The following is a 57671-nucleotide window of genomic DNA, read 5'->3' as shown; positions in this document are numbered from 1 at the left end:
GCTGCGGGCCTGAGGTCAGCACGGACAGGCGGCGCGAGAACGCGTCGGTCGTGCGGGAAGGTGTCGTGTTTGGCATTGATGCGAGTCGGGCGTTGTCGGCCGCCATGTGCCGCAGCACTGCGGTTGACAACGTTCGGCGGAATTTTCAGTAGCGGGCACTTTAACATCTCGCCGGAACGGCTGCTTGAGGCCGCTTCGGCGGGTCATCGGAGCACTCCGGGCCGCTTCTCTTTTGGGCCAATTTAGCCGCTTTTTCCGCCAGTCGGTCGGGTCTGCGCCGCATCATTCTATTCGCCACGCGCCACGCGCCACGCGCCACGCGCCACGCGCCACGCGCCACGCGCCACGCGCCACGCGCCACGCGCCACGCGCCACGCGCCACGCGCCACGCGCCACGCGCGCGATCCGCATTTGTTATTCCCAAACCGCGCGATGCTTCAGTCACCATCGGCGACGCGCCGTTTCAGCCACCACGCGCGGCGCCGGCGCGGTCCGCTACTTCATTCCACAGATGCATCGCCGCGTACGCGCGCCACGGCCGCCACGTGTCGGTGCGAGTGCGTTGCTGCGTGGGCCGCACGAGCGACGGATCGCGCGCGCAGATCGACTGCATGAGCACGAGGTCCCATGCGGGCCACGCGTCGGCGTCGCGCCACGCGCGCATCGCGACATACTCGACGGTCCACGGGCCGATGCCCGGCAGCGCGAGCAGCGCGGCCCGCAGGCTGTCGGCGTCGGCCGTGTGGCTGTCGAGCGGCACGTCGCCAATGGCGACCGCATGCGCGAAGCCCTGCAATGCCGCTACACGCTTACCCGGCATGCCGATCTGCGCGAGATCGACGGCGGCCAGCGCGGCCGGCGTCGGAAAACGCCACGCGGTGTTCTCATGCGGATGCCCCTCGATGCGCTCGCCGGCGCGCTGCACGAGTCTTCCAATGATGGTGGTCGCCGCCTTCACGCTGACCTGCTGTCCGACGATTGCGCGCACCACCAGCTCGAAGCCCGACCACGCGCCCGGCACGCGCAAGCCGGGCACGGCTTCGACCAGCGGCGCGAGCCATGGGTCAGCGGCGAGTTCGGCGCCGATCTTTTTCGGATCGGCGTGCAGGTCGAACATCTTCGCAATCGGCGCAGCGAGCGTGTCGGCGTGAACGCTTACAGGCCCTTCGATGCTGGCGACAAGGCAGCGCTTGCGCGGATGCAGACGCACGCTGAGCGTGCCGCTGTCGCCGGCCCAATCGATTGCGCGACGGTACGCGCCGTCTTCCACCGCTTCGACGCCGGGCGTCGCGCGTCCGCCGAAGAAACGCAGCAGACGTGGCCAGTCGAAGGGTGGTTTGAACGGCAATTCAAGGGTAGCGACTTCGTCAAGCGTGCTCACGCGGCGTGGTCCAGTTTGGTGGTGGTTTCGATGGCGACGTCGGCGTCCGCAAGTGGGCGCTTGTTGCGTTCGGCCTTGCCGCGCGAAAAGTCGCCGACGTGCTGCGCCTCGTTGTCGAGCAGCGCGGCCTTGCGCGGCAAACCCCAGCGATAGCCCGCCAACGCTCCGCCCTTTGCCACCACGCGATGGCAAGGAATCGCCAGTGCCACCGGGTTCGTCGCGCACGCGCTGGCTACCGCGCGCACGGCGCGGGGCGCGCCGACCGTTTCGGCGATCTGCGAATAGCTGCGCGTCTCGCCGTATGGAATGCGCCGCAACGCGTCCCACACACGCTGCCGGAATGCCGTCGCGGCGATGTCCAGCGGTAGGTCGAAGTCCTGACGGGTGCCGCGCAAATAGGCGTCGATCTGTGCGATGAACGGCGCCAGGTGTTCGCTATCTTCCAACAGGTCGGCGTTGGCGAATTCGCCGCGCAGGTCGTCGGCGAGCATGGCGGCGTCGTCGCCGAAACCGATCTTGCAGATGCCCTTCTCCGTCGCCGCGACCAGCACGTAGCCGAGCGGCGTCGGCGCGCTGGCATAGCGAACGGTGAGCCCGGCGCCCTTGCGGCGATACGCAGACGGCGCCATGCCCAGTTCGGCCGACGCGCTGTCGTACATCCGCGACGGCGAGCCGAAACCCGCGTCAAGCGTGGCGCGGGTGACGTCCGAGCCGCTCTGGAGCGCGTCGCGCAACGCGGCGCCCCGCTGCGCGGCCTGGTACTGACGCGGCGACACGCCCACCACGCGCTTGAACAGACGCTGCAGATGGAACGGGCTGACGTGCACGGCGTCGCTCAATTGCGCGAGCGTGAGCCGCTCCTGGGGATCGGCGTCCAGCGCGGCGCACGCGCGATTGACGATTTCCAGCTCGCGCGGCAGACCGCCGGGCTGGCAACGCTTGCAATCGCGAAAGCCCGCGGCGCGCGCGGCGGCGGCATCGGTGAAGAATGCGACGTTCTCACGGCGCGGCAGGCGCGACGCGCACGACGGACGGCAGAACACGCCGGTCGTTTTGACGCCGTAGAAGAACGCGCCGTCGGCTTGCGATTCGCGGTGCGTGACGGCTTCCCAGCGTGCGTCGTCGGAAGTCCAGTTGGTGGCGCCGGAGGCGATATCGGTAGGTTCGCGGTTCATGATGGTCCCGAGGAGACGGTGTCGATGCTCACCAATGTAGGCCGCATGCCGACACACTACGCCCCGGTTCTTGCTCTGTCATTGCGCTTCTTCGTAGGCCCGAAGCCCCGCCAGGCGTCTGTTTTGCGGAAAACTGCGACAATTTGGCACGATATCGGGTTTTCCCTTAAAAAGTTATTGCGCCGCACCAGGTGCATGTGTATATTAGTACTTGTCTCCTCCATGTCTCCTCCTGATATGGATTCAGCCCGCTCCACATAGAGCGGGCTTTTTTTCGTCCATACGATCCTGATCCGTCCCTCAAGACGGCTTTCACGGCCCGCGCTCGCAAGCGTCGCCCTTTCTTCTACACTGGCAATTCACCCGTTCTGCGAGCCAGCCAAGGGGCATTCCACATGAAAATCCACATTCGCGAGATCGATCACGTTGTCATTCGGGCGACGAACGTTGAAGTCATGGCGCGTTTCTATTGCGACGTGCTCGGCTGCAGCGTCGAAAAGGAGCAGCGCGATCTGGGTCTGACACAGCTGCGCGCGGGACACTCGTTGATCGACCTGTTGCAGGTCGGCGGCCGACTCGACCATGCCGAAAACGGCGTGCCGGGCACGGGGCGGAATATGGATCACGTGTGTTTGCGCATCGATCCGTTCGACGCTCAAGCGCTTAAGGCGCATCTGGCCGAACACGGCGTGCGGCTGGGTGAACTCGGTCTGCGCTACGGCGCGGACGGCTACGGACAGTCGCTGTATCTATTCGACCCGGAAGGCAACATGGTCGAACTCAAGGGGCCGCCGGAAGCGGCGCGCGTGACGTCGCTATAAGCTCTGAGAGCCTGCGAAGCATCACGCGTTGGCGGGTGCCTTCAACACTGTCCATTCGATTTTCACCGCATCGGCTTCGGCGCTGCCGAGCCATGCTTCGCCGTCCTGCACGGTGCATTGCAGCCGCATGGTCCGTTCCGCCAGCGAGCCGAGAGCAGTGGCGACGTCTTCACCGAGCGTCCACACGGTCACGTTGCGCATGCGTTCCACCTTGTTGCGCACGCCCTGCCACCAGATGTCCGACGCGCGGCCGCCATAGGCGATCACGATCACTTCGTTCGAGCGACCGCTCGCCTTGGCGATGCGCCGTTCATCCGGCTGGCCGACTTCGATCCAGGTTTCGATCGCGCCGGTCAGATCCTTCTCCCACAGATCCGGTTCGTCCACATCCGACAAACCTTTGCAGAATTCGAGGCGTTCCTGCGCGAACAGCGCGAACGCGGCGACGCGGACCATCATCCGTTCGTCGGTTTCCGAGGGATGGCGGGCGATCGTCAGCGAATGGTCGGCGTAGTAGTGCCGGTCCATGTTGGCGATCTGCAGTTCCGCCTTGTAAATCGTCGATTTGAGAGCCATGCCGTTGCTAAACCAGGCGCTCGCTCCACCGGAGCGAACTGAAAAAGAATCGTCGACGGCGCGTTGCCGTTTTCCGTGTTTGTTGTACATCTTTTGTTCCTCCCGCGCCGCCAGCCGGCTGCTATTGCCACGGGAGAAGCATTTATCGCGCCACTGCCGGTTCGAAAGCGGTGCCGTAGACCTCGCCAGCGGCTTCCCGCAAGGCCTCGAGCACGACTGAGGCCGCCGGCGAAAGCAGGTGCGACTGGCGCGTGATGATACCGAATGTATCCATCCTGCACGGTAAATCGATCGGTACTCGCTTCAGAACGCCATACTGTTGGTATTGACGCGCCACTTCGTCGGGTAAAACCGCCAACATGTCGCTTTGGAGCAGCAAGCTCGAAATCGCCAGAAAATTGTTGGTATTCACCACGTTTTGCGGCGGATTCAGCCCGATTTGCGAAAACATCAGATCGAAGCGATGGCGCAAAACGCTGCCCGGCGGATGCAAAACCCAACTCGCGTTGACGATTCCTCGCAGTGTCAGTCCCGTCTCATTTTCGAGATGATGGCCGGGACGCGCCACTACGCAAAGCGGCTCATCAGCGAGCGGTTCGTAGCGGACTTCGGTCTTGAACTGGTTTTGCCGCTCCAGTACGCGGCCGATCATGATGTCCAATTCGCCTTCCGCCAGCCGCGGCAGCATCACATCCGACGTTTCGACCTCTGCCCAGATTTGCAGTTGCGGATAGCGTTCTTTCACGCTGGCGATCGCGCGCGGCACCATGGTCGCGGCGGCCGCCGCGATCACGCCGATCCGCACCTGGCCGGCCAGACCGGCGCGCAGTGCCGAGATTTCGTCATGCGCGTGGCTTAGATTCGACAGCACCATGCGCGCATGACGGATCATGACCTCGCCGTACAACGTGGCGTGCATGCCATGCGGCGTGCGGTCGAACAGGCTCACCTCCAGCATGTCCTCGAGTTCCTTCAACAGCCGCGACGCCGCGGGCTGGGTCATGCCGAGCACGTCGGCGGCCCGCCGGACGTTGCCCTCCTCTTCCATTGCCGCGAGCAGCAGCAACTGCCGCGTCTTGAGCCGCGCCCGCACGAACCAGTTCGAGTAGCTACGCGTCATGGTCTGTCTCCCGCCTGTGTTCTGATGAAGCGGCTCGACGCCACGAACCGCGAATTCTTCCAAGGCAAGGTTCATCATGCCATACCGAAACTGATATTGGGATGGCCTAAAAAGGGATTGGAAAGTTATTGGGACGGCTCATACCATTCGTGGACTTTCTGAGCTTCCTCACGTGGCGCCTTTCCCTCGATGAACCGCGATCCGCTCGTCCCTCTCGTCGCCAGTCCGTTTCGCCACTACATCAATGGCGGATGGGAGACGGGCGCGACCACGGGCGTTTCGCTCAATCCATCGGACCTGGACGATCCCGTCGGCGAATATGTGCGAGCCGACGTGCGGCAGACCGATATGGCCATCGAAGCGGCGCACGCGGCCTTCCCCGAGTGGTCACTGGGTTCGGCGCAGCGCCGCGCGGATGCGCTCGATGCGATCGGCAGCGAGGTGCTCGCGCGCCGCGACGAACTCGGCCGGCTGCTCGCGCGTGAAGTCGGCAAGACGCTGCCCGAGGCCTTAGCTGAAGCGACCCGTGCCGGGCAGATCTTCAAACTGTGCGCGGCAGAAGCCTTGCAGGTCTGCGCCGAGCCCGTCGCATCCGCGCGCGCTGGTGTCGAGATCGACGTGACGCGTGAACCGCTTGGCGTGGTCGGCATCATCTCGCCGTGGAGTGCGCCGCTGGCGCTTGCCGCAGCCAGGATCGGCGCCGCGCTCGCCCACGGCAACTGCGTCGTTTTCAAGCCGGCCGAATCGGTGCCGGCTTGCGCGGCGGCGCTGGCCTCGATCATCAGCCGCGCCGGTTTGCCCGCGGGCGTGTTCAATCTTGTGATGGGCAGCGGCCGGCAGGTCGGCGCGCGGATCGTCGCGCATCCGCTGACGGCGGCGATCAGCTTCACCGGCTCGGCGGAATCCGGCACGCGCGTGCTGCAGTCCGCCGCCGCTCGCCAGGCACGCGTGCAACTGGAGATGGGCGGCAAGAATCCGTTCGTGGTGCTGGCGGACGCCGATCTCGACGGCGCCGTCGAGGCCGCCTTGAGCGGCGCCTATGGCTCGACGGGCCAACGCAGCAGCGCGGCGGCTCGGCTGATCGTCGAACGCGCGGTGTTCGAGCCGTTCGTGGACGCATTGCAGGCGAAGCTCGCCAGACTCTCGATCGATCACGCGTTGAAGCACGGCACGGACATGGGTCCCGTGGCGAACGCCGCGCAGTTGGAGCGCAATCTCGACTATGTGCGCATCGGTCAGCAGGAAGGCGCGCAATTGCTATACGGCGGCCGGCAACTGGAGCGCGCGACGCGCGGCTACTTTTTCGAACCGGCGCTCTTCATTGGCGAATCCGAACACCGGATCGCGCGAGAGGAAATCTTCGGTCCGCTCGCCGTGGTGCTGCGTGCGGACGACTACGACCACGCGCTGCATCTCGCGAACGACACGGCATACGGTCTGTGCGCCGGCATCTGCACGCGCTCGCTCAATCGCGCGCGGCATTTTCGCCGTCATGTGCACAGCGGCCTCGTCACGATCAATCTGCCGACTACCGCCGTCGAGCATCACGCGCCCGGCGGCGGCCGGAAGGCGTCAGCCTACGGCGCCACGGATGCGGCCTTCTGGACGGCCGTGAAAACGGCTTATGTGGCGGGTTGATCGCGATGAAACTCGCACACGCCATCGCCCGTCTGGCTGCTCGTCGCGCCGCATGCGACGCCGCATGTCCGAACGCTCGCCGCGCCGCGCGCTTTGCCGTTCGTCCGCACGGCCATCGAGCCGCGCACCCCGACGCTTATCCACGTCCCGGCTGACGGCAGCGTGCATCACCCGCTGCAATCAAACGAAATCAATGCAGCTTTTCAACCTCAGGAGACAGATATGACCAGCAAGCTTCGCCGTTTGACGCTATCCGCGATGGCGGCCGCCGCCCTCGCCGCGCCTTTTGCCGCGCAACTCTCCGCGCACGCGGATCAGCCGCTCAAGGTCGGCTTCCTCGTGAAGATGCCGGAACAGGCATGGTTCATCAACGAACAGAAAGCCGCGAGCGCGCTCGGCCAGAAGGACGGCTTCTCGGTGGTGAACATCGGCACGCCGGACGGTGAAAAAGTGCTGGCCGCAATCGACAACCTCGGCGCACAAGGCGCCAAAGGCTTCGTGATCTGCGCACCGGACGTGCGCCTCGGACCGGCTATCCAGGCGCGGGCGAAGCGCTACAACATGAAGTTCGTCACCGTCGACGATCAACTGGTCGACTCCACCGGCAAGCCGCTGCCGAACGTGCCGCATCTGGGCATGTCCGCATTCAAGATCGGCAATCAGGTCGGCACCGCGATCTCGGAAGAAATGAAACGCCGGGGCTGGAAGCCGGAAGAAGTCGGCGCGCTGCGCATCACGAACTACGAATTGCCGACCGCGAAACTGCGCACCGACGGCGCGACGCAATCGCTCATCGCCGGCGGCTTCAAAAAGGAAAACATCTTCGACGCCCCGCAAAAGACGACCGATGACGAAGGCGGTTTCAACGCGTCGTCGCCGGTGCTTGCGCAACATCCGAACATCAAGAAGTGGGTGATCTTCGCGCTCAACGAGGAAAGCGTGCTGGGCGGCGTTCGCGCGACCGAGCAATTGCACATTCCGGCGGCGGACGTGATCGGCGTCGGCATCAACGGCGCGGGCGAAGCCTTCGCCGAATTCCAGAAGAAGGAACCGACGGGCTTCTACGGCACGATCGCCGTGAGCTCGACGATGCACGGCAAGGAAAGCACGGAGAACCTCGTCGAGTGGATCAAGGACGGCAAGCAGCCGCCCGCCGATACGCAGACCACCGGCAAGCTGATGGTGCGCGGCAACTGGCAGGACGTGCGTAAAGAACTCGGTATTTAAGCGGGGTTCGAGGTTGCACGCCGCGGGCCGTCTCTTGCTCACGCGAGAGCGGCCCGCACAGGTTGTTCACCAGTTCGAGGTTTTTCGATGACGTCCTCACACGCCGAGTCCCATACCGCCGAAGCGACGCCCTCGCCTGCGCTCGCGTCCACCGAGCCTTATCTGCGGCTCGACGGCATTACCGTGCGCTTTCCCGGCGTGCTCGCGCTCGACCAGGTGTCGCTCGAAGTGCGGCGCGGTGAAGTGCACGGTTTGATGGGCGAAAACGGCGCCGGCAAATCGACGCTGCTCAAGGTGTTGTCCGGCGTGAATCAACCCGCGGCGGGCACCTTGTCGCTCGATGGCGTCGAGCAGCAGTTCACCACGACGAAGGCCGCGATCGCTGCGGGCGTGGCAATCATCTATCAGGAATTGCATCTGGTGCCGGAACTGACAGTCGCGGAAAACCTGATGCTCGGCGCCCTGCCGAATCGTTTCGGCATACTGGACGAAAAAGCGCTGGTGGCGCGCGCCGTGAGCGAACTGGAACGGCTCGGCGAAAAGATCGATCCGTCGCAGCAGGTGAAGAATCTCTCGATCGGCCAGCGGCAAATGATCGAAATCGGCAAGGCGCTGATGCGCGACGCGCGCGTGATCGCGTTCGACGAACCGACCAGTTCGTTGTCGTCGCGCGAGACGACGCAACTGTTCCGGATCATTCGCGCGTTGAAGGCCGAGGGCCGCGCGATCATCTACGTCACGCATCGAATGGATGAGGTCTATGAGCTATGCGATCGCGTGACGGTGTTTCGCGACGGCCGCCGCATCGATACGTTCGAAGCGGGTGAAGGACTGGATCGCGATCGCCTGATCAGTTGCATGGTGGGCCGTTCGATCGCCGACGTGTACGGCTATCGCTCGCGCGATCTCGGCGACGTGCAACTCGACGTCAAGGCATTGATGGGACGTGGCCTGCGCGAACCGGCTTCTTTCGCGGCACGCCAAGGCGAAATAGTCGGTTTCTTCGGGCTCGTCGGCGCGGGACGCTCCGAGTTGATGAAGCTCATCTACGGCGCGGTCAAACCGGCTGCCGGCGAGATCACGCTCAAGGGCAAACGCGTGCGCTTCGCCACACCGCGCGATGCAGTGCGCGCCGGCGTCGCGCTGTGTCCCGAAGACCGCAAGCAGGAAGGCATCGTCTCGATCGCCTCGGTATCGGACAACCTCAACATCAGTTGCCGCCGCCATTTCAGCCGCTTCAACGTGCTCAACGGCCGCAAGGAAGCGCAGACCGCCAAAGAGTTCATCGGCAAGCTCGCGATCAAGACGCGCAATGGCGAAACGCCGATCGGCACGCTCTCCGGCGGCAATCAGCAGAAGGTGATTCTGTCGCGCTGGCTCGCCGAAGACATCGACGTGTTCCTGATGGACGAACCCACGCGCGGCATCGACGTCGGCGCGCGCAGCGAGATTTACGGGCTGCTGTATGGGCTCGCCGAAGCGGGCCGCACGGTGATCGTCGTGTCGAGCGATCTCGCCGAAGTGATCGGCGTGGCGGACCGCGTGATCGTGATGAAGGAAGGCCGCATCGTCGGCGATCTGCCCAAGGCGCAGGCCACGCCGGATGCACTGATCAAGCTCGCCCTGCCCCGCTGACGCCGTCTTCCACACCGGCCACAACGAAGGCAATTGAATCGAATCGCGCCATTGAAACAGAACGGAATAGAAACCATGCAGACACCCTCAGCCGATTCCTCGACCCCAGCCGTCGCCTCAGCGGGCCTGAGCGCGCGCGCCGCGCGCACCTGGGACCTGATCAACAAGTCCGGCATCGTGATGGTGTTCGTCATTCTGTTCGCGGTCTTGTCGTTCAGCGTGCCGGATTTTTTGAGCTCGCGAAACATCCAGGGCTTACTGCTCTCCGTCACGCTGATCGGCTCGATCTCGGTGACGATGATGTTCGTTCTCGCGCTCGGCGAAGTGGATCTGTCGGTGGCGTCGATCGTCGCGTTCGCGGGCGTGGTGGCGTCCACCCTGATCACCGCGACGCATAGCGTGATGCTCGGCGTCGCGGCCGGCGTGCTCGCGGGTGGCGCGGTCGGGCTCGTCAACGGCGTGCTGGTCGCGCGCTACAAGATCAATTCGCTGATCGTCACGCTCGCCATGATGGAGGTCGTGCGCGGCCTCGCCTACATCACCTCGAACGGCGACGCCGTGATGATTTCAGAAGAGCGCTTCTTCGACCTCGGCGGCGGCTCGTTTCTCGGCATCTCGTATCCGATCTGGAGCAACATCGTCGGCTTCGTGCTGTTCGGCTTTTTGCTGAAGAAAACCGTGTTCGGCAAGAACGTTCTGGCCGTCGGCGGCAATAGCGAGGCGGCGTTGCTGGCGGGCTTGCCGGTAACGCGGATCAAGATCACAGTGTTCGTATTGCAGGGCCTCGTCACCGGTTTTGCAGGCGTGATGCTTGCGTCACGCATGAGCTTGGGCGACCCGAAGACGTCCGTCGGCCTCGAACTCGGCGTGATTTCCGCGTGCGTGCTCGGCGGCGTCTCGCTTACGGGCGGTGTCGCGACGATTTCCGGTGTGCTGGTCGGCGTGCTGATCATGGGCTCGGTGCAGGACGCCATGAGCCTGTTGAACGTGCCGACCTTTTACCAATACCTGATTCGCGGCGGGATTCTGCTGCTCGCGGTGCTGTTCGACCAGTTTCGCCGCAGCAAGCGCGTGCACTGACGCGCGCACCGCTTCCACATTTGCCAACAGGAGATTTCATGGCTGATTCGAACCAGACTAAAAAGCCGCTGCGCAGCCAGGCGTGGTTCGGCCTCAAGGACCGCGACGGTTTTCTGCATCGCTCGTGGATGAAAAACCAGGGCATTCCACACGACGAATTCGACGGCCGCCCGGTGATTGGCATTTGCAATACGTGGTCCGAACTGACGCCGTGCAACGCGCATTTTCGCGAGCTGGCGGAGTACGTGAAAAAAGGCGTGCATGAGGCGGGCGGCCTGCCGCTCGAGTTTCCGGTGATGTCGCTCGGCGAGACCAATTTGCGGCCTACGGCGATGCTGTTTCGCAACCTCGCCTCCATGGACGTCGAGGAGTCGATTCGCGGCAATCCCATGGACGGCGTGATTTTGCTGGTCGGCTGCGACAAGACCACGCCCGCGCTGCTGATGGGCGCGGCGTCGTGCAACCTGCCCGCGCTGGCCGTCTCCGGTGGCCCGATGCTCAATGGCCGGTTTCGCGGCAAGAACATCGGCTCCGGCACAGGCGTCTGGCAAATGTCAGAGGAAGTGCGCGCCGGCACGATGACGCAGGAAGAATTCACCGAAGCCGAGTCGTGCATGAACCGCTCGCGCGGCCACTGCATGACGATGGGCACGGCGTCGACGATGGCCTCGATGGTCGAGTCGCTCGGCATGGGCCTGCCGCATAACGCGGCGATACCCGCGGTCGATGCACGCCGCCAGGTGCTCGCGCATCTCGCGGGCCGGCGCATCGTCGACATGGTCCGCGAGGATCTGACGATGGACAAGATCCTGACGCGCCAAGCCTTTGAAAATGCGATCCGTACGAATGCGGCGATCGGCGGTTCGACCAATGCGGTCGTCCATCTGATCGCGCTGGCCAAGCGCATTGGCGTGGAGTTGTCGCTTGAGGATTGGGAGCTGGGTTCGAACGTGCCGTGTCTCGTGAATCTGCAGCCGTCAGGCGAATATCTGATGGAGGACTTTTACTACGCGGGCGGTTTGCCCGCAGTGTTGAAGCAGCTCGGCGAACAAGGCCTGCTGCATCGTGAAGCGCTGACCGTGAACGGCAAGAGCATCTGGGACAACGTGCGCAACGCGCCGAATCACGACGAGAAGGTCATCACGACGTTCGCCGAGCCGTTCAAGCCGAAGGCCGGTATCGCGGTGCTCAAGGGCAACCTGGCGCCGAATGGGGCGGTGATCAAGCCGTCGGCGGCCACTGCGGCGTTGCTCAAGCATCGCGGTCGCGCGGTGGTGTTCCAGAACATCGAGGAACTGCACGCAAAGATCGACGACGAGTCGCTCGACATCGACGAGCATTGCATCATGGTGCTCAAGGGCGCGGGACCGAAGGGCTATCCGGGCTTCGCGGAAGTCGGCAATATGCCGCTGCCGAAAAAGGTGCTGCAAAAGGGCATCACGGACATGGTGCGCATTTCCGACGGCCGCATGAGCGGCACGGCGTATGGCGCGGTGGTGTTGCATGTGTCGCCGGAAGCGGCTGCGGGCGGCCCGCTCGCGTTCGTGCAGACCGGCGACATGATCGAACTGGACGTCGAAGCACGCCGCCTGCATCTCGACGTCACCGACGAAGAACTCGCGCGCCGGCGCGCCGCATGGAAGGCGCCGGAGGCGCCTAAACGCGGCTACTACAAGCTCTACGTCGAACATGTACTGCAAGCGGACCAGGGCGCGGATCTCGACTTCCTGGTTGGCGCGAGCGGCGCGCCGGTGCCGCGCGATTCTCACTGATCGGCACGTAATGAGCTAACGGGTTGTTCCCTGCGCTTTGCGAGAAGGCGTACTGCCGATGCGGATCGACACGATCCACATCGGCTTTTTTTGTCGCGTTCAAAGCGAAATTAACGCACGCAAATAAAAATCGGCCAGGCATTTCCATGCCCAGCCGATTTTTAATCACAGATTCACCGCCTCCGGCTTATTAAGCCAGAGGATCAACGCGCACGCGTGCAAAACCGCACTCCGGCGTTTTACCGGAATGGAATGGACGGCGTTCAGCTTATTGCTTGATGAATCGATCGTTTGCCCAGAGGCCTTGCGTATCGCTATTACCGGAATTCACGAATTCGACGTCGTGACCGACCACGCGGACGACGCGGAAGCTCGAATTTTCCGGTGTCGAAACACATTGATATCCGGAGAAGAATTCCTGCATTTTTTGCTGTTCACCGGCTTGCGCATGCTGGTCGGCGGCGTCGAGTTTATCCTTCGACAGGCAGCCATAAGCATTGGCCTTGAACTGGATGGTTTGCTGCGGCTTGATCATGACGTCTTGCGCCTGAACAGTGGCGGCAGCCAATCCCGCAATGGCGAAAACAAGGGCGAATCGCATTTTCATATTTTCCTCCGGTGCGGGTGGATACTCAGGTTAGCTATGTATTTAACTTTAACGTTGAACCCGCACCTTGCACTTTAGGAGAACGCGGGAGAACGACAAGCACATCTTGTGTGCGGTCGCAACAGCGGCGAATTGTCGCACCGTGTGTTGCCCCTGCTTAATCGTTGAGCAAAGGCTTAAATAGTCGTGATTGCAGCGCGGGGCTAAGAGTTGGGCAGGCCACGCCGCTTTAACCAGTAAAGCTTTGCGACCCATATTGGCGTAAACGAGAGGCAGCAATTAAGTGATTTACTACATTTAATCCGCGCATTTGGTGCATTGCACACAAAGTCATTCAACCGACTAAAACCAAATCACGAAATAACGGGGTGTTTGCAGAAGATAAACAGTGCCAGGTGTGAAAGGTAGGCGTGCGGAGCCTTTCATACCGCAGCTCTACGCGCAATCGCGAGCGTCAATCGACGTGCCGATTGGTCTCGAAGAACTCGGACTGGAACATGCACATGCGCAAGGCGTTGTGATAACTGCCATTGCCGAAAAATTCCTCGATCAACTCGGCCTCGTGCCTGAATCCGCATTTTTCGTACACATGGATCGCCGCGATATTCGACTTGTCGACGATCAGATAGACCTTGCGCAGGTTCAGCACTGAAAACGCATAGTCGGTTGCAAGCTGCGTGGCGAGGGTTGCGTAGCCGCGTCCTTGCGCATGCGGCGCGATGATGATCTGGAACTCGCCGCGTCGATGGATATAGTCCAGCTCGATCAATTCGACCACGCCGACGGTCTGCGCCTCGTTGTCGATCGCCACGAAACGCCGCTCGCGCAGGTCGTGCACGTGCTGGTCGTAAAGCTGGGTCAATTCCGAAAACGTTTCGTAGGGCTCCTCGAACCAGTAACGCATGATTTTTGCGTTGTTGTTCACTTCATGGACGAAGCGCAAATCGGTGCGCTCGAGCGGGCGCAAGGTGAGTTCGCTGCTGCGTTCGATTGTCATTGCATTTCCCTCGAAAATTATTGGTTTGAATGCGCGCGGTGCATGCCGGTGTGGGCGCTTTCCAGTTAGTCAGGGCTCGGCGCGGGGAGTTCTTGCAAGCTCTCGCATCCGTACGGCACTTTTTCACGATATGCCAAACGGCGTGCGGGTCCGGCGAGTGCAGGGCGTCGCGTTGCTGCAGCCTCGCGTCAGCTCGATCGTGGCGATTGTGAGGCACGCGGCACGGTATGGGTACGCGCAGTGCTCTACAATGAAATCATGCTCCTGCGATTGGAGGCTACTGTGATCGAGAACTTGATATTGGGCGTCTTTCTGGTCATTCCGCTACTCATCGTCGCGTTTCTTTTCTCCGACGAATTGTGGCAGGAACACCGGCATCTGCACGAGATGCGGCCCGTGCATGTGAGATCGCGCCGCATCGACTGGCGGCATCCGCTGCGTCGGTCGCGGCATCGTCTTTGACGCGTTGCGTTTGCCAGCCGATTGATCCTCCTGCGTGCAGCGCTGCACGGAACGGCGTGCCGTTCCTTAAAACGGCGGCCCTTAGAACAGGAGATTTCGTCCGCAATCTGGTGAAGCGTTGCCACCGTGTGCCCGCGCCGTAGCATCGCCAATCAAATGAAAACCCGCCGTGCGCGGGTTTTTTTATGCTTGCCACAAGCGCCGTGGCGAGATTAAGGCGCACGTCAATAAAAAAGCCTGCCGTTTCGGGCAGGCTAAAAAGAGATCCACACTCAATGCCTTGTGAGGAGCAAGGCAGTTGCAGTCTAGCCGGATGGCCCACGCCGCTGGTTTCAGAGGCTCTTACACATGTTACGGCGCATGACCGACAGCGCGCGCGGCAAGGCGAGGCACCGCCTCAGTCGGCACGCCAGTGCGAGCGAATCCGTTTGGCGAGTGCTTCAAGCGTGTCCGCGTCCGCGACGTCGCGCGCATGCATGCGCAACGGCTGGCCTTCCCAGCGCGGGATCACGTGAAAATGCACATGCGGGACGGTTTGCCCCGCGGCTGCGCCGTTGAATTGTCCGATGAACACGCCGTCCGGACGCAAGGCCGCGCGCACCGCAATCGCGAGCTTCTGCGTCATGCGCATGCACGCCACCGTCGAGGCATCCGACAACTCGAAAATCTCCGCGGCGGCTTCCTTCGGCACCACCAGCAGATGGCCGTCGGCCTGCGGCATCAGGTCCATGAAGGCGAGGGCGGCGTCGGTTTCGGCCACTTTGATGCAGGGTAGTTCGCCACGCAGAATCCTTGCGAAGGGATTGCTGTCGTCGTATTTCATCGCGTTCCTCTCATTGTGGAAGGTCATATCGGGTAAGCGCTGTTGCCGACATTGTCCATCACCTGTGTTACATCACGCCCACGCCCACGCGCGCCGCGCGTTTGATCGCCTGAGGCGGCTGACCGTACGCGCGCAGAAAAGCGCGCCGCATTCGTTCGGTATCGACGAACCCGGTTTCCGCCGCCACCGCCTCCATGGAATGGCGGCCCGCTTCCAGCATGGCGCGCGCGGACTCGACGCGCAATGCCTCGATGGCTTTGGCGGGCGATTGACGGGTTTCGTCGCGAAACGCGCGGCTGAACTGGCGCGGACTGAGATGCGCGACGTCGGCGAGCTGTTCGACCGTCAACGGTTCGCGCAGATGGCTCTTGGCGTACGAAAGCGCGTTCTGGATGCGGTCGGATTTCGGCTCAAGATCCAGCATGGCCGAGAATTGCGACTGACCGCCCGTGCGGCGGTGATACACCACGAGCTTCTTGGCGATCGCGCGCGACACCGCCGCGCCGAGATCGTTTTCAACGAGCGCCAGACACAGATCGATGCACGCGGTCATGCCGGCCGACGTCCAGACGGAACCGTCGACGATGAAGATGCGGTCCTCGTCCACGCGGGTTTGCGGAAAGCGTCGCTGCAGATCGCGGGCATGAATCCAGTGGGTCGTAGCGTGGCGGCCGTCGAGAATCCCGGCCTCGGCCAGCACGAACGCGCCGGTGCAGATGCTGGCGGTGCGGCGCGAGGCGGCGAGCGCCTCGTTCAAAAACGCCAGCAATCCCGGCGACGACGGCGCGATCTGCATCGCGCCGGTGACGACCACGGTGTCGTACGCCGGATCGCCGAACGGCTGGGTCGCGATCTCGACGCCCGCCGAGCTGCGCACCATGCCGCCGTGCTCGGAAATGACTTCCACCTCGTACTCAGGCTGGCCGGCCTCCAGGTTCGCCAGCTCGAAGATCGAGACGGCCACCATATCGAGGATCTGAAAGCCCGGAAAAACCACCACGCCAACGTGTCTCATTCGCGATGTCCTAAAACGAGGTAAATACGACATTTGAGACAACAGCCTACGCGCCTAAACTTGCCTCGTCAACACCGCAAATGCCACGCGAAAACGGCGGCGGAAGCGGCGGTTTTCAAGTTTTCCCATCCATTCATCGGACAGGGCAAGGCGCGATGCGCCGCGCCCGCAAGGAGAGATTCAAATGGCAACGCAAGCAGGCAAAGGAACGGCATTGGTGACGGGCGCATCGTCGGGCATCGGCGCGGTGTATGCGGACCGCCTCGCGCGGCGCGGTTACGACCTGATTCTGGTGGCGCGCGACGTCCAGCGCCTGAACGGTCTGGCCGATCGTCTGAAGACGGAAACCGGCCGCCATGTCGAGACGATCGGCGCGGACCTCACCGTCAAAGCCGACGTGCGCCGCATCGAAGAACGGCTGCGCGCCGACCGCGGCATCACCATGCTGGTCAACAACGCGGGCGTCGGCGCGACCGCCTCGCTGATCGATTCGGACGTGGATGAGCTCGAAAAAATGATCGACCTGAATGTCACCGCGCTCACTCGCCTGACGGCGGCGGTCGTGCCGGGCCTGGTGGAGCGGGGCAAGGGCATCGTGATCAATATTGCGTCGGTCGTGGCGCTGTCGCCGGAACTGTTGAACGGCACGTACAGCGGCACCAAGGCCTACGTGCTCAACTTGACGCAGTCGCTGCATCACGAAGTGGGCGACAAGGGTGTGCAATTGCAGGCTGTATTGCCGGGCGCGACCAGCACGGCATTCTGGGACCGCGCGGGCCTCGCGGTCGAGCATCTGCCGCAGCAGATCGTGATGACCGCCGAAGACATGGTGGACGCCGCGCTCGCCGGCCTCGACCAAGGCGAACTGGTGACGATTCCGTCGCTGCCGGACGTGGCGGATTGGGAGCGCTTCAACACCGCGCGTCAGCATCTGCAGCCTAACCTGTCGCACAAGCTGCCGGCCACACGCTACACGCGCGGCGCGTCACCGGCGTGAAGGTGGCCAAAGGCTGGCCGTGGCGCATTAGCGCATTAGCGCACTAACGCCAGTCAGTCGAGACGTCGTCGGGATCGACCAACGTCAATCCCGACGACGGCAGCGGCAGCGCCGTCTTGTAGCGCACCTGCTTGAGCGCAAAGCTCGAACGGATGTTCGAGATGCCCGGAATCTTCGTCAGATGATCGACGATGAAGCGCTCAAGCGTCTGCATATCCGGCATCACCACGCGCAGCAGATAGTCGGCGTCGCCCGTCATCAGGTAGCACTCCATCACCTCGGGGCGCTCCGAAATAGCCTGCTCGAATCGCTGCAGCGCGTCTTCCACCTGCTTTTCCAGACTCACCTGAATGAACACGTTGATGCGCAGCCCGAGCGGCTCCGGGTTCAGCAAGGTGACCTGCTGCTTGAACAGACCGAGCTTTTCGAGCGCCCGCACGCGGTTGAAGCACGGCGTGGGCGACAGGTTCACCGAGCGCGCCAGATCCGCATTGGTGATGCGCGCGTTCTGCTGCAACTGGCTCAGGATGCCGATGTCGATGCGGTCGAGCCGCCGGGGTGGCGTGGTCATAGATGAAATATTCCGTCGTCGGGGCGAAATCCGGAATAAATAGCCTATCGCAGCGTGGGATCGCAAGCAAATGAGACGCTCATTTTGTGGGCGCATGGTTACCATTGACTCAGTCGATCTTGAACCGAACGCGTCGATGCGGGAGTGGTGCCATGACGGATTTGTCCAACGGTAGCGAGCAGTTGCGGTTATCCAATGTGCAGCGCGCCGAAAGCGCGGAGCAGGCGGATGCGGATCCGCAGGAAACCGCCGAGTGGCTGGAAGCGCTCGACGCGGTCGTCGCGCATGTGGGCCGTGACCGCGCGCAGTTTCTGTTCGACAGGCTTGCGAGCCATGCGCTGTCGCTGGGTGTCGAGTCGGCGCGCACCAATGTCACGCCGTACCAGAACACGATCCCGTTCGAGCAACAGCCGCGCTATCCAGGCAATCTCGAACTCGAAGAGCGGCTCGCCGCCGCGCTGCGCTGGAATGCGCTCGCGATGGTGGTGCGCGCGAACCAGGCTTACGGCGAACTCGGCGGCCATATTGCGAGTTACGCGTCGGCGGCGGATCTGTTCGAGGTCGGCTTCAACCATTTCTTTCGCGCGGCCGCGCCTGGCGGGGAGGAGGGCACGGGCGACCTCGTGTACTTCCAGCCGCATTCGTCGCCGGGTGTGTATGCGCGGGCTTACCTCGAAGGGTTTTTAAGCGAGAGGCATTTGCAGCACTACCGCCGCGAGATCGGCGGCCCGGGCTTGTGTTCGTATCCGCATCCGTGGCTGATGCCGGACTTCTGGCAGTTCCCCACCGGCTCGATGGGCATCGGCCCGATCAACGCGATTTACCAGGCGCGTTTCATGCGCTACCTGGCCAATCGCGGACTCGTGCAAACGGAAGGCCGCAAGGTATGGGGCTTTTTCGGCGACGGCGAAATGGACGAACCGGAATCGACCGGCGCGCTCTCGCTGGCCGCGCGCGAGGGGCTCGACAACCTCGTGTTCGTGATCAACTGCAATCTGCAGCGCCTTGACGGTCCGGTGCGCAGCAACGGCCGGATCATCGACGAACTGGAAGCGCATTTCATCGGCGCCGGCTGGAACGTGATCAAGGTGATCTGGGGCTCGGACTGGGACGCGTTGTTCTCGCGCGACCGCACCGGCGCTTTGTTGCGCGCGTTCGCGCATACCGTGGACGGCCAGTTCCAGACCTTCTCGGCCAACGACGGCGCCTACAACCGCGAACGCTTCTTCGGCCAGAACCCGGAGCTTGCCGCGCTCGCCGCGCAACTGAGCGACGACGACATCGACCGCCTGCGCCGTGGCGGCCACGACACGCGCAAACTGCACGCGGCCTACGCAAAGGCGCTCGCGCATCGCGGCCAGCCGACGGTGATTCTCGCGAAGACGATGAAAGGCTTCGGCATGGGCACCTCAGGCCAGGGCCGCATGACCACGCATCAGCAAAAGAAGCTGGGCTTCGACGACCTCAAGGCGTTTCGCGATCGCTTCCGCCTGCCCCTCACGGACGAGGACGTCGAACAGGTGAAGTTTTACAAACCCGCGGAAGACAGCCCGGAAATGCACTACCTGCATGCACGCCGGGCGGCTCTCGGAGGCTATCTGCCCAGAAGGCGGAGCGTTGCATCGAAGGGGCTGAACGTCCCGCCGATGTCTTCCTGGGGGCAATTCGCGCTGGACTCGAACGGCCGCGACATGTCCACGACGATGGCGCTGGTCCGCATGCTGACCGCGCTGCTCAAGGACCACGAAGTCGGCCCGCGCGTGGTGCCGATCGTCGCCGACGAGGCGCGCACTTTCGGCATGGCGAACATGTTCCGCCAGGTCGGCATCTATTCGCCGCTCGGTCAGTTGTACGAGCCGGAAGACCTCGGCTCGATGCTGTACTACCGCGAGGATACGAAAGGCCAGATCCTGGAAGAGGGCATTTCGGAAGCGGGCGCGGTGTCGTCCTGGATCGCGGCGGCGACCTCGTATAGCGTGCACGATCTGCCGATGCTGCCGTTCTACATCTACTACTCGATGTTCGGCTTCCAGCGCATCGGCGACCTGATCTGGGCCGCGGCGGATCAGCGTGCGCGCGGTTTCCTGATCGGCGCGACGTCCGGCAAGACTACGCTCGGCGGTGAAGGTCTGCAGCATCAGGACGGCTCGAGCCATCTGGCGGCATCGACGATTCCGAATTGCCGCGCGTACGACCCGGCGTTTGCGTACGAGCTTGCCGCGATCGTCGACGAGGGCATGCGTGAGATGGTGGAGCAGCAGCGCGACGTGTTCTATTACGTCACGGTGATGAACGAGAACTACGCGCAGCCTTCAGTGCCGGGCGGGGACTTGCCGGCGCTGCGCGAAGGGATCCTCAAGGGCATTTATCCGCTGGCCGCACAAGCGCAGGCGCAGGCGAGCGCACAAGCCACGGTGCAATTGCTCGGCGCGGGGGCGATTCTCGGCGAAGTGATCGCGGCGCAGCAACTGTTGAAGGACGACTGGCGGATCGACGCCTCCGTGTGGAGCGTGACGAGCTTCACCGAGTTGCAGCGCGACGGCATGGCGGCGGAACGGCTCGCGCGTCTTGGCGCAGCGAGCGGCACGCCATATGTCACGCAAGCGCTCGAAGCATCGCAAGGCCCGATCATCGCCGCGACCGACTATGTGCGCGCCGTGCCGGAACTGATACGTGCGTATGTGCCGCGCCGCTATGTGACGCTCGGCACGGATGGTTTCGGCCGCAGCGATACCCGCCAGGCGTTGCGCGAGTTTTTTGAAGTGGACCGCAAGGCAATCGTGATCGCCGCACTGAAGGCGCTGGCAGACGAGGGCGCAATCGACACAAGCGTACTTGTCGAAGCACGCAGCAAGTACCTCGGCGATGGCGCGGTCGGCGCAGCATCCTGGCAATAATCAATCACTCACCGCAACCTGATTCTTGCCGTCCCGCTTCGCACGATACAGACCGACGTCGGCGGCTTCGATCAGCTTCGTCACGGGCTCGGCGGCTGTGGGCACGAGCGTCGCCGCGCCGATGCTGATTGTCACGACGCCGGTCGCGGAGCCCGAATGCGGTATCGCCAACGCCTCGATTGCAATGCGGATCTTTTCCGCGAGCAGACGCAAGCCGCCCGCCGACGTGCCCGGCACCACCACCGCGAATTCTTCGCCACCGAAGCGCGCGGCGAGATCGGGCGAGCGTCCGAGGCACGATTCGACGGTCTGCGCGACCCGCTTGAGCACTTCGTCGCCGGCGACGTGCCCGTAGGTATCGTTGTACGCCTTGAAGTTATCCACATCGATCATCAGAAAACCGAGGCCGGTCTTCTCGCGTGTGCCGCGACGCCATTCGGCGGCCAGATATTGGTCGAGGTAGCGGCGATTCGACAGCCCCGTCAAGCCGTCCGAATGCGTGAGCCGCTGCAATTCCAGATTCGTCGCGAGCAATTGCTGTTGCGATTGACGCAGCGCCCGGTAGGCCTCGTCGCGTTGAAGCAGGTTCAGATACGAGCGGGAGTGATAGCGGATGCGCGCGATCAACTCGATGCGGTCCGGTAACTTGACAAGATAATCGTTGGCACCGGCGGCGAAGGCCGCGCTTTTCACGAGCGGCTCTTCCTTGGTCGACAGCACGATGATCGGAATATCGCGCGTCGCCGGATTCTGCCGGTATTGGCGCACGAGGGTAAGACCGTCCGTGCCCGGCATCACGAGGTCCTGAAGAATCACCGTTGCGCGCGTTTCCGCGGCGCAGTGCAGCGCTTCTTCAGGCGACGCGCAGTAGTGGAAGTCGACGCTTGCTTCGTCGGCCAGCGCCTGGCGAATCGCCTCGGCGATGATTGCCTGGTCGTCGACCAGCAACACCATGATCGGGCACTCGGCCGCGGGCGGATTGCCGAGGATGCGCGCCAGGGCGTCATCGATCGCGAGATTCGGGGCATCCACCGCGTTCGCGTCGCGTTCTGCGAGATCCTGCGCGGCGGCGTTTTGATGCGGTTCAGGAGTGTCCATGTTGTTCAGCCAGAATGAATGTCAGTGAATCGAAGCGGCTCATAGGCGGCGAGTGCGCGGCTAGCGCGCGTTGACCGCCGTCGCGAGCGCGGCGGCGATGCGCGGCAACGGCAGGATCGCGGCGGCGGCGTCGAGCGCCGCGGCGGCTTTCGGCATGCCGTACACAGCGCTGGTCGCCTCGTCCTGCGCGATCGTGTGATAGCCCTTGGTGCGCATCGCCTTGAGTCCGATCGCGCCGTCGCGGCCCATGCCGGTGAGCAGCACGCCGACGGCGCACGCGGGCCAGCGCGCCACCACGCTGTGAAAAAACACGTCGACGGAAGGGCGGTAAGGTGTGTCTTCCGGCACGCGCGTGTAGCCGAGCACGTTGGGCAGTTTCAGATGCAGATGATCGTCGGTGGCGGCGAACAGCACGACGCCCGCTTGCGGGCGGTCGCCTTCGCGGGCGATCCGCACCGGCAACGCCGATTGCTGGTTCAGCCAATCCGTCATGCCGGCGGCGAACGCCGCGTCGACGTGCTGCACGATGACGATCGCCGCAGCAAAATCCTTGGGCAGCCCGGCGAGCAGCGTGGCAAGCGCGGACGGTCCGCCCGCCGATGCGCCGATCGCCACCAGCGGCGTATCGCGATTCGTCGCGCATGCGGGTGTTGCCGCGGCTGCCGCGCCGGGCGCATTGCGTTCCTTGACGAGCGCCGCGATGCGGTCGATCTTCGCGATCAGCGTGGCGATGCTCCTGTGCGCATCGGGACCGTTCAGCGAGGGCGTATCGACGGCGTCGAGCGCGCCCGCGCCCATCGCTTCGTAGACGCGCCACGCGTTCGCACCCACGTCGACGGTCACGATCAGGATCGCGCAGGGCGCACGCGCCATGATGCGCCGCGTGGCCTCGATGCCGTCGACGTTCGGCATCACCAGATCCATCAGCACGATGTCGGGCCGCTGCGCGGCGCAGAAATCGACCGCCTGCTGGCCGTCCTGCGCGACCCACAACACCTCGTAGTCGCGGCGCGCCGCGAGCGCGCGACGCAGCGCCTCGACGGCGAGCGGCATGTCGTTGACGATTCCGATTTTCATCCGTTCACCCGTGGTTCAACCGTAAGCTTCGCCGATCAGATCACGCACCGCTTCGAGCAGTGCTTCGTCATGAAAACTGCCTTTCGCCAGATAGTAGTCCGCGCCTGCGTTCAGCCCCGCGCGGCGATCCTCTTCACGATCCTTGTACGACACGATCATCACCGGCAGCGACTGTAACTGCGGATCGCGCTTGATGAGCGTGACCAGTTCGATGCCGTCCATGCGCGGCATGTCGATGTCGGTGATGACAAGGTCGAAGCGCTCGCCGCGCACGGCGTTCCAGCCGTCCATGCCGTCGACGGCGATCGTCACGTCGTAACCGCGCGTGGCCAGCAGCTTGCGTTCGAGTTCGCGCACGGTGAGGGAATCGTCGACCACCAGCACGCGGCGCGTGGCACGCTGCGCCGCGTGCGCCATGCCATGTTGCGTGTGCTTGAGATCGCCGCCCGCCACGAGCCGTTCGACGGAACGCAGCCAGTCGTCCACGTCGGCGATCAGCACCGGATCGCCGTTCTCCATCAGCGCGCCGGCGGTGATGTTGCGAATCTTGCCGAGGCGCGGATCGAGCGGCTGCACCACCAGCATCCGCTCGCCGAGAAAACGGTCGACCACCACGCCGTAGGTTTGCGGGCCGTCGCCGATCACGATCATGCTGACGGTGCCGCTTTGATCCACGGGCGGCGCCGTGTCGAGAATCTGATGCGCGGTGACGACGCCGATGCGCCGGCCGGCAAAGGCGATGTGCTGATGCCCTTCGAGCAATTCGATCTCCGCGCGGCGCACGTGCAGCGTGCGGTTCACATGCGCGAGCGGCACTGCGTACGGCTCGCCCGCGACTTCGATCAGCAGACTGCGGATCACCGAGAGCGTCAGCGGCAACTGCAAGTGCACGCGCGTGCCGAGGCCGGCTTCATGCGTGATGCGGACCGTGCCGCGCACGCGTTTGACGACGTCGTGCACGGCGTCGAGTCCGACTCCGCGGCCCGAGACCTCGGTCACCTGATCGCGTAGCGAGAAGCCCGGCAGCAACAGGAATTCGAGCAGTTCGGCTTCGGATAGACGCGCGGCCGTTGCCTCGCTCGCGAGCTTCTTGCTCACGATCGACGCACGCAAGGCGTCGAGGTCGATGCCAGCGCCGTCATCGGCAACGGTGATGAGCAGCGCGCCGGCGGTGTGACGCGCGTCGAGCGTGAGCGTGCCTTCTTCCGGCTTGCCGCGCGCGAGGCGTACGGCGGGCGTTTCGATGCCGTGGTCGAGCGCGTTGCGCAGCATGTGGCCGAGCGGCGCTTCGAGCAGATCGAGAATGTCGCGGTCCACTTGAGTCGATTCGCCGACCAGCTGCCAGCGCACCTTCTTGCCGAGCGAACGCGCGACGTCGCGCACCATCCGCGCGAGTCCGCTGGTGCCGTCGCCGAACGGACGCATGCGGCATTGCAGGGCGGCGTCGTAGAGTTGCTGCGACAGATGCGTCGAGCGGCGGTCGAAGCTCTCCAGATCGGCGAGACGCTCGGCCAGCAGATGCTGCGATTCGGCGGTGAGGCGGCGGACTTCTTCGAGCGCGGCCTGGGCGCGCGGATCGAGCTTGAGGTCGGCCAGCGTTTCGTGCAGTTGGTCCAGCGCGCGCGTGCTGTCGCGTTGCACGCGCTTGACGCGCAGCATCGATTGCGCAAAGGGTTTCAGCCAGCGTGATTCGACCAGCGATTCGCCGGATAGCGACAACAGGCGGTCGAGGTTGTCGGCGCGCACGCGCAGCATGCGGCCATGTTCGGTTGTTGTGTTGCTTGCGCTTCGTGCGCTGTTCGATGCGGGCGTCGCGGCGGGCGCGTTGTCTGCTGCGCTCGGCGGGGTGGCTTCGGCGCGCAGCGCGTCGGCGAGCAGGTTGAATGCGGCGTCTGGGTCTGCTTCAATGCCTGTGCCCGTACCTGACCCGACAGAGGTCGCAAGCGGCTCCGTGGCTGCAGTGGGCGCGGATTCAGATGCCACAGCAGCCAACTGCGTCGCATCTGGCCGCATTGCCGCGGCATGCGGCACCACGCCCGCCATGCGCGCATGCAACGACGCCACATAGATGCCGACCGCGCCGCGAGCCGACTCGTCTTCATCATTGCCGATGCGCGCGACGAGATCCACCCCGCGCAGCAACTCGTCGATCCAGGCCGAGTCGAGCAGCGCACGCCCTTCCTGCGCAGCGACGAAGCAATCTTCCATGGCATGCGCGAGTTCGACACCGACTTGCACGCCGACAATGCGGGCCGCGCCCTTTAGCGAATGCGCGGCCCGCATGCAGGCTTCGAGCGCGGCGGCATCGCGCGGCGCGCGGTCGAGCGCTAGCAGGCCGTCGTTGAGCACGCGCGCCTGCGTCCGCGCTTCTTCGCGAAACAGATCGATCAGCGACGGGCGGCGCGGGTCGTCCGTCATCCGAGACTCCGGTTCAAGGTGTCGAAGAGCGCGTCGGCGTCGAGCAGGCCGACGCTCATGCCGCGCCACGGCGCGACGGCGCGCGTATGCGCGGCGGCCGCTTGCGAGAGCGTGGCGGGCGGCGGGCAAAAGCTGGCCGTCGCGATGCGGTGCACGCCGTCGACCTGATCCACCGGAAATACCGCGTGTTCCTCAGCGCGCGAGACCACCAGCAAACGCGGCAGATCGTGACGCGCGAGATCGTCGCGTGCGGCGCCGCCGGCTTCAAAACCGAGCAGGTGCGCGAGCGACAGGCACACCAGCAACTCGCCCTGCACATTCACCACGCCCAGCACCGCGCGATGCTGCCGATGCGGCAAGGTATGAATCGGCCGCGTTTGCACGATGCGTTTGAAGATCGGTGTGGGCAGCGCAAGCCATTCGTCGCCGATGCGAAAGACGAGGAACGATTCGCTCGCGCCTTGCACGTCATGCTGCGGCTGTGCCGGCGCGCGAAGGTCGTGCCGCGAGAGATCGACGCGAGGAATCGGCCGTTCCAGCAGTTTGGCCGCGGCCGTTTCGAACACCGGGCAGTTCAGGCAGCGCACGTACTCGACAAGGCGCTCGCACGACGAATCGCCGCGCACGCCGATGCGATTCCAGCAATCGTCGAAGCTCGCCGTCCGCGTGTCAGCCACGTTGCGCTCCCTGTGCGCGCGCCGCGCGTTGCATCAACAGGCGCGCGCCGTCGCGGTCGCCCTCGAGTTCGAGCGAGGTCGCGAGATGCGCGAGCGCTTCCGCGTGCTGAGGATCGAGATACAGCGCCTTGCGATACTGGCCGCGTGCAAGGTTCGCATCACCGTTGGCATCGGCCAATACGCCGAGCAGATAGAAGGCGTCGGCGTGCGGGGCGTGGTGTTCCAGGTATGCGTTGATGGCTGAAGCGGCTTGCGCGAGGCGGCCGGCGTCGGCCAGTGCATGCGCGGCTTGCAACGTGTCGCGTGCCGCGTGGGTCGGCGCATTAGTCGGCGCATTAGTCGGCGCGATGATTGGCGTCGCTGGCGGGTTGTGCGCCGGCGGCGTGGCGGGCATCGACGTCTTGCGTGCGGGCGGCGCGATACCGTCACGCGGCATGAACGGCGTCGCACCATTGAACGGCGCGCGCGCGACCGGATCAGGCCACGCGAAAGGCTGCGCGGAAAACACTCGTGACGGCACGAGCGCGGGCACCTGCGAGTGCGTCATCGCGAGCGCCGCGGCCGTGGCGAGCGGCGCGGTGTGGCAGTCGTTCAGCTGGGGCTCGTCGGCTGCGGCGCGATGAAATGCGAATGCCAGCGGGATCTTCGCGGACTGCATGCCGTGGCGCATCAGCAGCCCGGTTTCCGCAGGGCCGACGAATAGCGTGCCGTTTTCCGCCAGCACGCTGTTGAGCGCCTGCAAGGCTTTTTGTTGCGCGTCGCGGTGGAAATAAATCAGTACGTTGCGACAGAACACGAAGTCGTAGGTGCGAAGCGTCGACGCGTCGAGCTGCATCAGATTGGCGCGCGAGAAACGCACCGCTTCGACAATGCGCGGCGCGAGACGCCAACCGTCATCGGTGCGCGTGAAGTGCGCGTCGCGAAACTGAAACGCATTGCCGCGAAACGAATTGCGTCCGTAGACGGCGCGCTGCGCGATGGCGAGCGAGCGCTCGCTGATATCCATTGCGTCGATGCGCAACTGGGCGGCGTCGATGCCTGCGTCGAGCAGTGTCATCGCGATCGTGTAGGGTTCTTCGCCGGTCGAGCAAGGCAGGCTCAGGATGCGCAGCGGCAGCGCGCTGCCACGCTCGGCGAGGCGCTCATGCGCGAGACGTGCGAGCGCTTTGAACGCGTCGGCGTCGCGATAGAACCAGGTCTCCGGCACGATGACCGTTTCGATCAGCGCCTGCACCATCGAAGGCGAACTTTGCGCGGCTTCCCAATAGTCGTTGAGCATGGCCTCGGCGCGACCGTCCGCGCACCACGCGGCGGCGCGCTGATCGACGGCGCGCTCGATCGCGCTATGACCGAGCGATGCCGCATCGAGCCCGATGGTCCGCTGCAACAGCTCGGCGAAGCGCCGATAGAGCGGCGCGTTGTCGTGGTGCGCGTTCATGCGTGCGCCTCGGGAAAGAGGAGCGCTTTGACGTCGTCGGGCAGCAGATGCTCGACGCGGATCCACTGCACCAGACCGCCCGCTTCGCTCGCGACCGGGCCGAGATAACGCGCGTGCGGCGTGTCGAGGCCGGGATCGTGAAACGCCGCCACGTCCAGGCGAATGGTGCGCGTCGCGCCTTCGACCAACAGCGCGAGCAATCGCGTCGTGCCCGCGTGCGGATAGCGCACCAGCACGATGCGCGTCGACATCAGTTGCGCGGCGGGACGGGCGAGCGCGAGTGCAGGCAGATCGATCAGCGGCAGCGGCGCGCCTTCGTGATCGAGCACGCCCGCCACCCACGAGGGCGCGCCCGGAATGGTCTTCAGCGGTGACTGCGGCGTGAGCGGCATCAGACGCTCTACCTGCGTCGCGTCGATCACGTACCGTTCGCTATCGAGCGTGAAGAGGATGAAGAGCATCGGCGTGTGCGTGGGCGGTGGAAGGGCGTGCGGGTGTCGGCTTCGCTCGGCGCGCCGTGGCGCATCAGGCCGTCACCTTGAAGCGCGACACGCCGGTGCGCAGACTGTTGGCGACGTGCGTCAGATCGTCGATCGCCTGGGTCGACTGGCGCAGCGACTCCGCCGTCTGCTGCGCGGCCTCCGAGAGTTGCGTCAGCGCCTGGGTGATCTGCTCGGCGCCGGTGGCCTGCGTCTGCATGCCTTCGTTGACCATCGAGAAGCGCGGCGCGAGTTGCTGCACCTGCTGGATGATCTGCGTGAGATGGCCGCCGACGTTCTGCACGTCGAGCATGCCGCGCCGCACTTCTTCGGAGAACTTGTCCATGCCCATCACACCGGCGGCCACCGCTGACTGGATCTCCTTGACCATCTGTTCGATGTCGTAAGTCGCCACGGCGGTCTGATCGGCGAGGCGGCGGATCTCCGTTGCCACGACCGCGAAGCCGCGGCCGTATTCGCCGGCCTTTTCCGCTTCAATCGCCGCGTTCAGCGAGAGCAGGTTGGTCTGGTCCGCGACCTTGGTAATCGTGGCGACGACCTGGTTGATGTTGCTGGCCTTCTCGTTGAGGATCGCGAGCTTCGCGTTGACCGAGCCGGCGGCTTCCATCACGAGACGCATGGTTTCTTCCATGCGCGCGAGACCCGCGTGGCCAGTGCCCGCGAGCGCCGCCGACTGGCCGGCCACTTCCGAGACTTCGTTCATGGTGCGCAGCAGGTCGCGCGAGGTGGCGAAGATTTCACGCGACGTGGCGCCGATCTCGGTGGTGGTGGCGGCGGTTTCGTTCGCGGTGGCTTGCTGTTCGCGCGAGGTCGCGGCGATTTCCGTCACCGATGTCGTCACCTGCACCGCCGATTTCTGCGCCTGGCCGACCAGCGCGGTGAGTTCGTCGGTCATGCGGTTGAAGCCCGCTTCGAGCGCGCCGATTTCGTCCGCGCGGTTCAGCTGCAGGCGTTGTGTCAGGTCGCCCGTGCGCATCACGTCGACGACTTGCAGCACCTTGGCCATCGGCGTGGTAACGGCACGCAGCAGCCAGTAACCGGCCAGCACGGCGACGGCGGCGGCGATCAGCAGCATTACGAGCAGCACGATGCGGGTCGTCTCGACCGAGCGGCGGATGCTTTCTGCGGACTGGTCGGCGTAGCTCTTGTTGTCTTCGACCAGCTTGCGCACGGAGAGCCGGCCGGTTTCCCAGAGCGGCGTGAGTTGCGTGTTGAAGATGCGCTGGGCGTTGTCCTTCGAAGACGGCAATGCCTCCAGCGCGGATGCCTGGATCGGCAGGTACTGCGTCTGCTGCTGGCGGAAATCGTTGAAGAGTTCACGATCGACGTCACGGAAGATGGTCACGCCGTAGTCGTTGATGAGCTTCTGAAGCGTTTGCTGGGTTTCCTGCAAACGCGCGGTGTCGCGCTTGACGGATTCAGGATCCGCGTCGATATAGATGAGGCGCTGCGTGACGCTGTAGTTCTCGAACCAGGCCGCACGCATCGCGGTGGCGTAGTAGAGGCCGGGCATCGAATCCTGTTGCTGGCTCTTTGCATCGTGGTCGATTGCGCCAAGCTGCTCGAAAGTGACGATTGCCATTGCCAGCATCACGATCAGGACGATCCCGAAGCTGCACAGAATCCGTTGCCGGATGGTCCATTGTTTCACGCGCAAGCCCCTTACTTTTTTCGCTTTGTCTCGACCCGTGTTGTCGACGTGATCCGATCCTGCGATCGACGGGCCAGAGAACCTGGCGGGTTGTCGGATTGATCCGGCAGGTTTATGTCCGCGAATTTTACATTGATCGGGGGAATGCATGAGTTGAGAGGGTGAAGGACTGTTCGCGTGAGGGCGCCGACGTGCGCGTTACACGAGTAATGTCCCGTTACCACTTGCAGCATCTATTTCTGCGCGCGCCAGCCACAATCCGTTCCATGCCTGAACGGCGGGAGTCAAACATGAAAAAGATCGCAGTGGCGTTAATGATGGTGGGAAGTCTGAGCGTGGCCGGCCAAGCGTCGGCGCACGGTAATGGCGGCGATGTCGTCGGCGCGCTGATCGGCGGCGCCGTGCTCGGGGCGGTGGTGACCTCCGCGCTGAATCCAGCGCCGGTGGTAGCTTACCAGCAGCCGGTGTATGCGCAGCCCGCGTATGAGCCTGCGCCGGTCTATGCGCAAGCGCCGCCGGGATACTGCTATGACCAATACCAGCGTGCGTATGTGGCGTGCGGCGCACCGCCGCCGCAGGCGCAATACGGATATCCGCAGCCCCAGCCGGGTTGGTGATCGTGGAGCGCGCACGTTGTTGCGCGCGCCACAGAGAAAAAGGCCGTCGTGTTACGCGACGGCCTTTTCATTTCCATCCACCGCTCAGTGCCTGTGATGCAGCCACTCCGCATAGTGCGTGTCGAGCCAGCGTTCGAGTCTTTGCGGCTTTGTCTTCTGGTGGTAGTGGGACGCGGCCCAGATAGCAACGCCGACCAGCAGCATGACAGCAGGCCCCAGCAAATAAGCGATCAACGATTCAGACATGGGAGCCTCCGTATCGAGTTGCGTCCATCCTTCAGTTTAGGCGATGAAACGCGAGAGAAAAGGTTCGTGTGATGCGATTGTGGTGCGCAGTTCCGCTGCATCTTATTCCTCGCTTTTGAAACCTAGTGAGAAATTGAATTTCTGCTTTTAAACAACCAGTTGGTCTATGGGTGATGGGTTTTGTGTACCGTCAGAATCTTTTGGTTCACGGGCTAGGGCACGCGACGCAGCCCGCTCAGGGCTTGCTGGTCGATGCCTTTCGAGCGCCTTCGATCTGCGCGTCCACGAAATCCGCCCATTGCTGCATGACCCGACGCTGTGCCGCAGCATGTTCCGCGCTCGCACCTTGTTTGATGCGCTCGAGCATATCCGCAGCGTTCCGGTCGAATTCGTCCGAAGGCCGCGTCATCTCGCGCAGGTGCGCCGTTGCCGTGCGCCGGAAGTCATGCAGGACGAAATGCTCCACGTCGAGACCGAGTGCCTTGACCGCCTGATTCAGCGTACTTTTGGCGATCGGCCTATCGTCGCCCCTAACGCTCGGGAATACGAAGTTTCGGCTGGCTTTGGCGTGATAAAGCTCGCGCAGCATCGAGACGGCCTGCTGCGAAAGCGGCACGCGCTGATCGCGGTCTCTTTTCAGACGTGCAGCAGGTATCGTCCACAACGCTTTGTCCAGATCGAATTCGGCCCACGTCGATTCGACCAGGTCCGATTTCCGCACCATCGTCAGCACTAGCAGATGCAGCGCCAGCTTCAGAGGCCGGCGAATGCTCGACGCGTCGATCGAACGAAACATGGCGCCGATCTCGTCGCCCGAGAGCACGCGGGTGCGGCTGTCGAAGGTGGCGATGGAGCGCGCCGGAACGACCTCGGCCGGGTTGTCGGCTGCGAGTTGTCGGGCGATCAGATACTCGTAGAGGCGCTTGACCACATTGCGCGTGTGCAGCGCCATTTTCGGCGAACCGCGGCTTTTGATTCTGTCGCATATCGCAACGATGTCGTCGGCGGTGACGGCCTTGATCGGCATGTTGCCGATGGCAGGCAGGACGTCCTTGTCGAGCGCTCGCCGCGTGGTGCGGCGATATTCCTCTGACTTGCCGGCCATTTCCGTTGCGAGATATAGCTCGGCGGCTTCGCGCAGGACATCGGCTTTGCTTTCAGCGCCACGGTCGCGCCGCGCAGTGGCAACCGGCGAGATGCCTTGCGCGACCATCTCCGCATATTTCTGCGCCTTGGCCCGCGCGACGCGCAGCGAGATCATCCGGTAGTCGCCGATCGTGGCGAGCGGTTGGCGCTTGCCGTTCAGTGAATAGCGGAAGCGCCAGACCTTGGTGCCGGTCGTCATGACTTCGATGACGAGGCCGTTGCCGTCGGCGACGCAATAACGGGTGGCGCGCGGTTCGAGCGCGCGGATCTGGGCTTCGGTGAGCGGGACGGCTAAGCGGGGCATGCGCGGATCGTTGATGCACGGACAGCGGCGATTTTAAACCTTATATCGTCTGTGTACCAAAGATTTGGCGGCTTTTGGGTGAGCCACGCAGGATTTTTTGTGCGTGGACCGATGCGGTGGATCACGCGGCGATCCTTGCAGCACGGGCTCTCTGGTGAAAATCCCAATCCTCGCTCACTTCCCGATACAGAACCTGCTGAAAATCACTCCGAGCAGATCATCCGAACTGAATTCACCAGTGATCGAATTCAGCTGATCTTGCGCAAGCCGCAGTTCCTCCGCAAACAAATCGAGCGCCTGCGAGTTCTGATCGGCGTGTGCCGCTGCGCTCGCCAGATGCTCGTTCGCGGCGCGCAGTGCAATCAAATGCCGCTCGCGCGCAAGGTACACGGTTTCCGCGCCCGCTTGCCAGCCGGCGATCCGCAGCAACTCATCGCGCAACAGCGCGACGCCGTCGCCCTGTTTCGCCGACAGCCGCACTTCACTCAGATCGAGGTCGGCATCGAGCGCTTGCGACGCCGGCGCGAGGCCGGTCAGGTCCGTCTTGTTCAACACGCGCACCACGGGCACACCGCCCGGAAAGCGTCCGGCGATCGCTTCGTCTTCGGCCGTCATGCCGGTGCGCGCATCGAGCAGATGCAGCACCACGTCCGCGCGCTCGATTTCGCTCCACGTGCGCGCAATGCCGATCTTTTCCACTTCGTCCTCGGTATCGCGCAGGCCGGCTGTGTCGATCACGTGCAGCGGAATGCCTTCGATCTGAATCGTCTGCGCGACCTTGTCGCGGGTCGTGCCGGCGATCGGCGTGACGATGGCCAACTCCGCGCCGGCCAGCGCGTTCAGCAGCGACGATTTGCCGACATTCGGCTGCCCGGCCAGCACGACCGAGAGTCCTTCGCGCAGCAACGCACCTTGCCGCGCTTCGCTCAGCACGTCCGCGAGACGCTCGCGGATGCGCGCGAGCTTGCCACGTGCGTCGGCGGCTTCGAGGAAGTCGATCTCCTCTTCGGGGAAGTCGAGCGTCGCTTCGACCAGCATGCGCAGTGTGATCACGTCTTCGACCAGCGCGTGAATGTCGCGCGAGAACGCGCCGTCGAGCGAGCGGCCCGCCGAGCGCGCGGCGGCTTCGGTGCTGGCTTCGATCAGATCGGCGACGGCTTCGGCTTGCGCCAGATCCAGCTTGTCGTTGAGGAAGGCGCGGCGCGTGAATTCGCCCGGTTCGGCCAGGCGCAGACCGAACGCGCGGCCGGCATCGATGCAACGCTGCAGCGCGAGTTGCAGCACAACCGGACCGCCGTGGCCCTGCAATTCGAGCACGTGTTCGCCGGTGTAGGAATGCGGCGCCGGAAAGTAGAGCGCGATGCCGCGATCGAGCGCATTGCCGCTGTCGTCGAGGAACGGCACGTAACTGGCGTGACGCGGCGCGAGTGTCTGGCCAGTGAGCGCCTGCATCAGCGGCTGGGCGGCCGCCTCTCCCGCGCGGCCGAACGAAATCCGCACGACGCCGATTCCTCCCCGGCCGGGCGCTGTGGCAATGGCGACGATGGGATCGGAGTCGGTGGTGAGCATAAAAAGCGTGGCAAGACAGAGAGGAGGGCGGGCTGGCACCGGTCAGCGCGGCGCGAGGCATTGTAACGCGGGCGCATCCGGCGACCGTGTCGCGAGGCTCTCGTTGATGGCGCAAACCGCCTTATTCAAGCAGTCGGGATTTATCTTAAACAAGCTAGGATTGCTACTGCGTTTCTTCGGAATAAATAGGACGCTGTAGGACGGTGAAATCTTGGACAAGCGCATCAAACAAGGAAAAACACCAAAAAGATACAAATTCTGGAGACGCTTTGCCCGGCGCGGCCAGCAAGCTAAAACTATCTCAAATACGCTCAAACTAAACTTGATCGGTTGTCAACTGGTGGGATGTTGAATTGCACAATCCGGCTCATGCCGACCAATAAAGAAAAAGCCGCCTTCGCCAAACGGCTGAAGGACCTGCTGGAGCCGCTGAAGATTCGCGGCGGGACCAAGCTCGCCGAGCAGTTTAATCTTCGCTACCGAGGCGAGCGCGAGGTCACGCCGCAAACCGCTCACAAGTGGTTATCCGGTACGACGATTCCCAAGCCCGATAAGTTGCGTACGCTAGCCGAATGGTTGAACGTCAAGGAGCATTGGCTGCACTACGGACCGTCGCCGGGCGTGAACGCGAGGCCGCTGGCGCGTGGCGAGAAGTATCCGCCGTCGGCGGAAACGATCGAACTCGCTTCGAAGATCGAGTCGCTCACGCCGAAAGACCGTTTTCTGGTCGAAGAGATGATCGTGCGCTTTTACGGCGAAGACGCAGAAGAAGAGTAATCGCGGCATCGTACGATGCGTTCAGCCGCGACCATGAAAAAAGCCGCCCGGTTTTGCGCCGGGCGGCTTTTTTTGACGCTGTTGCATCAGCCAGCGGTGGCTTGCTTCAAAGCCTGATAGCGGTGGGCGTTGCCGCCCACCTCCGGCAAAACATCGTCAAGCCGCTTTGGCTTTCGTCTGACCCATCATTCGCGTGATGTAGTACTGCTGGGCGATCGACAGCACGTTGTTCACGACGTAGTACAGCACCAGGCCGGCCGGGAAGAAGAAGAACATGACCGAGAATGCGATTGGCATGAACATCATCATCTTGGCTTGAACCGGGTCCGGCGGCGTCGGGTTCAGCTTGGTCTGCAGGAACATCGAGACGGCCATCAGCACCGGCAGGATGAAGAACGGATCCTGCTGCGACAGATCGTGAATCCACAAAATCCACGGCGCACCGCGCATTTCCACCGATGACAGCAGCACCCAGTACAGCGAGATGAACACCGGAATTTGAATCACGACCGGCAGACAGCCGCCGAACGGATTGACCTTCTCCGTCTTGTACAGCTCCATCAGCGCCGAGTTCATCTTCTGCGGATCGCCCTTGAAGCGTTCGCGCAGCGCCTGCATGCGCGGCGTGATCGCCTTCATGCGCGCCATCGACTTGTAGCTCGCAGCCGACAGCGGGAAGAACACCGCCTTGATCAGCAGCGTGAGCAGCACGATCGACCAGCCCCAGTTGCCCACATAGCTGTGGATTTTCTCGAGCAGCCAGAACAGCGGTTTCGCGATGATCGTCACCCAGCCGTAGTCCTTCACCAGTTCCAGACCCGGCGCGATGCCTTCGAGCATGCGCTCTTCTTCCGGACCGGCGAACAGGCGCGCGGAGACGTCGACGGTTTGGCCCGGGGCGATGGTCGGCACCGGCTCCTTCACGCCGACGCGATACAGCGTCGGATCGACCTTCTCGACGTAGATGTCGCGCTTCACACCCTGCTGCGGAATCCAGGCCGACGCGAAGTAATGCTGGACCATCGCGATCCAGCCGTTGTCGGCCGAGGTCGCGTAATCCTGCTTGTTCTTGTCGATGTCGCCGAACGTCATCTTCTGGAAGTGATGCTGGTCGGTGTAGACAGCCGGTCCGATAAACGTGTGCGAGAAGCGCGGCGTTTCCACTGGCTGGTCGTCACGCACCAGTTCCATATAGACCGACGGGCTCACCGGCGTGGTGCCGACGTTCTGAATCTTCGTGTCGACGCCGATCACATAGCTGCCACGCGTGAACGTGTAGGTCTTGATGACCTTCACGCCACCCTTCACCGGCGACTCGAAGCTGAGCTGGAACGACTTGGCGTCGCCTGTCAGATCGTGCGGCTGATTCGGCAGCGGCGTGTAGATGTCGTTGTGATTCGGGAAATCGCCGCCGAGCAGGCCCGTGCGCGCCAGATACGTGTGGTTCGCGGTGCGGTCGAACAGCGTGATGACGAGATCGGGTTGCTTGCCGTCGCCTTGCTTGACGAGCGACAGCTTCGACAGCGTGCCGCCGCGAGTGTCGATTTCGCCGCTATAGACGTCGGTGTTGAACTTGATCAGTTGCGATTGCGTGGCCGCCGGCGCGTTGCCCGGTGCGGCTGCGTTCGTTGCCGGCAGATCGGCGGGCTGGGTTCCCGGCGTCGTGGTTCCCGGTGCGGCGCTACCGACCGTCTTGGTCGGCGTGGCGCTCGGGAAGAACATCGACGGGCGTCCGTGGTCGCGTTGCCAGTTGTCGAACAGCATGACCGCTGACATGAAAAAGATGACCCATAGGACGGTGCGTTTGATATCCATGCCTTGTCTCAGTGTCGATGGAACGGCGCGTCAGCGCTTTTCAGAAGTGGGAGGCGGGACGAGATCGATGCCGCCCGCGGAAAACGGGTGGCAACGGCAAATACGCCTGGCGGCGAGATAAGTCCCGCGCGCGGCGCCATGATACTGGATTGCTTCGCGCGCGTAATCAGAGCAGGAAGGGTAAAAACGGCACCGGTTGCCGAGCATTGGGCTCACGGCAACCTTGTAAAAACGCAATAAAGCGATGAGTACCGTTTGCATGGCTGTTGCGGCCGGACAGCGCCGCGCAACGTGGAGTACCGGGCGACGCCCGCGCAGCACGGCTGCCAAAGCTGCTTCGGCTGCCTGAACTGCAAAGCGGGCGGTCACTTGAGCGTCATTCCGTCTTGGGCGCTTCCGCGGGCGGCGCCTCGCGACGGGTCACCTCGCGCGCTGCCTTGTCGAGCAGCGCCTCGATTTCGCTGCGGCACAGCGCCCTCAACGGCGGCGACGAGGCGCTCGGCAAAGATTTCTTGTCGAAGCGCGTGTGCAAACGCAGCAGCACATCCCAACCGCCGAATTCCGCGCGACGCAGCCGGAAGGCTTCACGCGCGATTCGACGTACCAGATTACGCGTGGCCGCGCGCGGCGCATACTTCTTGCCGATCACGAGGCCTAAGCGAGCTTCGTTGCCGGTGGGCCGGCCGTACACCACGAAGTGCGCGGTGCGGCGCCACGGGCGCAAACGAAAAACGGATGAAAATTCATCCGTTTTCAGCAGCCTTGCGGCTTTGGGGAAGGCGGCTTGCGCTCGCAACGGAACCGAGCCCTGTTGCTGCGCTTCAGCCGCTCCCGCTTCACTACCCGGCATAAGCGTCGCGTGCAACGCCTGCCTTAGATGGCGAGGCGCTTGCGGCCCTTCGCGCGACGTGCGTTGATGACCTTGCGGCCACCTGCGGTCTTCATGCGAACGCGGAAGCCGTGGGTGCGCTTGCGACGGGTAACGGAAGGTTGGTAAGTACGTTTCATGTTGCTCTCACTTGATCGACTGATCGAAAATTAACCGCACGATCATCGCTGAAGCGGCAATGGCCGGGCGTTTACAGAATTGGTTTTCGCGGAACCCGCTATTTAAACCGGTTTTTCGTTGACCGTCAATAGTTTAGCCTGGTTCGGCCGGGCTCCATGAGGAGCAAGCCTCGTGATCGGTCCCTGTGGATAACTCCCTTGCGGGTCCGTTTTGGCGTTAGAATCTCGCCTTACTTCCCAAGAATCCTGCACGCCGCTCCGGCTCGCTTGCGCCGCAAACCCTTGTGGCAAAAGCGCCTGGAGCCATTGCGCCTGGCTGCTCAGGGCCTTGTTGCGTGCGCGCGACAGGGGCAGCGGCGACCGCCGTGCACACCATAACGACAGCAACTCGATGAACGATTTCTGGCAACACTGTTCCGCATTGCTGGAGCGTGAGCTGACGCCCCAGCAGTACGTGACGTGGATCAAACCGTTGGCCCCGGTCGCCTTCGACGCCGCTGCGAACACGCTTAGCATCGCTGCGCCGAACCGTTTCAAGCTCGACTGGGTCAAGAGCCAGTTCTCCGGCCGTATCGCGGATATGGCTCGCGATTTCTGGCATGCCCCGGTCGATGTCCAATTCGTGCTGGATCCGAAAGCGGGCATGCGCGCCCCTGCGGCAGCCGCACCGGCGCCATCGCGCCCGGCTTCCGCGCCTCATTCGATGGGCGGTAGCGCCGGCAATGGCGCTGCCGTGGACGCAGCCGTCGGCGCAGTGCAAGCGGCGCAGGCCGCGCGCACGAACGGCGCAAACAGCGCGATGGCCAACCTCAACGCGAATGCCCGCGCGGCAGCTGAACAAAACGCGAACGCACGTGCCGCAGCGGAGGACTCCGCCGATCTCGATCTCCCCAGCCTCGACGCGAACGAAGCCGCGGCTGCCCGCCGCACGTGGCGTCCGGGGCAAAGCGCGGGTTCGAACGCGAACAGCGGCGAAAACGACTCGATGTACGAGCGTTCCAAGCTGAACCCGGTTCTGACCTTCGACAATTTCGTGACCGGTAAGGCCAATCAGCTGGCGCGCGCCGCTGCGATTCAGGTCGCGGACAATCCCGGCATCTCGTACAACCCGTTGTTTCTGTATGGCGGCGTGGGTCTGGGCAAGACTCACCTGATCCACGCCATCGGCAACCAGCTCTTGATGGACAAGGCCGGCGCGCGGATTCGCTACATCCACGCGGAACAATATGTGTCCGACGTGGTGAAGGCCTACCAGCGCAAGGCGTTCGACGACTTCAAGCGCTACTACCACTCGCTCGATCTGCTGCTGATCGACGATATTCAATTCTTCTCGGGCAAATCGCGCACACAAGAGGAATTCTTCTACGCGTTCGAGGCGCTGGTTGCCAACAAGGCGCAGGTGATCATCACCAGCGACACGTATCCGAAGGAAATTTCGGGTATCGACGACCGCCTGATCTCGCGCTTCGACTCCGGCCTGACCGTGGCGATCGAGCCGCCCGAGCTGGAAATGCGCGTCGCGATTCTGATGCGCAAGGCGCAATCCGAGTTCGTGAGCCTGAATGAGGACGTCGCGTTCTTCGTCGCGAAACACTTGCGTTCGAACGTGCGTGAGCTCGAAGGCGCGCTGCGCAAGATCCTCGCGTATTCGAAGTTCCACGGCCGCGAAATCACCATCGAGCTGACCAAGGAAGCGCTGAAAGACCTGCTGACGGTGCAGAACCGGCAGATTTCGGTGGAAAACATCCAGAAGACTGTTGCGGATTTCTACAGCATCAAGGTCGCGGACATGTATTCGAAGAAGCGTCCCGCGAACATCGCGCGGCCGCGGCAGATCGCCATGTATCTGGCGAAAGAGCTGACCCAGAAGAGTTTGCCGGAAATCGGCGAGCTGTTCGGCGGGCGCGACCACACCACGGTGCTGCACGCGGTGCGCAAAATCGCCGATGAGCGCAGCAAGGACGCGCAACTGAATCACGAACTGCACGTTCTGGAGCAGACGCTGAAGGGCTGAGCGGTCTGTCTGGAAAAAACGACCTGTTTATTTCCAAACTCGCCCCCATTTTAGTGAGGCGGTTCCGTTTTCAGGCACAATACAGGTTTAACCGCCCGGCGGCCGCGGGCGGATTTCACGCCGTGACAGGCGCTGCGTAGCGCCGGCGGGGAGCCACGGCTGCGTGCTGGAAAGCTGTCCTGGCAAGGCGCGCAGGCCGTTATATCAACGAAGGAACTCTATGCAACTGGTCAAGACCGAACGCGATAACCTCCTCAGGCCGCTGCAAACCGTGAGCGGCATCGTCGAACGCCGCCATACGTTGCCGATCCTCGCCAATTTGCTGATTACCAAGAACGGCCCTGACGTGTCGTTCCTGTCCACCGACCTCGAGTTGCAGATCACCACGCGTGCCGATTTCGGCGTGGGCGGCGATTCGGTGGCGACCACGGTGGCAGCGAGAAAGCTCCTCGACATTCTGCGCGCCATGCCCGACGGGCAGGTCACGCTCACGCTGAACGACAAGCGTCTGACTGTGCAATCCGGCAAGAGCCGCTTTGCGCTGCAAACGCTCGCCGCGGACGAATTCCCGACGGTCACGCAAGCTAAAGACTACGGCGCGAACCTCGTGGTTCCCCAGAAGACGTTCCGCCAGTTGCTCGGCATGGTCCATTTTTCGATGGCCCAGCAGGACATCCGCTACTACCTGAACGGCATGCTGCTGGTGGTGGACGGTGACCAGTTGATGGCGGTCGCGACGGACGGCCACCGTCTGGCGTTCTCGTCCATGAAGATCGAAGGCTCGTTCCAGCGTCAGGAAGTGATCATTCCGCGCAAGACGATTCTGGAACTCCAGCGTCTGCTGGAAGACATCGACGACACGCTGAAGATCGACATCGCGCAGACGCAGGTCAAGTTCACGTTCGGCCAGGTCGAACTGGTGTCGAAGCTGGTGGAAGGCAAATTCCCCGACTTCCAGCGCGTGATTCCGAAGTCGCACAAGAATCAGTTCGTGATCGGCCGTGAAGAACTGCAGCGCTCGCTGCAACGCGCCGCGATTCTGACCTCGGACAAATTCAAGGGCGTGCGCTGCATCATCGAGCCGGGCCAGTTGAAGATCATGTCGACCAACGCCGATCAGGAAGAGGCGCAGGAAGAACTGGAAATCGCATACGACGGCGACAGCGTCGATATCGGGTTCAACGTCACGTATCTGCTCGACGTGCTCGCGAACCTGAAGGTCGACACGTTGCAAGTGAGCCTGGGTGACGCCAGCTCCAGCGCGTTGATCACGATTCCCGAGAACGACGAATTCAAGTACGTCGTCATGCCGATGCGCATCTAACGCGTCCAAAACCAAAGAACACACCAAGGGGCGCAGCGCCCCTTTGGCGTTTTTATGGTGATTTGAAAAGTCCCGAGCAGCAACCTTGCAGCAACGCAGAACCGGAAAAAATCCATGACTGAAACGAACAATTCGCAACCCGACAACAGCTACGGCGCATCCTCGATTCAGATCCTCGAAGGTCTGGAGGCGGTGCGCAAGCGGCCCGGGATGTACATCGGGGATACATCGGACGGGACCGGTCTGCATCACCTCGTATTCGAAGTACTGGACAACTCCATCGACGAAGCGTTGGCGGGGCATTGCAACGACATCCAGGTGATCATTCACGCGGACAACTCCATTTCCATCACCGACAACGGCCGCGGCGTGCCGACCGGTCTGAAGATGGACGACAAGCACGATCCGAAGCGCAGCGCCGCTGAAATCGTGATGACCGAGTTGCACGCCGGCGGCAAGTTCGACCAGAACAGCTACAAGGTGTCCGGCGGCCTGCACGGCGTGGGCGTGTCGTGCGTGAACGCGCTGTCGGCGTGGCTGCGTTTGACCATTCGCCGCGACGGCAAGAAGCACTTCATGGAATTCCACCGTGGCGTGCCGCAGAACCGCATTATCGAAGAGATCGACGGCGTGGCTGTTTCGCCGATTCAGGTCACCGGCGACACCGAGAACCGCGGCACCGAAGTGCACTTCCTCGCCGACGAGACGATTTTCGGCAACATCGAATATCACTACGACATTCTGGCCAAGCGGATTCGCGAACTGTCGTTCCTGAATAACGGCGTGCGAATCAAGCTGACCGACCAGCGCACCGGCAAGGAAGAAGATTTCGCGTTCGTGGGCGGCGTAAAGGGCTTTGTCGAGTACATCAACAAGAACAAGTCCGTGCTGCACCCGAACATTTTCCACATCAGCGGCGAGAAAGACGGCGTGGGCGTGGAAGTGGCGATGCAGTGGAACGACAGCTACAACGAAAACGTGCTGTGCTTCACGAACAACATTCCGCAGCGTGATGGCGGGACGCACTTGACCGGTTTGCGTGCGGCGATGACGCGCGTGTTGAACAAGTACATCAACGATCACGAAGTCGCGAAGAAGGCGAAGGTCGAGACTTCCGGCGACGATATGCGTGAAGGGTTGTCGTGCGTGCTGTCGGTGAAGGTGCCGGAGCCGAAGTTCAGCGCGCAGACGAAGGACAAGCTGGTGTCGTCGGAAGTGCGCGCGCCGGTGGAGGATGTGGTCGCGAAGGCGCTCGAAGAGTTTCTGCTCGAGACGCCGAATGACGCGAAGATTATTTGCAGCAAGATTGTGGATGCGGCGCGCGCGCGGGATGCGGCTCGGAAGGCGCGTGAGATGACGCGTCGCAAGGGTGTGCTCGACGGCGTGGGTCTGCCCGGGAAGCTGGCGGATTGCCAGGAGAAGGATCCGGCGAAGTCCGAGATTTATATCGTCGAGGGTGACTCGGCAGGCGGGTCGGCGAAGCAGGGTCGGGATCGGAAGTTTCAGGCTATTTTGCCGCTGCGCGGCAAGGTGCTTAATGTGGAGAAGGCAAGGTATGACAAGCTGCTTTCTTCGGAGCAGATTGTTACGCTGATTACGGCTCTCGGTTGCGGGATTGGTAAGGAAGACTACAACCTCGATAAGCTGCGTTATCACCGCATCATCATCATGACCGATGCTGACGTTGACGGTGCGCACATTCGGACGCTGCTGCTGACGTTCTTCTATCGGCAGATGCCGGAGATGATCGAGCGTGGGTATATCTATATCGCGCAACCGCCGCTGTTCAAGATCAAGGCGGGTAAGGATGAGCGGTATTTGAAGGATGAGGCTGAGGTTAATGCTCACATTCTGAAGCTGGCGCTGCAGGGGTCGGAGTTGTTGGCTTCTGAAGGGGCTACGCCGATTACTGGGGATGCGTTGGGTGAGTTGGCTCGGGCTTATTTGCTGGCGCAGGCTGTTGTTAACCGGTTGAGCCGGTTGTATGACGCTGGGGCGCTTGAGGCTGTGATGGATGGAATTGCGATCGATCTGTCCAGCGAGGAAGCGGCCGATGCATCGGCTAAGGCTCTGGAAGCGAAGCTAAGGGATGATCCGTTGAAGCCCGAAGTTAAGGTTACGACGATGTATGACCCGGTGCGTGAGCTGCGCTCGTTGCGCGTCGCGCGGACTCATCACGGCAATCAGAAGATTTCTGTGTTGGATCAGGATTTTCAACTCACTGCTGACTATCAACAGCTGATCAATACCGCTAATACGTTTAAGGGATTGATTGGGGTTGGGGCTGTCATTAAGCGTGGTGAGCGGAGTATGGCTGTTACTGACTTTAAGTCCGCTATGAAGTGGTTGTTGGCTGATGCTGAGCGGAATATTTCGAAGCAGCGCTATAAGGGTCTCGGTGAGATGAATCCTGGGCAGCTTTGGGAGACTACGATGGATCCGACGGTGCGTCGTCTTCTTCGGGTGCAGATTGAGGATGCTATTGCAGCTGATGGGATCTTCACTACGCTCATGGGGGATGATGTGGAGCCGCGGCGGGCGTTTATTGAGTCGAATGCGTTGAGGGCGGGGAATATCGACGTTTAAGTGCGAACCGGCTGCAGGCACGCGCCAGCGATCGGCAAACCAGTCCAATTCGTCCGCCTCGACTTGCAGCCATGTGGCCAGATCACTGAGGGTCGGCAATTGGGGCAGTGCCGCGTCGCGCAACCACGGCGGGGGTGGTCGCTGAAAAGGTGGCCGCGTCAACACGCGAACCACTCTCGGTGGTTGCTCGCTGCGCCAAGCGGATACGAAACCCGGCATCCCGGCCACGACCACCGACAGTTCTTTGCGCCTAACGCTATCCCATCGCGCACCAAATCGCTTCACCACATGGCGCGCCAACCCGTTCATCCAATCGGCGGCCTCGCCCAGTACGAGCGTCATGCGCTCGACCATTCCGGCGGCCTCAGGCGGACCAGCCAGCATTGCATCGGCAATCGCGTAGGTGATGTGTTGCAGGGAAGATAAGGACATAGCAAAGGAGGGCGGGGCGGCCAGTCAACGCGTCTTGTGCTGCGTGAGCGCGCTTGCGCAACGCGCAACTGAAGCTCATGCGACGAACTGCGGAGTAGTGTTGATCCACGGGGTAGCCCCGTAGTGCCCGGAACCTATGAGCCTTGCATCCAGGCATGCTTGACCAGCCGTCCCGCGTTGCGACGATAGGCGAGCCGCCTCCAGCCTGTCAACGCATCGGTACAACGAAGCGATTTTTCACGCTGGCTGCGCCGCGACAATCTGACAGTCGCGCCACGCAAAGGCGCCGAAAAAGAACGCGCTCGCGGTGAACCGAAGCACGGCGGTTTCACCAGACCACACCACGCCCACGCCCACGCACTTATCCACAGTCACCTCTGGACAACTTTTGTACAAGCCGTCTGACACGTTGTGGGTGAAACTTTGATAAAACCGCTGCGTCGTCAGGTCGGACAAAAGTTTTCCCTGGCTCCGTGTTTCTGTCCGCGCACGCTTCGCAGGGTTATCGATTCCGCAGAGCCTTGATCCGTAGACGAAGTTTCAAGTTATCCACAGCAGGATGCGATGCTTGTTAACTATTACTACGTATACATATACAAAGACTATAAAAAACAGAGAGCCACCCGCACAGCACGCGGCACAAGCGAGCACCGGACACGCAAACCCTCAAACCAGCGGCAAACAGATCTCCGTGATCAGATCAGCAGGCGCCGTGTCCTTCGGGCTATTCAGATACTCCTCGAACACCGGCGCGTCGGCCGCTTCGCGCCCGGACTGCACGAGCCACGTCCCGTACAACCAATCATACGCAGCCCGCATATCGCTATACGGCCCTTGATGCCGCAACACCGCGTACTCGCCACCCCTCACATGCGCCACCGAAACTGGCGCACTCACCGTGACGGATGCCTGAACCGGATGCGGCAACAACACGCCAGCCTTAGACCGCAACTCGCTCTCCGCAACAACACCCGGATCATCGTAATAAACGCCGATCATGCGCATCTGCGCCGCGAGCAAATTATGTTTCGCCAGCCAGCCGAACAGCGCGTCGAACGCCTTGCCGATCTGCATATACGGTCCAACGTGATCCACCGACAAAACGTCCATCGGCTCCACGTGACGGATCATTACTTCACGCATGGTCATTTGATCGTCTCCTGATAGCGCCGGCCGAAACCGGCTATGTGTGCCTTGCTTGCGATACTGCGCCGGCGGCATGCCGAACGCCGCGCGAAAAGTGCGGGAAAAAGATTGCAGGCTGCTGTAGCCGGAGCGTTCGGCGATCTCCGCAATCGGCATCGAACCGTTCGCCAGATAGCCCGCCGCGCGATGCAAGCGCAAACGCCGCACCGTCGTAGCCACCGTTTCGCCATACATCGCCTGATAAATCCGGTGCCAGTGATACGGCGACAGACAGGCAATTTCCGCCAGACGATCGATGTCGAGCGGCTCGTCGAGATGATCGTAAATATGATTGAGCACGCGGCCGAGCCGGGTTTCGTAGCGAGCCCGATTACCTGATTCATTCATGGCTGAGTGAACAGAAAATGACCACAAAAATTGTCGAATGGATGCGAACGAAAGTACCACGTCCCCATTTACCAAATCCTGCGAACTTCACCCAAATAAATGCCCAGTTAACGCGATCCACAATTAAGCGCCCATTGACACCACGCCGCCCAGAACTTTGCCGAATTTCGATAACACCTCGAATAATGGCTCACTACTATCGCCTGAAGCCCGTCCGCCCATGCACCGCAAAGCCTTGCGGCGTCGAGCTGGCGGCACCATCAGGGAGCGTCCGATGAAATCAGAGTCCAGGAATCAGCACGTCGGCAAAGTCTCGCATCACGAATTGAAGCAGACGCTCGGCACGTGGCAACTGTGGGGCATCGCGGTCGGCCTCGTGATCTCCGGCGAGTATTTCGGCTGGAGCTACGGCTGGGCGAGCGCCGGCACGCTCGGCTTCGTCATCACGGCGATTTTCATTGCCGCGATGTATACGACGTTCATTTTCAGTTTCACCGAACTCACCACGTCGATTCCGCATGCGGGCGGCCCGTTCGCCTACGCTCGCCACGCTTTTGGTCCAACCGGCGGCTATCTGGCCGGCGCGGCGACGTTGGTCGAATTCGTGTTTGCGCCACCGGCCATCGCGCTTGCCATCGGCGCGTACCTGCACGTGCAGTTTCCCGCTCTCGAACCGAAACACGCGGCGATGGGCGCCTATCTCATCTTCATGGCGTTGAATATCGTCGGCGTGCAGATCGCCGCGGCGTTCGAGTTGTGTGTGACGTTGCTCGCGATTTTCGAACTGCTGGTTTTCATGGGCGTCGTCTCGCCCGGCTTTCAGTGGTCGAATTTCACAAAGGGCGGCTGGTCCGGCGCCGACACCTTCAGCATGGGCTCGTTTCACGGCATGTTCGCGGCGATTCCGTTCGCCATCTGGTTTTTCCTCGCGATCGAAGGCGTGGCAATGGCTGCGGAAGAAGCCAAAAACCCGAAGCGCTCGATTCCGATTGCCTACGTCGCCGGCATTCTGACGCTCGTGGTGCTCGCGATCGGCGTGATGGTGTTTGCCGGCGCGGCAGGCGACTGGACCAAGCTGTCGAACATCAACGACCCGCTGCCGCAGGCGATGAAATTCATCGTCGGCGAACATAGCGGCTGGATGCATATGCTGGTGTGGCTCGGCCTGTTCGGACTGGTCGCGTCGTTTCACGGCATCATCCTCGGCTATTCGCGGCAAATCTTCGCGCTGGCTCGCGCCGGCTATCTGCCGGAGTGGCTCTCGAAAGTGCATCCGCGCTTCAAGACGCCGCATCGCGCGATCATCGCGGGCGGCGTGGTCGGCATCGCGGCGATCTACAGCGACGAGCTGATTCAGTTCGGCGGCCAGACGCTGACGGCGAACATCGTGACGATGTCGGTATTTGGCGCTATCGTGATGTATATCATCAGCATGTTGTCGCTGTTCAAGCTGCGCCGCGCCGAGCCGGACATGGAGCGCCCGTTCCGCGCGCCGCTGTTTCCGGTCTTTCCGGCGTTCGCACTGGTGGCCGCGGTCATTTGTCTGGCGACGATGGTCTACTTCAATTTTCTGGTGGCGATCGTGTTCGCAATCTTTCTCGCGCTGGGCTACGTCTACTTCCTGATGACGCGCAATCAACGCGAAGCCGCGCCGGCGGACGCCTTGCTCGAGGAATGACGGATCGAGCCGCTGCGCGAGCAGCGGCGATGGAGTCGTAAAGATGAGCTACACCGAAACGATCGGCAGCCGCACGTATCGCTTTGCCGACCTGAAGACCTTGTTGGCGAAAGCGAGTCCGCAACGTTCCGGCGATCAGCTCGCGGGCGTGGCGGCCGCGAGCGAGGAAGAACGCGTCGCGGCCAAGATGGCGCTCGCGCAGGTGCCGCTGCGCACCTTCCTCAACGAAGCGCTGATTCCCTACGAAAGCGACGAAGTCACGCGTCTCGTGATCGACGATCATTCGCCGCAGGCGTTCGCCGAGATTGCTCACCTCACGGTCGGTGACTTTCGCAACTGGCTGCTGAGCACCACAACCGATTCCGATGCGCTCACGCGTATCACCGCGGGCCTGACGCCGGAGATGGTCGCGGCGGTGTCCAAGCTGATGCGCAATCAGGATCTGATCGGGGCGGCGCGTAAGCGTCCAGTGATTACGCGCTTTCGCAATACGGTTGGTCTACCGGGGCATATGTCGGTGCGTTTGCAACCGAATCATCCGACCGACGACGTCAAAGGCATCGCCGCTTCCATGCTCGACGGCCTGATGTACGGCTGCGGCGACGCGATGATCGGCATCAACCCGGCGAGCGACAATCTCGCGGCGATCACCAAGCTGTTGCTGATGATCGACGATTTCCGCCAACGCTATCAGGTGCCGACGCAATCGTGCGTGCTGACCCACGTCACGAACACAATTGCCGCAATCGAAAAAGGCGCGCCGGTCGATCTGGTGTTTCAGTCGATTGCGGGCACGGAGAAAGCGAACGCGGGCTTCGGCATTTCGCTCGCGCTGCTGCAGGAAGCGTATGAAGCGGGACTGTCACTGAAACGCGGTACGGTCGGCCATAACCTGATGTACTTCGAAACCGGTCAGGGAAGCGCTTTGTCGGCGGATGCGCATTTCGGCGTGGACCAGCAGACGTGCGAAGTGCGCGCCTACGCAGTCGCGCGCAAGTTCAATCCGTTCCTGGTGAACACAGTGGTCGGTTTTATCGGCCCGGAGTATCTGTACGACGGCAAACAGATCACGCGTGCTGGTCTCGAAGATCACTTCTGCGGCAAGCTGCTCGGTGTGCCGATGGGTTGCGACATTTGCTACACGAACCACGCCGAAGCCGATCAGGACGACATGGACAACCTGCTCACGCTGCTCGGCGTAGCGGGCATCAACTTCATCATGGGCATTCCGGGTGCTGACGACGTCATGCTCAACTATCAAAGCACGTCCTTCCACGACGCGCTTTACGTGCGCGATGTACTCGGTTTGCGCCGCGCGCCGGAGTTCGAAGAATGGCTGGAGTCGATGCAGATCACCGACGCGCGTGGCGCCTTGCTGAGCGCATCGACACAACAACCTTTGCTGGAAGGGGCGCGCGACTGGATGGGCATCGCATGAGCGACTTCCTCGAAAAGAATCCATGGAACGCGCTGCGGCAGTTCACCAACGCGCGCATCGCGCTGGGCCGCGCAGGCAATAGCTTGCCGACGGCGCCACTGCTCGCGTTCAATCTGTCGCACGCGCAGGCACGCGACGCTGTGCACCATCCGCTCGATACGGACGTTTTGCACGAGCAGTTGCGCGCGCAAAACTTCAAGACGCTCGACGTGCATAGCGCCGCGCCGGATCGCGAGCATTATTTGCGGCGTCCCGATCTTGGGCGACGTTTATCGGAAGAGAGTCGCGTGGCGCTGGCAGCGGTTCCGAACGATTCGCCCGAAGTGGTTTTCGTGATCGGCGATGGTCTTTCGGCGTTCGCCGCGTCGAAGCAATCTCTTCCCTTGCTGCAAGCCGTCGTTCCGCGCCTCGCGGATTGGAGGATCGGCCCGGTGGTGGTCGCGCGTCAGGCGCGTGTCGCGCTGGGTGACGAGATCGGCGAGTTGCTCAATGCAAAACTGGTGGTGATGCTGATCGGCGAGCGGCCCGGTTTGAGTTCGCCCGATAGCCTCGGTATCTATCTGACGTACGGGCCGAAAGTGGGCTGTAGCGATGCGCAGCGCAACTGCATTTCGAACGTGCGTCCTGAAGGACTCGACTTTCCGTTGGCCGCGCATAAGCTGCACTATCTGCTCACGCATGCACGGCGTTTGGGTCTGACCGGCGTCGGCCTGAAAGACGACAGCGACGCGCTGCTGGCAGGCGCACCGGTGGCGCCCGCCGTCAGCGACGATTCGAAGCCAAAAGACGCAGCGTAAAACAATCAAGCATCGGCACGCTGCACTGGACGCGTTTCGAGCCACGTATTCTCGTGGTCCTCAAAAAGACGGGAGCGCGTCAAGAACCGTAAACCGCTTGGCCGCTCCAGAGAAAACATTCCGCCGTTTCCCGGCACTACGTCGATAATCAATTGCGTGTGCCGCCAGTATTCGAATTGCGATTCGCTCATGTAGAACGGCACGCCAGCAATTGTGCCGAGTTTGACATCGGACGAGCCGACCATGAACTCGCCCTGAGGGAACATCATCGGTGCGCTGCCGTCGCAGCATCCGCCGGATTGATGGAACAGCACCTCGCCATGCTCCGCGCGCAATTTGTCGATCAACTCGACGGCGGCAGGCGTTGCGATCACGCGAGCGACTTCCTTCTCATCAGCCATCACATGCCCTCGCAGAAAAAAGAGCGAGCCGCGCAACGCGGCCCGCTCGAACAGGAACGCTGGGCTTAGAAGAAACCGAGCGGCTTGTCGCTATAGCTGACCAGCAGGTTCTTGGTCTGCTGATAATGGTCGAGCATCATCTTGTGATTTTCGCGGCCAATGCCCGACTGCTTGTAGCCGCCGAACGCCGCATGTGCCGGATAGGCGTGATAGCAGTTGGTCCACACGCGGCCTGCCTGAATCTGCCGACCGAAGCGATAGGCGCGCGTGCCGTCGCGCGTCCACACACCAGCGCCCAGACCGTAGAGCGTGTCGTTGGCGATCTCGAGCGCTTCTTCTTCATTCTTGAACGTCGTGACCGACACCACCGGTCCGAAGATCTCTTCCTGGAAGATGCGCATCTTGTTGTGGCCGCGGAAGACGGTCGGCTTCACGTAGTAGCCTTTGCTCAACTCGCCGCCGAGCGCATTGCGTTCGCCGCCGATCAGGCATTCGGCGCCTTCCTGTTTGCCGAGATCGACATAAGAAAGGATTTTTTCCAACTGCTCCTGCGAGGCCTGTGCGCCGATCATCGTCTTGGTGTCGAGCGGATGCCCTTGCGTAATCGCCGCGACACGCTTGAGCGCCCGTTCCATGAAACGGTCGTAAATCTTTTCATCGATCAGCACACGCGACGGACACGTGCACACCTCGCCCTGATTCAGCGCGAACATCGTGAAGCCTTCGAGCGCCTTGTCGAAATAGCTGTCGTCCGCGTTCATCACGTCGTCGAAGAAAATATTCGGGCTCTTGCCGCCGAGTTCGAGCGTCACCGGAATGATGTTCTGGCTCGCGTACTGCATGATCAGGCGGCCGGTCGTGGTCTCGCCGGTAAACGCAATCTTGGCGATGCGCTTGCTGGAGGCGAGCGGCTTGCCGGCTTCGAGACCGAAGCCGTTCACCACGTTCAGCACGCCTGCGGGCAGCAGGTCGTGAATCAGTTCAACGAGCACGAGAATCGAAGCGGGTGTTTGCTCGGCCGGTTTGAGCACCACACAGTTGCCGGCGGCGAGTGCGGGCGCGAGCTTCCACACGGCCATCAGGATTGGGAAATTCCACGGAATGATCTGACCGACCACGCCGAGCGGTTCATGAAAGTGATACGCAACCGTATCGTGGTCGATCTCGGAGATCGAGCCTTCCTGCGCGCGCACGGCGCCGGCGAAATAGCGGAAGTGATCGATGGCGAGCGGGATGTCGGCGGCCATGGTTTCGCGCAACGGCTTGCCGTTGTCGATAGTCTCGGCCACGGCGAGACGTTGCAGGTTCGCTTCCATCCGGTCGGCAATGCGGTTCAGGATGTTCGCGCGGTCGCCGGCCGAGGTCTTTCCCCAAGCTGCTTTCGCACGATGCGCGGCGTCGAGTGCGAGTTCGATATCGGCTTCGCGTGAACGTGGGATCGACGTAAACGGCTCGCCAGTGATCGGCGACACGTTATCGAAGTACTCGCCGCCCGCGGGCTTCACCCATTCGCCGCCGATAAAGTTCGCATACTGTTTCTTGTACGGAAATTCGGTGGTCAGAAATTGCATCTCTGCGTGATTCATCTGTGTGCTCCTCACATGTTTGAATGGGGTATATTCGGCCAGATATATCGCTTGGCCGCGAGAGGCTACAGCCAGAAGTGTGCCAATGCACCGCGCTGGTGATACGTGCACGCACAGCAGGCACTCGCGCGCGGCATGGCGCGCCACGCTGTTCAATCCGCGCAGAGTGAACGGTTCGTTTCTGAGCAGTGCGTGCACCGCTGTTCATCAATTGAGCAGTGGCTTTGGCGTTTGTCGATGCAAATAGGTGGACAAGCATCGGATCCTTTCGGCATGGGAATTGCCTCCCTTGCACGTTCGATATCCGTTTGCTCAAATCCGGTATGACGATTGACACGCTGATCAGCGACACCCTGTCCAGCCCGACGCTCACGCCGCAGCCGAGCTTCTGCGTGCAGACCTGCGTCGCGCACGACGCCGACGAGCAGGCCCGCAATCTCCGCGGCTGGAGCCAGACCTATGATCAGTTGACCGCGGGCTCTTTTGTCGGCGGCCTGACGGAGTTGTGCCTCGATCATATGCAGGTGTTCGTCGAAACGACCAGCCATGCGCTGCGGCAAACCTGCGAAGTGCAGAAGGACGCGTACTGGTTCGGCATCCCGACTTGCCCCGCCGGTTCGGGCCGCATCGACGCACAGGTGATCGCCGGCGACGCGCTCGCGTTTCGTCCAGGCGGGATCGAGTTCGAACTGCTGACCTCGGCGGGTTACGAGATTTTTGGCGTGGTCGTCAAAGGCGAAGTGCTGCGCCGTTATGCGGCGGATGTGGAGTGCGTGGGTGTGACCGACCCTGTGCCGACCACGCAAGTCGTGCCGATCGGCATGGCTCGCAAGCAGCAGTTGTGCGCCACGCTACGGCAGTTGCTCGACGATGGCGCGGCGTGCGGCACGTCGCTGTCTTCGGTTGCGCGCAACAATCTGCAGGCGTCGGTGCTGGCTTCGCTCTTCGACGTCGGCGCGTTGCCGGCCTCGGAGCCGGTTGCGATGCCGGCGCGTCCGCGCCGTCAGTCGATCGTATCAAAAGCGCGCGATTATGTACTGATCAATCGCGAGCGGGCAGTGAGCGTGCCGGAGTTGTGCGAGCAACTCCATGTGAGCCGGCGTACGCTGCAATACTGTTTTCAGGACGTGCTGGGCATGGCGCCTGCCACGTATCTGCGCGCGATCCGCCTGAATGGCGCGCGGCGCGACCTGTCGAACGCATCGCGCGAATCCCGTTCGGTGCAGGATGTCGCGGCGGCGTGGGGCTTCTGGCACTTGAGCCAGTTTGCGACCGATTACCGGAAGCTCTTCGGCATGCGGCCTTCGGATACGTTGAAGGCGGCAATCGGCACGCGTCACCATCGGATCGCGGCCGAGCGCGCGTTTGATCACTAGCTTTTAGCAGCCATCGTGTATGTCCCGGCCTGGCGCCGCGCCTTCACTTGCGCAACAGCCGCAGCCCGTTCGCCACCACCAGCAGACTCGCGCCCACATCGGCGAACACGGCCATCCACATCGTGCCCAGACCGATCACGGTCAGCACGAGGAAGACGCTCTTGATGCCGAGCGCAAGCGTGATGTTCTGCACCAGTACCGAATGCGTCGCCTTCGACAGGCGAATGAACGACGGAATCTTGCGCAGGTCGTCGTCCATCAGTGCGACGTCGGCGGTTTCGATTGCCGTGTCGGTGCCCATCGCGCCCATCGCGAAGCCGATGTCGGCGCGCGCCAGCGCGGGCGCGTCGTTGATGCCGTCGCCGACCATGCCGACCGCCGCGCCGTCCTCCGACCACCGCGCGATTGCGTTCAGCTTGTCTTCCGGCAACTGGTTGCCGCGCGCTTCGTCGATACCGACCTGCTGCGCGATCGCGGCGGCGGTGTGCGGGTTGTCGCCGGTGAGCATGGCCGTGCTCACGCCGAGCCGCTGCAATTCGGCGACGGCGGCGCGGCTTGTCTCCTTCACCGTATCGGCGACGACGAACAGCGCAAGCACGCGTTCGGCGTCCACCAGCATCACGACGGTCTTGCCCTGGCTTTCGAGCGCGTCCAGCCGCGCTTCGAGCGATGCGGAGCAACGCCCGAGTTCTTCGACCAGCCGATGATTGCCAAGCCAATAAGGCACGCCGTCAATCTCGCCGCGCACGCCGCGTCCCGCGAGCGCCTCGAAGGCGCCGACTGTAACGTTGGCGATGTCGTCCGCCTTTGCTGCCGCCGCAAGCGCCATCGATACGGGATGATCGGAGCGGCCCGCAAGGCTCGCCGCAAACACGCGGCAACGGACGGCGTCGACCTCGGCGAGTATTTCGAACCCGGTTTGCACGGGCTTGCCGTGGGTGAGCGTGCCGGTTTTGTCGAGCGCGAGGCGGGTCAGCTTGCGGCCTTGCTCGAGATAGGCGCCGCCCTTGATCAGAATGCCTTTGCGGGCCGCCGCGGCTAGACCGCTGACAATGGTCACCGGCGTCGAGATCACAAGCGCGCACGGGCAGGCGATCACCAGCATCACCAGTGCCTTGTAGACCCACGTCTGCCACGACCCGCCGAACAGCACCGGCGGCACGATGGCCACGGCGAGCGCAACGGCGAACACGATCGGCGTATAGACGCGGGCGAACTGATCGACGAAACGCTGCGTCGGCGCCTTGGTCCCTTGCGCTTCCTCGACTGCATGGATGATGCGGGCGAGGGTCGTGTTGCTGGCGGCGGCGGTGACGCGATAGTCGAACGAGCCGGTCTGGTTGATCGTGCCGGCGAACACCGCGTCGCCCACCGCCTTGTCGACCGGCAGGCTTTCGCCGGTGATCGGCGCCTGATCCACACTCGAGCGGCCTGTCACGATCTCGCCGTCGAGCGCGATCCGCTCGCCCGGTTTCACGCGAACCACCGCGCCGAGCGCAATTGCTTTGATGTCAGTTGACCGCCAGCTGCCGTCCGGTTGTTGCACGCTGGCCTGGTCGGGCGTGAGCTGCATGAGGCCCTGGATCGCATTGCGGGCGCGGTCGAGCGACTTCGCCTCGATCAGTTCGGCGATGGTGAAGAGCACCATCACCATCGCGGCTTCCGGCCATTGGCGCAGGATCAACGCGCCGGTCACCGCGATGCTCATCAGCGCGTTGATGTTCAGGTTGCCATTGCGGATCGCGAGCCAACCCTTCCTGTACGTCGTGAGCCCGCAGGACAGGATGGCGAGGATCGCCAGACCCGCTGGCACCCATGCTGGCGCGCCGAGCCAGCCAGCGGCCTCTGAGCCCGCCGCGGCTATCCCGGCGAGCGCCAGTGGCCACCACGGTGTCGGCGGCGCGTGCGGGGCTGCTGCGGGAGCGGCGTCCGGACCGGCGTCGGCGAGTTCGGGCGTGAAGTCGAGCGACCGAAGTGCGGCGAGGATCGAATCAAGCGTTTCTGGCGCGTGGACGACCGTCAGGACCCGATGCATCAGGTTGAACTCCATGCTGCGCACGTGCGGCATGCGGCTGAATTTCTTGCGGATCAGCGCTTCTTCGGTCGGGCAATCCATCTGCATGATGCGGATGGCGGTGCGCACGTTGCTGCCGACGGCTTCGGATCGCGGCAGTGGGATCGGTGCGGATACGGCCGCCGCTGTCCCGCAACAAGCCGAGTCGGCATGATTGTGAGCGTGTGCGTGGGGGCGCCCGCCATGATCGTGGTCGTGGTCATGCGCGTCATGGCTATGACCGCAGTTCGCGTCGTGGGCGTGAGCGCGCCCTTGGTGCCCGTCCGCGTGGGCTTTCGCCTGTTCGAGGCAGTCGGCTTCGGCGTAGTCGGTTCGAGGCATGGTGGCTTCCTGGTTCGATTTGTGGTCTAGTAAACACCTTGAAGCCACTACAAGGTCAAGGCCGCCATCCGGAGGGTCCATGAAAATCGGCGAATTGGCGAAAATCGCCCATTGCACGACCGAAACCATCCGTTTCTACGAGAAAGAGGGCTTGTTGCCCGAAGCGGAGCGTACCGAGGCCAATTACCGCAGTTACACGGCCAAGCACGTCGAACGCCTGCGCTTCATCCGGAACTGCCGCGCGCTCGACATGACTCACGACGAAATCCGTGCGTTGCTGCGTCTGACCGACGCGCCGGCCAACGGCTGCGGCGGCATCAATACCTTGATCGACGAGCACATCGCGCACGTCGACATGCGCATCGACGAACTGAAGCAGCTGAAAGCGCAATTGACCACGCTGCGTGAGCAATGCCACGGCGAACAGGCCGTGGAGGACTGCGGCATCGTGCAGGGTCTCACCGACATGGAAGTGAGCGCACCGCGCGCGCGGCATACGCATCTGGGTTGACGAGCTTGAGCCGTCGCCACCTTGGCAGCAACCGTCCCATTCACGGCCGGGCCGTTCGCACGGCTCGCCGGATCAGTAATCGAATCCAGTTGGAGAATCAACGTGTTTACCTGTAGAAATCAGTCCTGCGAAGCGCAGTGGGAGCAATCGGACGTCGTCATCAAGAACGAAGGACAGGGCCTCCTGTTCCGTTGCCCGATGTGCGGCGCGCGCAATTACGTCGAGCGTTTCGACGGGGACGATGGCTCGGTGCTGTACGAGCAGATCGAAGGCCGTCCCGCCACCGGCCCCATGGCCGAATAGTTTTTTGCCCCTAGCCGCCTTAGTCGCTTTATCCGATTGCGAGCCCTCACCCTATGAACAGTCCCACTACCGCCGGCGCGCCGTTTAGCCAGCTACCGCTGCCGCCCGCGACGCTCGCCAATCTCACGCAGCTCGGTTACGTCGAGATGACGCCGATTCAGGCCGCGAGTCTGCCGATCGCGCTCGCCGGCCACGACCTGATTGCCCAGGCGAAAACCGGCAGCGGCAAGACCGCGGCGTTTTCGCTGGCGCTGCTGGCGCGCCTCGACGCGCGCAACTTCGCTGTGCAGGCGATGGTGCTGTGCCCCACGCGCGAACTCGCCGATCAGGTCACGCAGGAAATCCGCCGCCTTGCGCGCGCCGAAGAAAACATCAAGGTGCTGACCTTGTGCGGCGGCACACCGATGCGTCCGCAAACAGCGAGTCTCGAACACGGCGCGCACATCGTGGTCGGCACGCCGGGCCGCATCATGGACCACCTCGAGCGCGGCAGCCTGCCGCTGCAGTCGCTCAACACGCTCGTGCTCGACGAAGCGGACCGCATGCTCGACATGGGCTTCTTCGACGATATCGCCACCGTCGTGAAGCAATGCCCGAAAGAACGGCAAACGCTGCTGTTCTCGGCGACGTATCCCGAAGGCATCGTCAAACTGAGCCAGCAATTCCTGCGCAATCCGAAGGAAGTCAAACTCGCCGAGCGGCACGACAACACCAAGATTCGTCAGCGCTTCTACGAAGTGACCGAAGACGGACGGCTGCACGCCGTGGGTCTGCTGCTGAACCACTATCGTCCGGTGAGCACGCTGGCGTTCTGCAACACCAAGCAGCAGTGTCGCGATCTGCTCGACGTGCTGCGGGCGCAAGGTTTTCATGCGCTCGCGCTGCATGGCGAACTCGACCAGCGTGAGCGCGATCAGGTGCTGATCCAGTTCGCCAACCGCAGCTGCTCGGTGCTGGTGGCCACCGACGTCGCCGCACGCGGTCTCGACATCGCCCAACTCGAAGCCGTGATCAACGTCGACGTGACGCCGGATCCGGAGGTGCACGTGCACCGGATCGGCCGCACGGGGCGCGCCGATCAGGATGGCTGGGCGCTGAGTCTGGCGAGCATGAACGAGATGGGTCGCGTCGGCAGTCTCGAACAGGCGCAAAAGCGCGAGGTCGAGTGGCACAAGCTGTCCGAACTGACAGCAGCGAGCAATGAGCGACTGTTGCCACCCATGGAAACGCTGCAGATTCTCGGCGGCCGCAAGGAGAAGATCCGCCCCGGCGACGTGCTCGGCGCGCTGACCGGCGAGGCGGGTTTCGCCGGCTCGCAGATCGGCAAGATCAACGTGACAGAAATGTCCACCTATGTGGCGGTGGAGCGCAGCGTCGCGCGTGAAGCGTTGCGCAAGCTCAGCGCCGGCAAGGTGAAGGGCAAGAAGGTTAAGGTCCGTTTGATGGACGACGCCTGACAGACGACGAGGCCGGCCGCGAGCGCTCCGCTGGCGGCTGGCCGCATCACATTACGTCATACCTCAGCAGTTTTCCGCGCGCTTCGCGCAGCCTCTTTTCTTCCCCGAGAGTCCCGATCTGGCCGGCTTTGCCCGTGGCGACGCGGGTTCGCGTTCCCCATGACTTAAACGCATGCCGCGCATGACAAAGTTTCGATTGTGACGGTTCTTTGGCTGATGCCTAATCACCAAACCGGAAGGGACCGCCGCGCAGCTGGCCGTTCCGTGAATCCGCTGCCGGATGGAGAAAGGGAGAAAGCCTTATGCAGAGCGCCACGCAAGCCCGTTCGAAATTGCCTGACGTAGGCACGACGATATTTACCGTGATCGGTCAACTGGCTGCCCAGCACGACGCGCTGAATCTGTCGCAAGGCGCGCCGAATTTTGCGCCGGACGCCAAACTGATCGATGGCGTCGCTCAAGCCATGCGCGCCGGTCATAACCAGTACGCGCCGATGGCCGGCATCGCCGCCTTGCGCGAAGCGCTTGCCGACAAGGTCGCCACGCTGTACGGCGTGCGCTACGACCCGGCCAGCGAAGTAACCGTGATCGCGAGCGCAAGCGAAGGTCTGTATTCGACGATCAGCGCATTGGTGCATCCCGGCGATGAAGTGATCTACTTCGAGCCGTCGTTCGACAGCTATGGGCCGATTGTTCGCTTGCAAG

At 62.7% G+C, this 57671-nt stretch carries 52 protein-coding genes (2 of these 52 running past the window's edge); 22 read left to right on the top strand and 30 right to left on the bottom strand.

Annotation, left to right across the window (positions count from 1 at the left end; genetic code table 11):
* The 4 genes from gshA to ada all read right to left on the bottom strand — a co-directional run.
* Positions 1–76, bottom strand: partial view of a glutamate--cysteine ligase gene (gene gshA / locus RI103_RS19155; RefSeq protein WP_310813452.1) — the start only. It extends 1541 nt beyond the left edge of the window; 76 of the gene's 1617 nt are visible here — the first part of the coding sequence; it begins with the start codon at positions 74–76; its stop codon lies off the left edge, out of view.
* A 206-nt stretch (positions 77–282) separates the two neighbouring features.
* A complete protein-coding gene (locus tag RI103_RS19150; protein ID WP_310813451.1) occupies positions 283–411 on the bottom strand; it encodes a hypothetical protein in 129 nt (42 codons plus the stop codon).
* Positions 412–463: 52 nt separating this feature from the next.
* Entirely contained in the window at positions 464–1381 is a 918-nt protein-coding gene (locus RI103_RS19145; protein ID WP_310813450.1) for an AlkA N-terminal domain-containing protein, read from the bottom strand.
* A complete protein-coding gene (gene ada / locus RI103_RS19140) occupies positions 1378–2556 on the bottom strand; it encodes a bifunctional DNA-binding transcriptional regulator/O6-methylguanine-DNA methyltransferase Ada (protein ID WP_310813449.1) in 1179 nt (392 codons plus the stop codon). Before ada ends, RI103_RS19145 begins: the two co-directional genes overlap by 4 nt.
* Positions 2557–2951: 395 nt before the next feature.
* Here ada and RI103_RS19135 point away from each other — a divergent pair, with 395 nt between their 5' ends.
* Positions 2952–3377, top strand: coding sequence for a VOC family protein (locus tag RI103_RS19135; protein ID WP_310813448.1), 426 nt, complete (start codon positions 2952–2954; stop codon positions 3375–3377).
* Between the two features lie 21 nt (positions 3378–3398).
* Here RI103_RS19135 and RI103_RS19130 read toward each other — a convergent pair whose 3' ends face one another.
* Both RI103_RS19130 and RI103_RS19125 read right to left on the bottom strand, forming a co-directional pair.
* On the bottom strand, positions 3399–3953 hold the full coding sequence (locus tag RI103_RS19130; RefSeq protein WP_106303025.1) for a YaeQ family protein: 555 nt from the start codon (positions 3951–3953) through the stop codon (positions 3399–3401).
* A 142-nt stretch (positions 3954–4095) separates the two neighbouring features.
* The gene (locus tag RI103_RS19125; protein WP_310813447.1) at positions 4096–5073 is read right to left on the bottom strand and encodes a LysR family transcriptional regulator; all 978 of its coding nucleotides are present in this window, start codon (positions 5071–5073) and stop codon (positions 4096–4098) included.
* 189 nt (positions 5074–5262) lie between these two features.
* Here RI103_RS19125 and RI103_RS19120 point away from each other — a divergent pair, with 189 nt between their 5' ends.
* The 5 genes from RI103_RS19120 (at position 5263) to RI103_RS19100 (ending at position 12425) form a co-directional block, all read left to right on the top strand.
* Positions 5263–6711: an aldehyde dehydrogenase family protein gene (locus tag RI103_RS19120; protein ID WP_310813446.1), complete on the top strand. Its 1449-nt coding sequence runs from the start codon at positions 5263–5265 to the stop codon at positions 6709–6711.
* A 222-nt stretch (positions 6712–6933) separates the two neighbouring features.
* Positions 6934–7938, top strand: coding sequence for an arabinose ABC transporter substrate-binding protein (locus RI103_RS19115; protein WP_310813445.1), 1005 nt, complete (start codon positions 6934–6936; stop codon positions 7936–7938).
* Positions 7939–8025: 87 nt separating this feature from the next.
* On the top strand, positions 8026–9573 hold the full coding sequence (gene araG, locus RI103_RS19110; RefSeq protein ID WP_310813444.1) for an L-arabinose ABC transporter ATP-binding protein AraG: 1548 nt from the start codon (positions 8026–8028) through the stop codon (positions 9571–9573).
* A gap of 75 nt (positions 9574–9648) precedes the next feature.
* Positions 9649–10653 (top strand): L-arabinose ABC transporter permease AraH, encoded by a 1005-nt coding sequence (gene araH / locus RI103_RS19105; RefSeq protein ID WP_310813443.1) that lies wholly within the window; start codon positions 9649–9651, stop codon positions 10651–10653.
* A gap of 38 nt (positions 10654–10691) precedes the next feature.
* Complete coding sequence (locus tag RI103_RS19100; RefSeq protein WP_310813442.1) at positions 10692–12425, top strand: IlvD/Edd family dehydratase; 1734 nt, start codon at positions 10692–10694, stop codon at positions 12423–12425.
* A gap of 268 nt (positions 12426–12693) precedes the next feature.
* Here RI103_RS19100 and sap1 read toward each other — a convergent pair whose 3' ends face one another.
* Both sap1 and speG read right to left on the bottom strand, forming a co-directional pair.
* Positions 12694–13032, bottom strand: coding sequence for a surface attachment protein Sap1 (gene sap1 / locus RI103_RS19095; RefSeq protein ID WP_310813441.1), 339 nt, complete (start codon positions 13030–13032; stop codon positions 12694–12696).
* 454 nt (positions 13033–13486) lie between these two features.
* The gene (gene speG / locus RI103_RS19090; protein ID WP_310813440.1) at positions 13487–14029 is read right to left on the bottom strand and encodes a spermidine N1-acetyltransferase; all 543 of its coding nucleotides are present in this window, start codon (positions 14027–14029) and stop codon (positions 13487–13489) included.
* A 282-nt stretch (positions 14030–14311) separates the two neighbouring features.
* On the opposite strand from speG, the gene RI103_RS19085 reads away from it, so the two are divergent.
* Positions 14312–14491 (top strand): hypothetical protein, encoded by a 180-nt coding sequence (locus RI103_RS19085; RefSeq protein WP_310813439.1) that lies wholly within the window; start codon positions 14312–14314, stop codon positions 14489–14491.
* A 397-nt stretch (positions 14492–14888) separates the two neighbouring features.
* Here the strand turns inward: RI103_RS19085 and RI103_RS19080 are convergent, their stop codons facing one another.
* Positions 14889–15314 (bottom strand): HIT family protein, encoded by a 426-nt coding sequence (locus tag RI103_RS19080; protein ID WP_144143876.1) that lies wholly within the window; start codon positions 15312–15314, stop codon positions 14889–14891.
* 67 nt (positions 15315–15381) lie between these two features.
* A complete protein-coding gene (locus RI103_RS19075; RefSeq protein WP_310813438.1) occupies positions 15382–16329 on the bottom strand; it encodes a GlxA family transcriptional regulator in 948 nt (315 codons plus the stop codon).
* Between the two features lie 184 nt (positions 16330–16513).
* Between RI103_RS19075 and RI103_RS19070 the strand changes: the two genes are divergently transcribed.
* Positions 16514–17326 carry an SDR family oxidoreductase gene (locus RI103_RS19070; protein ID WP_310813437.1) on the top strand — a complete coding sequence of 271 codons (813 nt, stop codon included), beginning with the start codon at positions 16514–16516 and terminating at the stop codon, positions 17324–17326.
* A gap of 43 nt (positions 17327–17369) precedes the next feature.
* Here the strand turns inward: RI103_RS19070 and RI103_RS19065 are convergent, their stop codons facing one another.
* Positions 17370–17897 carry an Lrp/AsnC family transcriptional regulator gene (locus RI103_RS19065; RefSeq protein WP_115781476.1) on the bottom strand — a complete coding sequence of 176 codons (528 nt, stop codon included), beginning with the start codon at positions 17895–17897 and terminating at the stop codon, positions 17370–17372.
* A gap of 152 nt (positions 17898–18049) precedes the next feature.
* Between RI103_RS19065 and mdeB the strand changes: the two genes are divergently transcribed.
* Positions 18050–20794, top strand: a complete 2745-nt coding sequence (mdeB, locus tag RI103_RS19060; protein WP_310813436.1) for an alpha-ketoglutarate dehydrogenase — start codon at positions 18050–18052, stop codon at positions 20792–20794.
* Here the strand turns inward: mdeB and RI103_RS19055 are convergent, their stop codons facing one another.
* The 7 genes from RI103_RS19055 to RI103_RS19025 all read right to left on the bottom strand — a co-directional run bounded on the left by RI103_RS19055 (position 20795) and on the right by RI103_RS19025 (position 29593).
* Positions 20795–21892: a diguanylate cyclase gene (locus RI103_RS19055; RefSeq protein WP_310813435.1), complete on the bottom strand. Its 1098-nt coding sequence runs from the start codon at positions 21890–21892 to the stop codon at positions 20795–20797. It abuts the gene before it with no gap.
* A gap of 60 nt (positions 21893–21952) precedes the next feature.
* Complete coding sequence (locus tag RI103_RS19050) at positions 21953–22969, bottom strand: chemotaxis response regulator protein-glutamate methylesterase (RefSeq protein ID WP_310813434.1); 1017 nt, start codon at positions 22967–22969, stop codon at positions 21953–21955.
* Between the two features lie 15 nt (positions 22970–22984).
* Complete coding sequence (locus tag RI103_RS19045; protein WP_310813433.1) at positions 22985–25387, bottom strand: hybrid sensor histidine kinase/response regulator; 2403 nt, start codon at positions 25385–25387, stop codon at positions 22985–22987.
* The gene (locus tag RI103_RS19040; RefSeq protein WP_310813432.1) at positions 25384–26064 is read right to left on the bottom strand and encodes a chemotaxis protein CheW; all 681 of its coding nucleotides are present in this window, start codon (positions 26062–26064) and stop codon (positions 25384–25386) included. Before RI103_RS19040 ends, RI103_RS19045 begins: the two co-directional genes overlap by 4 nt.
* Complete coding sequence (locus RI103_RS19035) at positions 26057–27502, bottom strand: CheR family methyltransferase (protein ID WP_310813431.1); 1446 nt, start codon at positions 27500–27502, stop codon at positions 26057–26059. The genes RI103_RS19040 and RI103_RS19035 overlap by 8 nt, the downstream gene beginning before the upstream one ends.
* Positions 27499–27963, bottom strand: coding sequence for a chemotaxis protein CheW (locus RI103_RS19030; protein ID WP_310813430.1), 465 nt, complete (start codon positions 27961–27963; stop codon positions 27499–27501). The genes RI103_RS19035 and RI103_RS19030 overlap by 4 nt, the downstream gene beginning before the upstream one ends.
* 64 nt (positions 27964–28027) lie before the next feature.
* On the bottom strand, positions 28028–29593 hold the full coding sequence (locus RI103_RS19025; RefSeq protein WP_310815281.1) for a methyl-accepting chemotaxis protein: 1566 nt from the start codon (positions 29591–29593) through the stop codon (positions 28028–28030).
* 350 nt (positions 29594–29943) lie between these two features.
* Here RI103_RS19025 and RI103_RS19020 point away from each other — a divergent pair, with 350 nt between their 5' ends.
* Positions 29944–30270, top strand: coding sequence for an ecotin precursor (locus tag RI103_RS19020; RefSeq protein WP_310813429.1), 327 nt, complete (start codon positions 29944–29946; stop codon positions 30268–30270).
* An 84-nt stretch (positions 30271–30354) separates the two neighbouring features.
* On the opposite strand, the gene RI103_RS19015 is transcribed toward RI103_RS19020, so the two are convergent.
* The 3 genes from RI103_RS19015 to mnmE form a co-directional block, all read right to left on the bottom strand.
* A complete protein-coding gene (locus RI103_RS19015) occupies positions 30355–30516 on the bottom strand; it encodes a hypothetical protein (protein ID WP_012434883.1) in 162 nt (53 codons plus the stop codon).
* Between the two features lie 235 nt (positions 30517–30751).
* On the bottom strand, positions 30752–31966 hold the full coding sequence (locus RI103_RS19010; RefSeq protein WP_310813428.1) for an integrase arm-type DNA-binding domain-containing protein: 1215 nt from the start codon (positions 31964–31966) through the stop codon (positions 30752–30754).
* A 174-nt stretch (positions 31967–32140) separates the two neighbouring features.
* Entirely contained in the window at positions 32141–33535 is a 1395-nt protein-coding gene (gene mnmE, locus RI103_RS19005) for a tRNA uridine-5-carboxymethylaminomethyl(34) synthesis GTPase MnmE (protein WP_310813427.1), read from the bottom strand.
* 369 nt (positions 33536–33904) lie between these two features.
* Here mnmE and RI103_RS19000 point away from each other — a divergent pair, with 369 nt between their 5' ends.
* A complete protein-coding gene (locus tag RI103_RS19000; protein WP_012434886.1) occupies positions 33905–34312 on the top strand; it encodes a transcriptional regulator in 408 nt (135 codons plus the stop codon).
* 156 nt (positions 34313–34468) lie between these two features.
* Here RI103_RS19000 and yidC read toward each other — a convergent pair whose 3' ends face one another.
* The 4 genes from yidC to rpmH form a co-directional block, all read right to left on the bottom strand.
* On the bottom strand, positions 34469–36127 hold the full coding sequence (gene yidC, locus RI103_RS18995) for a membrane protein insertase YidC (protein ID WP_310813426.1): 1659 nt from the start codon (positions 36125–36127) through the stop codon (positions 34469–34471).
* Positions 36128–36157: 30 nt separating this feature from the next.
* A complete protein-coding gene (yidD, locus tag RI103_RS18990) occupies positions 36158–36388 on the bottom strand; it encodes a membrane protein insertion efficiency factor YidD (RefSeq protein ID WP_007180115.1) in 231 nt (76 codons plus the stop codon).
* 115 nt (positions 36389–36503) lie between these two features.
* Entirely contained in the window at positions 36504–36977 is a 474-nt protein-coding gene (locus RI103_RS18985; RefSeq protein ID WP_310813425.1) for a ribonuclease P protein component, read from the bottom strand.
* A 23-nt stretch (positions 36978–37000) separates the two neighbouring features.
* On the bottom strand, positions 37001–37135 hold the full coding sequence (rpmH, locus tag RI103_RS18980; RefSeq protein ID WP_004198824.1) for a 50S ribosomal protein L34: 135 nt from the start codon (positions 37133–37135) through the stop codon (positions 37001–37003).
* 391 nt (positions 37136–37526) lie between these two features.
* Between rpmH and dnaA the strand changes: the two genes are divergently transcribed.
* The 3 genes from dnaA (at position 37527) to gyrB (ending at position 43059) form a co-directional block, all read left to right on the top strand.
* Entirely contained in the window at positions 37527–39149 is a 1623-nt protein-coding gene (gene dnaA, locus RI103_RS18975; protein WP_310813424.1) for a chromosomal replication initiator protein DnaA, read from the top strand.
* Between the two features lie 220 nt (positions 39150–39369).
* Complete coding sequence (dnaN, locus tag RI103_RS18970) at positions 39370–40473, top strand: DNA polymerase III subunit beta (RefSeq protein ID WP_310813423.1); 1104 nt, start codon at positions 39370–39372, stop codon at positions 40471–40473.
* A gap of 114 nt (positions 40474–40587) precedes the next feature.
* The gene (gene gyrB, locus RI103_RS18965) at positions 40588–43059 is read left to right on the top strand and encodes a DNA topoisomerase (ATP-hydrolyzing) subunit B (RefSeq protein ID WP_310813422.1); all 2472 of its coding nucleotides are present in this window, start codon (positions 40588–40590) and stop codon (positions 43057–43059) included.
* Between the two features lie 669 nt (positions 43060–43728).
* Here the strand turns inward: gyrB and RI103_RS18960 are convergent.
* Complete coding sequence (locus RI103_RS18960; RefSeq protein WP_310813421.1) at positions 43729–43947, bottom strand: hypothetical protein; 219 nt, start codon at positions 43945–43947, stop codon at positions 43729–43731.
* A 210-nt stretch (positions 43948–44157) separates the two neighbouring features.
* Positions 44158–45024: an AraC family transcriptional regulator gene (locus RI103_RS18955; protein WP_310813420.1), complete on the bottom strand. Its 867-nt coding sequence runs from the start codon at positions 45022–45024 to the stop codon at positions 44158–44160.
* A 274-nt stretch (positions 45025–45298) separates the two neighbouring features.
* Here RI103_RS18955 and eat point away from each other — a divergent pair, with 274 nt between their 5' ends.
* Genes eat through eutC form a run of 3 tightly spaced genes read left to right on the top strand, consistent with a single transcriptional unit; the run spans position 45299 to position 48937 of the window.
* Entirely contained in the window at positions 45299–46702 is a 1404-nt protein-coding gene (gene eat, locus RI103_RS18950; protein WP_310813419.1) for an ethanolamine permease, read from the top strand.
* A gap of 43 nt (positions 46703–46745) precedes the next feature.
* Positions 46746–48140 carry an ethanolamine ammonia-lyase subunit EutB gene (locus RI103_RS18945; RefSeq protein WP_310813418.1) on the top strand — a complete coding sequence of 465 codons (1395 nt, stop codon included), beginning with the start codon at positions 46746–46748 and terminating at the stop codon, positions 48138–48140.
* Entirely contained in the window at positions 48137–48937 is an 801-nt protein-coding gene (eutC, locus tag RI103_RS18940; protein ID WP_310813417.1) for an ethanolamine ammonia-lyase subunit EutC, read from the top strand. The genes RI103_RS18945 and eutC overlap by 4 nt, the downstream gene beginning before the upstream one ends.
* A 5-nt stretch (positions 48938–48942) precedes the next feature.
* Here the strand turns inward: eutC and RI103_RS18935 are convergent, their stop codons facing one another.
* Entirely contained in the window at positions 48943–49338 is a 396-nt protein-coding gene (locus tag RI103_RS18935; RefSeq protein WP_310815280.1) for a DUF779 domain-containing protein, read from the bottom strand.
* Between the two features lie 65 nt (positions 49339–49403).
* Entirely contained in the window at positions 49404–50924 is a 1521-nt protein-coding gene (gene adh / locus RI103_RS18930) for an aldehyde dehydrogenase (RefSeq protein WP_310813416.1), read from the bottom strand.
* 323 nt (positions 50925–51247) lie between these two features.
* On the opposite strand from adh, the gene RI103_RS18925 reads away from it, so the two are divergent.
* Positions 51248–52300 carry a helix-turn-helix domain-containing protein gene (locus tag RI103_RS18925; protein WP_310813415.1) on the top strand — a complete coding sequence of 351 codons (1053 nt, stop codon included), beginning with the start codon at positions 51248–51250 and terminating at the stop codon, positions 52298–52300.
* Between the two features lie 43 nt (positions 52301–52343).
* On the opposite strand, the gene RI103_RS18920 is transcribed toward RI103_RS18925, so the two are convergent.
* Positions 52344–54695 (bottom strand): heavy metal translocating P-type ATPase, encoded by a 2352-nt coding sequence (locus RI103_RS18920; RefSeq protein WP_310813414.1) that lies wholly within the window; start codon positions 54693–54695, stop codon positions 52344–52346.
* Between the two features lie 79 nt (positions 54696–54774).
* On the opposite strand from RI103_RS18920, the gene cadR reads away from it, so the two are divergent.
* The 4 genes from cadR to RI103_RS18900 all read left to right on the top strand — a co-directional run.
* Positions 54775–55206: a Cd(II)/Pb(II)-responsive transcriptional regulator gene (gene cadR / locus RI103_RS18915; RefSeq protein WP_310813413.1), complete on the top strand. Its 432-nt coding sequence runs from the start codon at positions 54775–54777 to the stop codon at positions 55204–55206.
* 102 nt (positions 55207–55308) lie between these two features.
* Positions 55309–55509: a hypothetical protein gene (locus tag RI103_RS18910; RefSeq protein WP_310813412.1), complete on the top strand. Its 201-nt coding sequence runs from the start codon at positions 55309–55311 to the stop codon at positions 55507–55509.
* 53 nt (positions 55510–55562) lie between these two features.
* Complete coding sequence (dbpA, locus tag RI103_RS18905) at positions 55563–56966, top strand: ATP-dependent RNA helicase DbpA (RefSeq protein ID WP_310813411.1); 1404 nt, start codon at positions 55563–55565, stop codon at positions 56964–56966.
* A 302-nt stretch (positions 56967–57268) separates the two neighbouring features.
* On the top strand, positions 57269–57671 hold the beginning of the coding sequence (locus tag RI103_RS18900) for a pyridoxal phosphate-dependent aminotransferase (protein WP_310813410.1). It continues 752 nt past the right edge of the window; 403 of the gene's 1155 nt are visible here — the first part of the coding sequence; its start codon is at positions 57269–57271; the stop codon falls past the right edge of the window.

The organism is Paraburkholderia sp. FT54 (assembly GCF_031585635.1).
In the GTDB taxonomy this organism is placed as follows: Bacteria; Pseudomonadota; Gammaproteobacteria; order Burkholderiales; family Burkholderiaceae; genus Paraburkholderia.
The sequence above is the reverse complement of the archived record's forward strand: the minus strand, read 5'-3'. Positions and strand labels throughout refer to the sequence as shown.

Excerpts from the sequence above, each read along its gene's own strand:
- RI103_RS18920 (WP_310813414.1), bottom strand. The coding sequence starts at position 54,695 with ATGCCTCGAACCGACTACGCCGAAGCCGACTGCCTCGAACAGGCGAAA.
- araH (WP_310813443.1), top strand. The coding sequence starts at position 9,649 with ATGCAGACACCCTCAGCCGATTCCTCGACCCCAGCCGTCGCCTCAGCG.
- araG (WP_310813444.1), top strand. The coding sequence starts at position 8,026 with ATGACGTCCTCACACGCCGAGTCCCATACCGCCGAAGCGACGCCCTCG.
- RI103_RS19075 (WP_310813438.1), bottom strand. The coding sequence starts at position 16,329 with ATGAGACACGTTGGCGTGGTGGTTTTTCCGGGCTTTCAGATCCTCGAT.
- mnmE (WP_310813427.1), bottom strand. The coding sequence starts at position 33,535 with ATGCTCACCACCGACTCCGATCCCATCGTCGCCATTGCCACAGCGCCC.
- dnaA (WP_310813424.1), top strand. The coding sequence starts at position 37,527 with ATGAACGATTTCTGGCAACACTGTTCCGCATTGCTGGAGCGTGAGCTG.
- RI103_RS19000 (WP_012434886.1), top strand. The coding sequence starts at position 33,905 with ATGCCGACCAATAAAGAAAAAGCCGCCTTCGCCAAACGGCTGAAGGAC.
- RI103_RS19030 (WP_310813430.1), bottom strand. The coding sequence starts at position 27,963 with ATGCTCTTCATCCTCTTCACGCTCGATAGCGAACGGTACGTGATCGAC.
- speG (WP_310813440.1), bottom strand. The coding sequence starts at position 14,029 with ATGACAATCGAACGCAGCAGCGAACTCACCTTGCGCCCGCTCGAGCGC.
- RI103_RS19065 (WP_115781476.1), bottom strand. The coding sequence starts at position 17,897 with ATGACCACGCCACCCCGGCGGCTCGACCGCATCGACATCGGCATCCTG.
- rpmH (WP_004198824.1), bottom strand. The coding sequence starts at position 37,135 with ATGAAACGTACTTACCAACCTTCCGTTACCCGTCGCAAGCGCACCCAC.
- RI103_RS19130 (WP_106303025.1), bottom strand. The coding sequence starts at position 3,953 with ATGGCTCTCAAATCGACGATTTACAAGGCGGAACTGCAGATCGCCAAC.
- RI103_RS19120 (WP_310813446.1), top strand. The coding sequence starts at position 5,263 with ATGAACCGCGATCCGCTCGTCCCTCTCGTCGCCAGTCCGTTTCGCCAC.
- RI103_RS19115 (WP_310813445.1), top strand. The coding sequence starts at position 6,934 with ATGACCAGCAAGCTTCGCCGTTTGACGCTATCCGCGATGGCGGCCGCC.
- RI103_RS19125 (WP_310813447.1), bottom strand. The coding sequence starts at position 5,073 with ATGACGCGTAGCTACTCGAACTGGTTCGTGCGGGCGCGGCTCAAGACG.
- ada (WP_310813449.1), bottom strand. The coding sequence starts at position 2,556 with ATGAACCGCGAACCTACCGATATCGCCTCCGGCGCCACCAACTGGACT.
- RI103_RS19080 (WP_144143876.1), bottom strand. The coding sequence starts at position 15,314 with ATGAAATACGACGACAGCAATCCCTTCGCAAGGATTCTGCGTGGCGAA.
- gyrB (WP_310813422.1), top strand. The coding sequence starts at position 40,588 with ATGACTGAAACGAACAATTCGCAACCCGACAACAGCTACGGCGCATCC.
- yidD (WP_007180115.1), bottom strand. The coding sequence starts at position 36,388 with ATGCAAACGGTACTCATCGCTTTATTGCGTTTTTACAAGGTTGCCGTG.
- RI103_RS19025 (WP_310815281.1), bottom strand. The coding sequence starts at position 29,593 with ATGCTGGCAATGGCAATCGTCACTTTCGAGCAGCTTGGCGCAATCGAC.
- RI103_RS19050 (WP_310813434.1), bottom strand. The coding sequence starts at position 22,969 with ATGAAAATCGGAATCGTCAACGACATGCCGCTCGCCGTCGAGGCGCTG.
- sap1 (WP_310813441.1), bottom strand. The coding sequence starts at position 13,032 with ATGAAAATGCGATTCGCCCTTGTTTTCGCCATTGCGGGATTGGCTGCC.
- RI103_RS19035 (WP_310813431.1), bottom strand. The coding sequence starts at position 27,502 with ATGAACGCGCACCACGACAACGCGCCGCTCTATCGGCGCTTCGCCGAG.
- RI103_RS18955 (WP_310813420.1), bottom strand. The coding sequence starts at position 45,024 with ATGAATGAATCAGGTAATCGGGCTCGCTACGAAACCCGGCTCGGCCGC.
- eat (WP_310813419.1), top strand. The coding sequence starts at position 45,299 with ATGAAATCAGAGTCCAGGAATCAGCACGTCGGCAAAGTCTCGCATCAC.
- RI103_RS18935 (WP_310815280.1), bottom strand. The coding sequence starts at position 49,338 with ATGGCTGATGAGAAGGAAGTCGCTCGCGTGATCGCAACGCCTGCCGCC.
- RI103_RS19010 (WP_310813428.1), bottom strand. The coding sequence starts at position 31,966 with ATGCCCCGCTTAGCCGTCCCGCTCACCGAAGCCCAGATCCGCGCGCTC.
- RI103_RS19015 (WP_012434883.1), bottom strand. The coding sequence starts at position 30,516 with ATGTCTGAATCGTTGATCGCTTATTTGCTGGGGCCTGCTGTCATGCTG.
- RI103_RS19020 (WP_310813429.1), top strand. The coding sequence starts at position 29,944 with ATGAAAAAGATCGCAGTGGCGTTAATGATGGTGGGAAGTCTGAGCGTG.
- cadR (WP_310813413.1), top strand. The coding sequence starts at position 54,775 with ATGAAAATCGGCGAATTGGCGAAAATCGCCCATTGCACGACCGAAACC.
- eutC (WP_310813417.1), top strand. The coding sequence starts at position 48,137 with ATGAGCGACTTCCTCGAAAAGAATCCATGGAACGCGCTGCGGCAGTTC.
- mdeB (WP_310813436.1), top strand. The coding sequence starts at position 18,050 with ATGACGGATTTGTCCAACGGTAGCGAGCAGTTGCGGTTATCCAATGTG.
- RI103_RS19100 (WP_310813442.1), top strand. The coding sequence starts at position 10,692 with ATGGCTGATTCGAACCAGACTAAAAAGCCGCTGCGCAGCCAGGCGTGG.
- dbpA (WP_310813411.1), top strand. The coding sequence starts at position 55,563 with ATGAACAGTCCCACTACCGCCGGCGCGCCGTTTAGCCAGCTACCGCTG.
- RI103_RS19150 (WP_310813451.1), bottom strand. The coding sequence starts at position 411 with ATGCGGATCGCGCGCGTGGCGCGTGGCGCGTGGCGCGTGGCGCGTGGC.
- adh (WP_310813416.1), bottom strand. The coding sequence starts at position 50,924 with ATGAATCACGCAGAGATGCAATTTCTGACCACCGAATTTCCGTACAAG.
- yidC (WP_310813426.1), bottom strand. The coding sequence starts at position 36,127 with ATGGATATCAAACGCACCGTCCTATGGGTCATCTTTTTCATGTCAGCG.
- RI103_RS19135 (WP_310813448.1), top strand. The coding sequence starts at position 2,952 with ATGAAAATCCACATTCGCGAGATCGATCACGTTGTCATTCGGGCGACG.
- RI103_RS18945 (WP_310813418.1), top strand. The coding sequence starts at position 46,746 with ATGAGCTACACCGAAACGATCGGCAGCCGCACGTATCGCTTTGCCGAC.
- RI103_RS19045 (WP_310813433.1), bottom strand. The coding sequence starts at position 25,387 with ATGACGGACGACCCGCGCCGCCCGTCGCTGATCGATCTGTTTCGCGAA.
- RI103_RS19070 (WP_310813437.1), top strand. The coding sequence starts at position 16,514 with ATGGCAACGCAAGCAGGCAAAGGAACGGCATTGGTGACGGGCGCATCG.
- RI103_RS19055 (WP_310813435.1), bottom strand. The coding sequence starts at position 21,892 with ATGGACACTCCTGAACCGCATCAAAACGCCGCCGCGCAGGATCTCGCA.
- RI103_RS18985 (WP_310813425.1), bottom strand. The coding sequence starts at position 36,977 with ATGCCGGGTAGTGAAGCGGGAGCGGCTGAAGCGCAGCAACAGGGCTCG.
- RI103_RS18925 (WP_310813415.1), top strand. The coding sequence starts at position 51,248 with ATGACGATTGACACGCTGATCAGCGACACCCTGTCCAGCCCGACGCTC.
- dnaN (WP_310813423.1), top strand. The coding sequence starts at position 39,370 with ATGCAACTGGTCAAGACCGAACGCGATAACCTCCTCAGGCCGCTGCAA.